Source organism: Variovorax sp. AB1(2024), from assembly GCF_037482385.2.
Classification (GTDB): domain Bacteria; phylum Pseudomonadota; class Gammaproteobacteria; order Burkholderiales; family Burkholderiaceae_C; genus Variovorax.
This window is the reverse complement of the sequence record NZ_JBBHKP020000001.1, coordinates 167456-223429: the sequence shown is the minus strand read 5'-3', so window position 1 is coordinate 223429 and position 55974 is coordinate 167456. Positions and strand designations below refer to the sequence as shown.

53 protein-coding genes, 1 pseudogene and 1 riboswitch (2 of these 55 only partly in view) are annotated in these 55974 nt (G+C 67.9%); of the genes and pseudogenes, 37 read left to right on the top strand and 17 right to left on the bottom strand.

The features are described 5' to 3' along the window. Together WIX39_RS01070 and lnt are read left to right on the top strand one after the other, a co-directional pair. Positions 1-307, top strand: the 3' portion of a protein-coding gene (locus WIX39_RS01070) for an HlyC/CorC family transporter (RefSeq protein ID WP_081270160.1). Its footprint begins 572 nt before the window's first position; the window shows 307 of its 879 coding nt (coding positions 573-879); its start codon lies beyond the left edge, outside the window; it ends in the stop codon at positions 305-307. Next, positions 307-1884, top strand: a complete 1578-nt coding sequence (gene lnt, locus WIX39_RS01065) for an apolipoprotein N-acyltransferase (protein WP_409194357.1) — start codon at positions 307-309, stop codon at positions 1882-1884. Before WIX39_RS01070 ends, lnt begins: the two co-directional genes overlap by 1 nt. Before the next feature lie 6 nt (positions 1885-1890). On the opposite strand, the gene WIX39_RS01060 is transcribed toward lnt, so the two are convergent. From WIX39_RS01060 to WIX39_RS01030, 7 genes are all read right to left on the bottom strand, one after another. Then, positions 1891-3267, bottom strand: coding sequence for an FAD-binding oxidoreductase (locus tag WIX39_RS01060; RefSeq protein WP_409194356.1), 1377 nt, complete (start codon positions 3265-3267; stop codon positions 1891-1893). A gap of 8 nt (positions 3268-3275) precedes the next feature. Beyond that, positions 3276-4082, bottom strand: coding sequence for an ABC transporter permease (locus WIX39_RS01055; protein WP_081270158.1), 807 nt, complete (start codon positions 4080-4082; stop codon positions 3276-3278). Beyond that, on the bottom strand, positions 4079-4915 hold the full coding sequence (locus tag WIX39_RS01050; RefSeq protein WP_081270157.1) for an ABC transporter ATP-binding protein: 837 nt from the start codon (positions 4913-4915) through the stop codon (positions 4079-4081). The genes WIX39_RS01055 and WIX39_RS01050 overlap by 4 nt, the downstream gene beginning before the upstream one ends. Positions 4916-4934: 19 nt before the next feature. Next, positions 4935-5918: an ABC transporter substrate-binding protein gene (locus WIX39_RS01045; RefSeq protein ID WP_285414269.1), complete on the bottom strand. Its 984-nt coding sequence runs from the start codon at positions 5916-5918 to the stop codon at positions 4935-4937. 75 nt (positions 5919-5993) lie between these two features. Then, positions 5994-6857: a creatininase family protein gene (locus tag WIX39_RS01040; RefSeq protein WP_285414268.1), complete on the bottom strand. Its 864-nt coding sequence runs from the start codon at positions 6855-6857 to the stop codon at positions 5994-5996. A gap of 18 nt (positions 6858-6875) precedes the next feature. Beyond that, positions 6876-8150, bottom strand: coding sequence for an amidohydrolase family protein (locus WIX39_RS01035; RefSeq protein ID WP_409194355.1), 1275 nt, complete (start codon positions 8148-8150; stop codon positions 6876-6878). Next, a complete protein-coding gene (locus WIX39_RS01030) occupies positions 8147-8734 on the bottom strand; it encodes an NAD(P)H-dependent oxidoreductase (protein ID WP_285414265.1) in 588 nt (195 codons plus the stop codon). Before WIX39_RS01030 ends, WIX39_RS01035 begins: the two co-directional genes overlap by 4 nt. A gap of 351 nt (positions 8735-9085) precedes the next feature. Here WIX39_RS01030 and WIX39_RS01025 point away from each other — a divergent pair, with 351 nt between their 5' ends. From WIX39_RS01025 to WIX39_RS01005, 5 genes are all read left to right on the top strand, one after another. Beyond that, the gene (locus tag WIX39_RS01025) at positions 9086-9592 is read left to right on the top strand and encodes a Csu type fimbrial protein (RefSeq protein WP_409194354.1); all 507 of its coding nucleotides are present in this window, start codon (positions 9086-9088) and stop codon (positions 9590-9592) included. 14 nt (positions 9593-9606) lie between these two features. Next, positions 9607-10341: a fimbrial biogenesis chaperone gene (locus WIX39_RS01020; RefSeq protein WP_409194353.1), complete on the top strand. Its 735-nt coding sequence runs from the start codon at positions 9607-9609 to the stop codon at positions 10339-10341. Continuing rightward, positions 10292-12700 carry a fimbria/pilus outer membrane usher protein gene (locus tag WIX39_RS01015; protein WP_409194352.1) on the top strand — a complete coding sequence of 803 codons (2409 nt, stop codon included), beginning with the start codon at positions 10292-10294 and terminating at the stop codon, positions 12698-12700. Before WIX39_RS01020 ends, WIX39_RS01015 begins: the two co-directional genes overlap by 50 nt. After that, positions 12697-13707, top strand: coding sequence for a Csu type fimbrial protein (locus WIX39_RS01010; RefSeq protein ID WP_106936693.1), 1011 nt, complete (start codon positions 12697-12699; stop codon positions 13705-13707). The genes WIX39_RS01015 and WIX39_RS01010 overlap by 4 nt, the downstream gene beginning before the upstream one ends. Positions 13708-13873: 166 nt before the next feature. Continuing rightward, positions 13874-14302 (top strand): hypothetical protein, encoded by a 429-nt coding sequence (locus tag WIX39_RS01005; protein ID WP_106936694.1) that lies wholly within the window; start codon positions 13874-13876, stop codon positions 14300-14302. Positions 14303-14502: 200 nt separating this feature from the next. On the opposite strand, the gene WIX39_RS01000 is transcribed toward WIX39_RS01005, so the two are convergent. Then, positions 14503-15192 carry a TetR/AcrR family transcriptional regulator gene (locus WIX39_RS01000; protein WP_172839924.1) on the bottom strand — a complete coding sequence of 230 codons (690 nt, stop codon included), beginning with the start codon at positions 15190-15192 and terminating at the stop codon, positions 14503-14505. Between the two features lie 148 nt (positions 15193-15340). Here WIX39_RS01000 and WIX39_RS00995 point away from each other — a divergent pair, with 148 nt between their 5' ends. After that, positions 15341-16411 (top strand): asparaginase, encoded by a 1071-nt coding sequence (locus tag WIX39_RS00995; RefSeq protein WP_081270152.1) that lies wholly within the window; start codon positions 15341-15343, stop codon positions 16409-16411. An 11-nt stretch (positions 16412-16422) separates the two neighbouring features. Here WIX39_RS00995 and WIX39_RS00990 read toward each other — a convergent pair whose 3' ends face one another. Genes WIX39_RS00990 through WIX39_RS00980 form a run of 3 tightly spaced genes read right to left on the bottom strand, consistent with a single transcriptional unit; the run spans position 16423 to position 19093 of the window. Further along, positions 16423-17265 carry a phosphatase PAP2 family protein gene (locus WIX39_RS00990; protein ID WP_081270167.1) on the bottom strand — a complete coding sequence of 281 codons (843 nt, stop codon included), beginning with the start codon at positions 17263-17265 and terminating at the stop codon, positions 16423-16425. 10 nt (positions 17266-17275) lie between these two features. Next, positions 17276-18097: a metallophosphoesterase family protein gene (locus WIX39_RS00985; protein ID WP_081270151.1), complete on the bottom strand. Its 822-nt coding sequence runs from the start codon at positions 18095-18097 to the stop codon at positions 17276-17278. 18 nt (positions 18098-18115) lie between these two features. Continuing rightward, a complete protein-coding gene (locus tag WIX39_RS00980) occupies positions 18116-19093 on the bottom strand; it encodes a diacylglycerol/lipid kinase family protein (protein ID WP_106936696.1) in 978 nt (325 codons plus the stop codon). 200 nt (positions 19094-19293) lie between these two features. Between WIX39_RS00980 and glyQ the strand changes: the two genes are divergently transcribed. From glyQ to WIX39_RS00945, 7 genes are read left to right on the top strand one after another with little or no spacing between them, the layout of a single operon-like run. Further along, positions 19294-20202, top strand: coding sequence for a glycine--tRNA ligase subunit alpha (gene glyQ / locus WIX39_RS00975; RefSeq protein ID WP_056577308.1), 909 nt, complete (start codon positions 19294-19296; stop codon positions 20200-20202). A gap of 3 nt (positions 20203-20205) precedes the next feature. Continuing rightward, entirely contained in the window at positions 20206-22347 is a 2142-nt protein-coding gene (glyS, locus tag WIX39_RS00970; protein ID WP_106936697.1) for a glycine--tRNA ligase subunit beta, read from the top strand. 25 nt (positions 22348-22372) lie between these two features. After that, positions 22373-22702 (top strand): hypothetical protein, encoded by a 330-nt coding sequence (locus WIX39_RS00965; protein WP_081270148.1) that lies wholly within the window; start codon positions 22373-22375, stop codon positions 22700-22702. Further along, positions 22692-23189: a DUF6036 family nucleotidyltransferase gene (locus WIX39_RS00960; RefSeq protein WP_159053685.1), complete on the top strand. Its 498-nt coding sequence runs from the start codon at positions 22692-22694 to the stop codon at positions 23187-23189. Before WIX39_RS00965 ends, WIX39_RS00960 begins: the two co-directional genes overlap by 11 nt. Further along, positions 23186-23764, top strand: coding sequence for a D-glycero-beta-D-manno-heptose 1,7-bisphosphate 7-phosphatase (gmhB, locus tag WIX39_RS00955; RefSeq protein WP_081270146.1), 579 nt, complete (start codon positions 23186-23188; stop codon positions 23762-23764). The genes WIX39_RS00960 and gmhB overlap by 4 nt, the downstream gene beginning before the upstream one ends. Beyond that, a complete protein-coding gene (locus WIX39_RS00950) occupies positions 23764-24534 on the top strand; it encodes a lysophospholipid acyltransferase family protein (RefSeq protein ID WP_409194351.1) in 771 nt (256 codons plus the stop codon). Before gmhB ends, WIX39_RS00950 begins: the two co-directional genes overlap by 1 nt. Positions 24535-24551: 17 nt before the next feature. Further along, positions 24552-25523: a M48 family metallopeptidase gene (locus WIX39_RS00945; RefSeq protein WP_409194350.1), complete on the top strand. Its 972-nt coding sequence runs from the start codon at positions 24552-24554 to the stop codon at positions 25521-25523. 16 nt (positions 25524-25539) lie between these two features. Here the strand turns inward: WIX39_RS00945 and WIX39_RS00940 are convergent, their stop codons facing one another. From WIX39_RS00940 to WIX39_RS00925, 4 genes are all read right to left on the bottom strand, one after another. Next, a complete protein-coding gene (locus WIX39_RS00940; protein ID WP_409194349.1) occupies positions 25540-26310 on the bottom strand; it encodes an SDR family oxidoreductase in 771 nt (256 codons plus the stop codon). Between the two features lie 68 nt (positions 26311-26378). Next, on the bottom strand, positions 26379-27299 hold the full coding sequence (locus tag WIX39_RS00935; protein WP_106936701.1) for a pseudouridine synthase: 921 nt from the start codon (positions 27297-27299) through the stop codon (positions 26379-26381). After that, positions 27296-28603: a leucine-rich repeat-containing protein kinase family protein gene (locus tag WIX39_RS00930; protein WP_409194348.1), complete on the bottom strand. Its 1308-nt coding sequence runs from the start codon at positions 28601-28603 to the stop codon at positions 27296-27298. Before WIX39_RS00930 ends, WIX39_RS00935 begins: the two co-directional genes overlap by 4 nt. Positions 28604-28612: 9 nt before the next feature. Then, on the bottom strand, positions 28613-29683 hold the full coding sequence (locus tag WIX39_RS00925; protein ID WP_409194347.1) for an MBL fold metallo-hydrolase: 1071 nt from the start codon (positions 29681-29683) through the stop codon (positions 28613-28615). A gap of 120 nt (positions 29684-29803) precedes the next feature. Here WIX39_RS00925 and WIX39_RS00920 point away from each other — a divergent pair, with 120 nt between their 5' ends. From WIX39_RS00920 to iaaH, 8 genes are all read left to right on the top strand, one after another. After that, on the top strand, positions 29804-30199 hold the full coding sequence (locus WIX39_RS00920; protein ID WP_081269634.1) for a MerR family transcriptional regulator: 396 nt from the start codon (positions 29804-29806) through the stop codon (positions 30197-30199). A gap of 30 nt (positions 30200-30229) precedes the next feature. Then, on the top strand, positions 30230-30964 hold the full coding sequence (gene can, locus WIX39_RS00915; RefSeq protein WP_106936703.1) for a carbonate dehydratase: 735 nt from the start codon (positions 30230-30232) through the stop codon (positions 30962-30964). A gap of 41 nt (positions 30965-31005) precedes the next feature. Continuing rightward, positions 31006-32826, top strand: coding sequence for a bifunctional isocitrate dehydrogenase kinase/phosphatase (gene aceK / locus WIX39_RS00910; RefSeq protein WP_409194346.1), 1821 nt, complete (start codon positions 31006-31008; stop codon positions 32824-32826). 56 nt (positions 32827-32882) lie between these two features. Beyond that, positions 32883-34067, top strand: coding sequence for an acetyl-CoA C-acyltransferase (locus WIX39_RS00905; RefSeq protein ID WP_409194345.1), 1185 nt, complete (start codon positions 32883-32885; stop codon positions 34065-34067). Between the two features lie 86 nt (positions 34068-34153). After that, entirely contained in the window at positions 34154-35404 is a 1251-nt protein-coding gene (locus WIX39_RS00900; RefSeq protein ID WP_081269638.1) for a glutamate carboxypeptidase, read from the top strand. Positions 35405-35522: 118 nt separating this feature from the next. Further along, on the top strand, positions 35523-36653 hold the full coding sequence (locus WIX39_RS00895) for an acyl-CoA dehydrogenase family protein (RefSeq protein ID WP_409194344.1): 1131 nt from the start codon (positions 35523-35525) through the stop codon (positions 36651-36653). Continuing rightward, positions 36650-37483 (top strand): metallophosphoesterase, encoded by an 834-nt coding sequence (locus tag WIX39_RS00890; protein WP_106936706.1) that lies wholly within the window; start codon positions 36650-36652, stop codon positions 37481-37483. The genes WIX39_RS00895 and WIX39_RS00890 overlap by 4 nt, the downstream gene beginning before the upstream one ends. Positions 37484-37580: 97 nt before the next feature. After that, on the top strand, positions 37581-39104 hold the full coding sequence (gene iaaH, locus WIX39_RS00885) for an indoleacetamide hydrolase (RefSeq protein ID WP_199851879.1): 1524 nt from the start codon (positions 37581-37583) through the stop codon (positions 39102-39104). A 22-nt stretch (positions 39105-39126) separates the two neighbouring features. Here the strand turns inward: iaaH and WIX39_RS00880 are convergent, their stop codons facing one another. Further along, on the bottom strand, positions 39127-39894 hold the full coding sequence (locus WIX39_RS00880; protein WP_409194343.1) for a helix-turn-helix transcriptional regulator: 768 nt from the start codon (positions 39892-39894) through the stop codon (positions 39127-39129). 135 nt (positions 39895-40029) lie between these two features. On the opposite strand from WIX39_RS00880, the gene WIX39_RS00875 reads away from it, so the two are divergent. From WIX39_RS00875 to WIX39_RS00860, 4 genes are all read left to right on the top strand, one after another. Then, positions 40030-40464, top strand: coding sequence for a YchJ family protein (locus WIX39_RS00875; RefSeq protein WP_106936708.1), 435 nt, complete (start codon positions 40030-40032; stop codon positions 40462-40464). Between the two features lie 26 nt (positions 40465-40490). Continuing rightward, positions 40491-40596, top strand: a riboswitch (TPP riboswitch). Between the two features lie 91 nt (positions 40597-40687). Continuing rightward, positions 40688-42571 carry a phosphomethylpyrimidine synthase ThiC gene (gene thiC / locus WIX39_RS00870; protein WP_285414238.1) on the top strand — a complete coding sequence of 628 codons (1884 nt, stop codon included), beginning with the start codon at positions 40688-40690 and terminating at the stop codon, positions 42569-42571. 31 nt (positions 42572-42602) lie between these two features. Further along, positions 42603-43295: an HAD family hydrolase gene (locus WIX39_RS00865; RefSeq protein ID WP_106936710.1), complete on the top strand. Its 693-nt coding sequence runs from the start codon at positions 42603-42605 to the stop codon at positions 43293-43295. A 59-nt stretch (positions 43296-43354) separates the two neighbouring features. Next, a complete protein-coding gene (locus tag WIX39_RS00860) occupies positions 43355-43681 on the top strand; it encodes a thioredoxin family protein (protein WP_409194342.1) in 327 nt (108 codons plus the stop codon). A gap of 296 nt (positions 43682-43977) precedes the next feature. Here WIX39_RS00860 and WIX39_RS00855 read toward each other — a convergent pair whose 3' ends face one another. Then, complete coding sequence (locus WIX39_RS00855) at positions 43978-45006, bottom strand: AraC family transcriptional regulator (RefSeq protein WP_409194341.1); 1029 nt, start codon at positions 45004-45006, stop codon at positions 43978-43980. Between the two features lie 140 nt (positions 45007-45146). On the opposite strand from WIX39_RS00855, the gene WIX39_RS00850 reads away from it, so the two are divergent. From WIX39_RS00850 to WIX39_RS00805, 10 genes and pseudogenes are all read left to right on the top strand, one after another. Further along, positions 45147-46319, top strand: a complete 1173-nt coding sequence (locus tag WIX39_RS00850) for an isovaleryl-CoA dehydrogenase (RefSeq protein WP_081269645.1) — start codon at positions 45147-45149, stop codon at positions 46317-46319. Between the two features lie 149 nt (positions 46320-46468). Beyond that, positions 46469-48148, top strand: coding sequence for an AMP-binding protein (locus tag WIX39_RS00845; RefSeq protein ID WP_409194340.1), 1680 nt, complete (start codon positions 46469-46471; stop codon positions 48146-48148). Beyond that, entirely contained in the window at positions 48145-49773 is a 1629-nt protein-coding gene (locus tag WIX39_RS00840; protein ID WP_081269647.1) for a carboxyl transferase domain-containing protein, read from the top strand. The genes WIX39_RS00845 and WIX39_RS00840 overlap by 4 nt, the downstream gene beginning before the upstream one ends. Before the next feature lie 21 nt (positions 49774-49794). After that, positions 49795-50661, top strand: coding sequence for an alpha/beta hydrolase family protein (locus WIX39_RS00835; RefSeq protein WP_409194339.1), 867 nt, complete (start codon positions 49795-49797; stop codon positions 50659-50661). Positions 50662-50677: 16 nt separating this feature from the next. Next, on the top strand, positions 50678-51481 hold the full coding sequence (locus WIX39_RS00830) for an enoyl-CoA hydratase/isomerase family protein (protein WP_409194338.1): 804 nt from the start codon (positions 50678-50680) through the stop codon (positions 51479-51481). A 5-nt stretch (positions 51482-51486) separates the two neighbouring features. Further along, on the top strand, positions 51487-51990 hold the full coding sequence (locus WIX39_RS00825) for an SMI1/KNR4 family protein (protein WP_409194337.1): 504 nt from the start codon (positions 51487-51489) through the stop codon (positions 51988-51990). A gap of 15 nt (positions 51991-52005) precedes the next feature. Next, complete coding sequence (locus WIX39_RS00820) at positions 52006-52680, top strand: DUF4126 domain-containing protein (RefSeq protein ID WP_081269650.1); 675 nt, start codon at positions 52006-52008, stop codon at positions 52678-52680. After that, positions 52673-54697, top strand: a complete 2025-nt coding sequence (locus WIX39_RS00815) for an acetyl/propionyl/methylcrotonyl-CoA carboxylase subunit alpha (protein ID WP_409194336.1) — start codon at positions 52673-52675, stop codon at positions 54695-54697. Before WIX39_RS00820 ends, WIX39_RS00815 begins: the two co-directional genes overlap by 8 nt. A 59-nt stretch (positions 54698-54756) precedes the next feature. Further along, positions 54757-55722 (top strand): DUF4349 domain-containing protein, encoded by a 966-nt coding sequence (locus tag WIX39_RS00810; protein WP_409194335.1) that lies wholly within the window; start codon positions 54757-54759, stop codon positions 55720-55722. Between the two features lie 53 nt (positions 55723-55775). Continuing rightward, positions 55776-55974: pseudogene (locus tag WIX39_RS00805) on the top strand (glutathione transferase); its annotated part runs 92 nt beyond the window's last position; the annotation flags it as partial.

Genomic DNA, 55974 nt, shown 5'->3' with positions numbered 1-55974 from the left:
GGACGAGTTCGACATCGCCGAGGACGAAGGCGACATCTTCGGCCTGGCCGACCACACCTACCGCGTCTCCGGCGACACGCCCATCGAGCGCGTGGCCGAGGCATTCGGCATCGTCTTCAACGAAGAGCAGCTCAGCGAAGACTTCGACACCATCGGCGGGCTGATCGCGCACGAGATGGGCCACGTGCCCAAGCGCGGCGAGCACCACGCGATGGGCGGCTTCGACTTCGTGGTGCTGCACACCAAGGGCGGCGCGGTGCGCTGGTTCAAGGTGTCTCCGGCCCGCGGCAGCGACGCGGCCGACTGATGGCGCGCGCGCCGGCTTCCCCGCTCGCCAACCTGTTCCGCCTGCTCGGCTTCGGTGCGGCCGGCCTCGCCCAGGCGCTTTCGATGGCTTCGCCCGCTGGCGGCAAGCCGCTGTGGTGGCTGCAGCTGCTGTCGCTCGGCGCGCTGGTCTGGCTGCTCGACGGCCTGCGCGCGCAGGGAGCGGGCTGGCGCCGCGCCGGCCTGCACGGCTGGCTGTTCTCCACCGCGTGGCTCACCGGCAGCTTCTGGTGGCTCTTCATTTCGATGCACACCTACGGGGGCCTGCCCGCGCCGCTGGCGGCCATTGCCGTGCTGGCCCTGGCCGCCGCGCTGGGGCTCTACTACGCCGCGGCGGCGGCATGGTTCGTGGTGCGCGGCCCGAAAGGGCGTGTGACGGGCGCGCTGGTGTTCGCGGCGCTGTGGACACTTGCCGAACTCGTGCGCGGCAGCTGGTTCACCGGCTTTCCATGGGGCGCTGGCGGCTATGCGCACGTCGAGGGGCCGTTCGCGGCGCTCGCGCCGTGGGTGGGCGTCTACGGCATCGGGGCGGCGGCTGCGCTGGTGGCTGCGCTGGTCGCATTGCATCGCCCGGTTCGCATGGCCGACGCGGTGCCGGGCGTGGCGCTCCTCGCGCTGGTGTTCGCCGTGCCGCATCTCGTTGCGCCGCTTCGCGACGACGTGCGGGGCGCGGGCGGCGCGACCGGCAGCCTGAACGTCGCGCTCCTGCAGGGCAACATCCCGCAGGACGAGAAATTCATTCCGGGCGGCGGCATCGAGACCGCATTGCGCTGGTACGGCGAGCAACTGCGCGATGCCAAGGCTTCGCTCGTCGTCACTCCCGAGACCGCCTTGCCGTTGCTGCCGCAGCAACTGCCGCCCGGCTACCTCGACGCCATCCGGGCGCGCTACAGCCAGGGCAGCCAGGCCGCCATCGTCGGCTTGCCCATGACGGGGCTCGGCGGCCCGGGCACCTACAGCAACTCGGTGCTGGGCTTCCAGCCCGGCGCCTCGCAGGTCTACCAGTACAGCAAGCACCACCTGGTGCCGTTCGGCGAATTCATTCCCACGGGCTTTCGCTGGTTCATCCAGATGATGAACATCCCGCTCGGCGACTTCGCGCGTGGCGGTCTCGCGCAGGCGCCCTTCGTCTGGCAGGGCCAGCGCATCGCGCCGAACATCTGCTACGAAGACTTGTTCGGCGACGAGATCGGCGCGAACTTCCGCGACGAGGCCAGCGCCCCGACCATCCTGCTCAACGTGAGCAACATCGCGTGGTTCGGCGACTCGGTGGCCATCGACGAGCACCTTTCCATCTCGCGCATGCGCGCGCTCGAATTCGCGCGGCCGATGGTGCGCTCCACCAACACCGGCGCCACCGTGGTGATCGACGCCGAAGGCCGCGTGACGCACGAACTGCCGCGCCTCACGCGCGGCGTGCTCGAAGCCAGCATCGAAGGCCGGCGCGGCCTCACGCCCTACGCGCGCTGGGTCGCGCCCTTCGGGCTGTGGCCGCTGTGGATCCTGGCGATGGGCATCGTGGCCGCAGCCTTCTTGCTGCGCCGCCGCGGCCGCGATTGAACGGCCTCAGGCGCCCCCCGCGCCCTTCACCGGCCAGTCGCGCAGCTTGCCGGGGTTCAGCAGCCCCATCGGGTCGAAGCGCTTCTTCACCGCGATGACCTCGGGCGGCAGCGGCCCGCCGGCCTTGCCGTCTTCCACGATGTTCACGTGCGGGTTGTTGATGTGCACGTTGTGCTCGCGGTGGATGCGCATGATCTCCTGAAGCCGCTCCTCGGTGCTGAAGCGCACCAGCTGCAGCCCGCTGCAGGTCATGAGGCCCGCCACGTTGCGGATGAACTCCAGGTGCATCATCACCTCGCCGTTCGCGCCCATCAGCTTTTCCATCTCGATCACCTGCTCCACATGCCTGCCGGGCACGAAGCCGCTCTGCAGGTAGGTCAGCGTCGGATCGATCTTGAGCGCGTGCAGCGTCGTGTGGTTCCAGGTGAACTCCATCAGCGTGCGGTTGCTCTTCTGCACCTCCGCCGCCGTCTTGCGGTAGCCCACGGTGCCGCCGTGCGCTTCGACCAGCTGCAGCAGCGCGGGCTCGCTCGATTCGGCCACCAGCGACAGCACCGTGTGGCAGCCCTTGGGCAGGTGCGCGGCGAGCTGCGCCAGATGGTCGGAGATGGGGGCGGCGAAAAAGCTCACGCCGCGCTTCACGATGCCCGGCGCGTGCGCGAGCTTGTCGGCGAAGTGCAGTGCGCGCTCGAAGTCGTCGAAGGTCACCAGCGTTTCGAGCCACGGATGCGCGGGCGCCAGGGCGATCTCCAGTTCCAGCACCAGTCCGTTGGTGCCCCACAGGTGGTGCATGCGCATGGCCTCGGCGCCGCGCAGTTCGACGACCTGCGGCTCGGCCTCGATGCTCATCGCGCGGATGCCGATCACGTTGCCCGGCGCGCCCAGCGGCCCGTAGTTGATGGAGCCCACGCCGCCGAAGCCGCCGCCGAACAGGCCGCCCAGCGTCGCGCTGCGGTAGGTGGAGGGCACGCAGCGCATCTCCTGCCCCGTGGGCCTGGTCTGCTTTTCGAGCTCGCCCAGGCGGATGCCGGCCTGCGCGCGCGCCACGCCGGGGCGCACCCAGAGGCAGCTGTTGTAGCCCGTCATGTCGAGCACCACGCCGCCGGCCAGCGGCGTGGTCTGGCCGTAGTTGCCGGTGCCGCTGCCGCGGATGGTGATGGGCACGCCGCGGCGCGCGCAGGCACCCACCACGGCGCGGATCTCTTCCTCGGTGCGCGGGCGCACGACCACGTCGGCGCGCTTGTCCTTGAGCTGGCGCACCAGCACGGGGCTGAACCAGGAAAAGTCGGAGGACAGCCGCGTGACGCGGCTTTCGTCGGTGATCCAGTCGAGGTCGGGCAGTTCGAGCAGCAGTTGCTCGATGGCGGAAACGGGAGCATTCATGGTCAAGGTCAATCCTGGGAAAGTTCGCTCGCATGCCACGAGCCCAGCGCCACCTTGGTGAGCCAGGCCATCAGCACGAAGAGCGCGACACCGGTGAGGGAAATGAGCAGCAGCGCGGCGAACATGCGCGGGATGTTCAGCTGGAAGCCCGCCTGCAGGATCTGGTAGGCCAGCCCTGCGCCGGAACCGCCCGTGCCCGCGACGAACTCCGCCACCACCGCGCCGATCAGCGCGAGGCCGCTGGAGATGCGCAGGCCGCCGAAGAAGTACGGCAGCGCGCTCGGAATGCGCAGGCGCACCAGCTGCTGCCAGCGCGTCGCGCGGTTGAGCTTGAAGTAGCTCTGCAGGTCGGGGTCGATGCTGCGCAGGCCCAGCGTGGTGTTGCTGATGATCGGGAACAGCGCCACCAGCGCCGCGCACACCGTCATGGCGGCCACGGGGTTCTTCACCCAGATGATGATCAGCGGCGCCACCGCCACGATGGGCGTCACCTGCAGCAGCACCGCGTACGGAAAGAGCGCGGTCTCGATGCGCTTGCTCTGCACGAACAGGAACGAGATCAGCACGCCCGCCACCGTGGCCAGCAGGAACGACAGCAGCGTGATCTTGAGCGTGACCAGCAGCGCGTTGCCCAGCGGCGTCCAGTCGGTCACCAGCGTCTGCATCATCAGATAGGGCGAGGGCACGAGGTAGGCCGGCAGCTCCATCGCCACCACCATCCACTGCCACAGCGCCACCAGCACCACGCCGATCAGCACCGGGTACAGCACGCGCTGCACGCGCGGCTGGCTCATCAGGGGAATGTTCTTCTTCATCGCGCGTGCTCCTCGTCGGTGCTGCTGGCGCGCAGCAGGCTGTCCTGCAGTTGCTTGGCGTGGCGCGCGAATTCGGGCGTCACCATGAAGTCGGCGCTGCGCGGGTACGGTTCGTCGATGTGGAACTGCTCGACCACGCGGCCCGGACGCGCGGCCATCATCACCACGCGGCTCGACAGGAACACGGCTTCGTGGATCGAGTGCGTCACGAAGATCACGGTGAGCTTCTTCTTGCGCCACAGCTCGAGCAGGTCGGCGTCGAGCTTGTGGCGCGTGATCTCGTCGAGCGCGCCGAAGGGCTCGTCCATCAGCAGCAGGTCGGGCTGCGTGACGAGGCCGCGCGCGATCGACACGCGCATCTGCATGCCGCCCGAGAGCGCACGCGGCAGCGCGTCGGCGAACTTCTCCAGCCCGACCAGCGCGAGCGACTCCATCACCCGCGCGTCGGCCTCCTTGCGCGGCACGCCGGCCAGGTCCAGCGGCAGCCGCACGTTGGTGCGCACGCTGGCCCACGGCATCAGCGTGGGCGACTGGAACACGAACGACATCTTGCGTGCGCTGTCGTGCAACTGGCCCACCGGCTTGCGCCACACCAGCAGCCGCCCGTCGCTGGGCTCGAGCATGCCCGCCACCATCTTCAGCAGCGTGCTCTTGCCGCAGCCCGAGGGTCCGAGCAGCGTGACGAATTCGCCCTCGGCGATCGACAGGTCCACCGGCAGCAGCGCCTGCGTGCCGTTGGGGTAGGTCTTCTCGGCCGAGAGCACTTCGACGGCGGGCACCGAAGGCGAGAGTTCCGGCGGTGGCGCCAGGGTGTGGGGTTCGATGCGGTTCATGCGGCGGGCCTTGGCAAGATCAGGGCAGGACCTTGGCGTCCTTGATGAACTCGGTGCTGTACGTCTTTGCGAGTTCGACCTTGGCCGGGTCGAGCAGCTTCGCGCTCACGAGGAAGTCGTAGCTCGCCTTGGCGCGCGCATCGGTCATCACGCCGATGCCCAGCTTGGACGCGTCGCCGCCGGTGATCATCCCCATCTCCTTGAGCTTGGCGACGCTGTAGGCCAGCTGGTCGTCGGTCATGTTGGGGTTGTCCTTCTTGATCAGCGCGTTGGCGGGCGCCGGATCGGCGAGGTAGCTCTTCCAGCCTTCGGCCGAGGCCTTCACGAAGGCGGCGACCTGCTTGTTGCGGTCCTTCAGCGTCTTTTCCATGCACGACACGGTGGTGGCGTAGGCCGGGAAGCCGTGGTCGCTGAACATCAGCACCGTGCTCTTCACGCCGGCCTTCTGGATGGCGTAGGGCTCGGAGGTCAGGTAGCCCTGCTGCGCGGTGTTCTTGTCGGCCACGAAGGGCTGGATGTTGAAGGTATAGGGGCGCGTCTGCTCGTCGGTGAAGCCGAACTTGGCCTTCAGCCAGGGCCAGTAGCCGCGCTGCGCCTGCGCGCCGATGAGCAGCGTCTTGCCCTTCAGGTCTTCGAACTTCTTCACGTCGTCGTGCGCGATCAGCACCTGCGGGTCCTTCTGGAAGAACGCCGCCACGTTGACCACCGGCACGCCGCCTTCGCGCACCTGCATCATCTGGATGTCGCTCGAGCCCATGATGCAGTCGGCCTGGCCGGCGGCCATCATCTGCGTGATGTTGACCTGCGGGCCGCCCATCTTGATGGTCACGTCCAGGCCGTACTTCTTGTAGATGCCCTGCGCCACGGCCTGGTAGAAGCCGCCGTGCTCGGCCTGCGCGTACCAGTTGGTCATGTAGGTGAACTTGTCCTCGGCCTGCGCGGGCGCGGTGGCGAGGAAGGCGATGGCGGCGGCGCCGGCCAGGGACAGTGCGAAGGAGCGCATGGTGGGGACCTTTCGGAGGCTGGAGAGTTTTCGGGGAAAAAGAATGCGGTGAACGGGCCGATGCAAGAAGCAGGCTCAGGCGGCTTCGAACTGCTGCTGGATGAAGCCCTGCTGGTGCCCGCGCTCCCAGGTGGCTTCCTCCCGCACGACCCAGCGCAGCGCGTGGAGCTCCGTCAGCGCCTGCACCCAGCTGTCGGAGAGCGTTTCGAGAATGGCTTCGCCCTGTTCGCGCGTGGCCGTGGTCGGGTCGCCGATGACGCCGCTCGGGCCGAAGTCGCGCGCGGTCCAGGCGCAGGCCGGGCGGCCGTCGGCCGACAGCAGCTTGATGGGAAAGGGCGGCGGGAAGTTGGCAACCGCGCGCTCCATGTGCACCGTCTCGGGCGCCAGCGCGAGCATCAGCGCGGTCTCGGAATGGCCGGCGTGCATCGCGAGCTTCTTCTCCTGCTCGCTCACCTGCTTGCTGGCCGCGCTCGGCAGGCGCGACACGCCGTGCGGCACCACCACGAAGTCGCCGTGGCGCAGGCGCAGTTCGCGCGCGGCCATCTCCAGCACCTGCGGCTGGCCGCCGTGGCCGTTGGCGAACAGCAGCTTGCGAAAGCCCGCGCGGTACACCGACTCGCCGATCTCGGTCACGGTCGCGAGCAGCGTGGTGCCGGTCAGCGTCATGGTGCCGGGAAAGTGCAAATGCTCCTCCGACTTGCCGTAGGTGATGGGCGGCAGCGCGAAGGCGCGCACATCCGCCGGCAGCTTCTCGAGCGCCTTGCCCATCACGCCCGACGAGATGACGCTGTCGACCGAGCACGGCAGGTGCGGCCCGTGCTGCTCGATGGCGCCGCAGGGCAGCACGATGACGGTGTTCTCGCGGTCGGGCAGCGCGGCGATTTCGGTCCAGCTCAGGTAGGGCAGGAAGCGGTGGGGCGGGATGTAGCCGTGGAGCATAGGGAGTCCTTGTGTTCTTTACTTGGTGAAGAAGGGCGTCGCGTCGCCGTGCGTCACCCGGCCGTCGCGCAGCACCACGCGGGTGGCGGTGCGCGAGGGCCAGCCGTGGCGGTCGGCCTGCGTGAACAGCACGAGATCGGCCTTGGCGCCGACCAGCGTGGGGCTGGCTGCCGCCGGCGCGCGCTGCAGCCAGTCGCCGCGGCACAGCGTCTGCGACCAGCTGTCGAAGGGCTCGTCGAGCTGGGCCACCAGCGCGGCGGTGCCCAGCGCTTCCACCGGGTCGAAGCTGCCGAGCCGGCAGAAGGGGTCTTGCACGTTGTCGCTCGCGAACAGCAGCGGAATGCCGCGCTCGCGCGCTTCCTTCACCAGCGTGATGCCGCGCTGGCGCGGCGTGCGGCCGGTGACGGCGTCCTGCAGCAGCAGGTTGGTGGCGGGCAGCGACACCACGGTGATGGGCGCGCGCGCCACCGCGTCGAGCGTGGCGAAGGCCTGCGCCTCGGGCTGGACGGAGAGCGCGCAGATGTGGCCGCAGACCACGCGGCCTTCGTAGCCGATCTCGCGCAGGATGCGCGCCGTGGTCTGCAATCCGACCGCTGCGGCGTTGAGCTCTTCGTCCACATGCAGGTCGATGTCGAGGTCGCAGGCCTGCGCCGCCACCAGCAGGTTGCGCAGCGCGTTCTCGCTCCAGTTGGTGGAGTGCACGAAGCCGCCGAGCAGCGCATGCGGCCCGGTGGCCTTCACCTGCTTGGCCAGCCGCATTGCCTGCGCCGCGTCTTCGAACAGCGGCAGCTTGATGAGGCTCACCTGCTCCAGCCGCACCTTGCCGGCCCATTCCTGCGCGAGTTCGGCCATCACCGGCCAGGCCATCGGCAGCGACTCGGGCTCCCACCAGTCGACGTGCGTGCGCACATGCGTGGTGCCGCATTCCCAGGCCCACTGCAGGCCGCGCGAGGCGCGCTCGCGCACGTCGGCGAATGTCCAGTGCACGCGGTCGGCGAGCATCGCGTCGATGGCACCGAGCAGGCCCGGCCGCACCTCTTTCATGCGCGGCAGCGTGAAGGTCTTGTCGAGGTGCGTGTGCGCGTCGACGAAGCCGGGCAGCGCCAGCCTGCCGGCGGCGTCCCAGCCCGACGAGGCGGGCAGGTCGGCAGCGCGCATCGGCCGCACCGAATGCACGCGGCCCGCCTCGATCTCGATGCGCGCCAGCACCGGCACGCCCTCGTGCAGCGGCCAGTCCGCCGGCAGCAACCAGCGCGGCAGCCGCAGGTTGTCGATGTGCGCGGGCGCGTTCATGCGAAGCGCGCCATCGCCTGGCCCACGCGCGCCATGAAGCGCTTGAGCTGGGGCTCGGTCGCGATGTTCATGTGGTAGTGGGCGTGGTAGTCCACCTTGGCCTTCTGGCCGGTGAGCCGCTTCATGTAGCGCGTCACGATCTTTCGTGGCGGGTCGCCCATGTACATCGCCATCCAGCGCGGGCGGCCATAGGTGACCACGGCGCTGATGCGCTTGATGTGCGTGAGCATCGGCTTCACGTTGGCCGGGTCGCTGATGTCGAAGGCCACGCCGGGCATGAAGAGCCGGTCGAAGTAGCCCTTGAGCATGGCCGGCAGGCCGAAGCACCACGTGGGGAAGCAGAACACGATGCCCTCGGCCCACTGCAGCCGCTCCACGTAGGGCGCGAGCGGCAGCTGGTTGGACGGCACGTCGTGGTAGCCCAGCCGCTCCTCGCGCGACAGCACCGGGTTGAAGCCCTCGGCATAGAGGTCGCAGTCGTCCACCTCGTGCCCGGCGGCGCGCAGGTTCTTCAGCACCTCCTGGTGCAGGGCGGCATGGAAGCTGGTTTCGACCGGGTGGCAATAGACGACGAGCACGCGCATGGTGTTTTTGACCGCTTAATCAGAGCAAGTGGTCAGGTTATGCAAGCGACGTGCCAGTCCAAATGCACCGGATTGGGTCGACGTGGTGGTCAACCCGCGCAACGACGGCCTCGGGACTCTTCTTTCTTCAGCTTGTATTTCGCAACAGAAGTCACAAAAGCCCGTGAATAACCGGCGGGGAGCGGCGGTCCCTTGTCGACTCTTTCCGTAACATCCGCCCACCCCTAATACAAATTGTCGTCAAAAGTCAACAATTAATTAATTGGGGGTCCTTGGACTCTCGGTTGCCTCCGTATCAACCCATCCGATGCACCGAGTGCTCTGTTTTGTTGACATCTGTAAGCATTTCTCATGAAAAACCCTTCTTTCCTCCTCGCAGCCGTTCTTGCAATCTCCACCACCAGCGCGGCGGTAGCGGCAACGAGCACCTCCACATTCCAGGTCCTCATCAACGTGAACAAGGCCTGCGTGGTCATCGCGGGTCCGACATCGAACATCGATTTCGGCTCGGTGGCTTCCTACGCCACCGACCTGTCCGCCAGCAACAGCATCAGCGTGACCTGCTCCAAGTCGACGCCCTACAACGTCGGTCTGCTGCCCTCGAACAACAGCACCACCGGCGGTGGCGTGATGAGCCCCGTCGTGGCCGGCCCGGACACCGTGGCCTACCAGCTCCGTTCGGTGAGCGCGACGGGGCCCGTCTGGGGCAGCACTGCCACGGCCACCTCGGTTGGCAACGGTGTGGCCGGCACCGGCACCGGCGCTGCTCAAACGATCCCCGTGTGGGCCACGGTCGCGAATGCCAACGTGACCCCCGGTGCCTACATCGACACCGTGACCGTCCAGGTCAACTACTGATCGAGCGATTGCCCGTGCCCCGCTTGCTGCGCTACACCTTTGTCCTCGCGCTTGTCCTGGCGCATGCAGTCGCCTCGGCGAGTGGACTGCAGGTTTCTCCGGTCACGCTGACGCTCCAGGCCACGCAGAACGCCGATGGCCTTTGGCTCAGCAATGCCGGCGACAGCGTGGTGCACGCCCAGGTGCGGGTCTATCACTGGTCACAAGAGAACGGTGCCGAAAAACTGACGCCCTCGCGCGAACTCCTTGTGAGCCCGCCGATGGTGCAGTTGGCCGCGTCCGAACGGCAGCTGATTCGTGTCATCCGCGCTGGCGTTCCTGCCAGCGCGGTCGAAAGCTCGTATCGGGTCATCATTGACGAGTTGCCGGTCGAGGTGAAGGAAAAGAAGGGCCTGCAACTGGTGCTGCGCTACTCGGTGCCCATCTTCATTGCGGCTGCGGGCGCACCACAGTCAACTGCTGCGCCCCGGCTCACATGGTCGCTGCGCGGCGAAGGCGGCCAGGCGGTGCTTGAAGTTGTCAACAGCGGCGGCATGCATGCACAGCTTGCCGACCTGGAGTTTGTCGATACCGTCGGCCGACGCACGGCGGTGCATGCCGGCTTGATGGGCTACGTCTTGCCGGGCGCGAGCATGCGTTGGCCCCTGAAGACTTCCGCAGAGGCCTTTGCCCTCGGCGGCGTTCTGGAAACAAAGATCAATGGCAATGCGACGCAGGAAAAGATGCCGCCGCTTCAACGCGTCCGCTGAGCGCCTGCTGCCACTGCTGCTTCTTTCCGGTCTGGTGTCATTCGCCGCTCAGGCCGGGAACGCTGCAGCCGGCTCGAGCTCGCGGGTGGTCGCACCCGCGGAGGGCGACCTCTCCGGACCGAGTGGCAGCGACCTCTTTCTGGAACTGAGCCTCAACGGCAATCCGCAGGGCCTCGTGCACTTCGCGCTGCGCGGGCAGGAACTGTGGGCCAGTGTCGCCACCCTGCGGCAGTTGGGCTTCGTGCTGCCGGCGGGCGTGTCCGATCCGGTGGGACTCGAGAGCCTCCCGGGGGTGCAGGTCAAGTACGACGTCGCAAGTCAGAGCGTTGCAATCAGTGCCACGGCCGATGTACTGCGCCTGCCAACGACCGTGGTCGACACATCGAAGATCATCGCGTCGAAGGCCAGCGCTTCGACTGGCTTGCTGCTCAACTACGACCTCTATGGCACGCAGGGGCGCGGCAACACGTCCAGCTTGAACGCGCTCACCGAACTGCGAGCTTTCAGCGCAAGCACGGTGTTCAGCAACACGATGATGTCGCGCTCAGCCCGCAGAGATGAAGAGGACTGGAAGCACGACTCGGTCCGGCTCGACACCACCTTGAGCACGTCGTACCCCGATGAAATGCTGACCCTTCGCGTGGGTGACACCACCACGGCCTCGCTGCCGTGGTCGCGCTCCACGCGGATCGCAGGCATCCAGCTTTCGCGCAATTTTGCGCTGCGGCCCTATCAAACCACCACGCCGTTGCCGGCGTTTTTGGGGTCGGCCACGCTGCCGTCGCAGGTGGAGCTGTATATCAACGGCATGCGCCAGTACACGGGCCAGGTACCGGCGGGGCCCTTCCAGCTCAACACGGTTCCGAGCATCAACGGCGCGGGCAATGCCCAGGTGGTGCTCACTGATGCCTTCGGCCGTGTCACGACGCTCGATTTCTCGCTGTACGACACGCAGCGGCTGCTTGAGGCAGGCCTGTCCGACTGGTCCGTCGATCTGGGCATGGTGCGCAAGAACTACGGCTTGCGCTCGTTCGACTACGGCAGCGATCCCGCCGCCACCGGCACCTGGCGCTACGGCGTGAACAAGAGTTTCACGGTGGAGGCGCACGGCGAGACCACCAAAGGGCTGCTCAAGGTTGGTGTTGGCGGCGCCTGGCTGCTCGGCCAAGGCGGCGTGCTTGCGGGTGCCGTGGCGCAGAGCAGCTACCGCGGAGAGAAGGGCTCACTGCTCAACCTGGGCTACAGCTGGCGCGACAACCATTTCAATTTCGCGCTCGAAGGCACGCGCACGCGCAGCGAATACCGCGACGTCGCATCCCTGTACGGCAGCGCGCCGCCACGCGGTTCGGGCCGGGCGTCGATCGGCTACACCACCAAAGACTTCGGCAGTTTCGGCCTCAGCTACCTTTACCTGCGCTATCCCGCGCAGGCGGCGGCGCGCATGGCGAGCGTGTACTGGTTCAGGTCGCTGGGACGCAGTGCCTCGGTGAATGTGAGCCTCAATCAGGACCTCGACCAACGCCGGGAGCGCAGCCTCTTCGTCGGCTTCACCTGGGCGCTGGACGGCAATGTCACGGTCAGCGCCGGGCTCCAGCGCGACCGCGACCGCACAGTCCATACCGCGGACGCGCAGAGTTCGATGCCAAGCGACGGCGGCATCGGCTGGCGCGCCGGCCTGCGCCAGGGCGGCGGCCAGAACGGCGGGCAGGCCGAGGTCGATTACCTGGGCCGCTACGGCCGCGCCATGGCCGGCATCAGCGTGCTCGGCGACAGCCGCTACGCCTATGCCGGTGCCACGGGCTCGATCGCGTTCATGGGCGGCCAGCCCTTTGCGGCCCGACGCATCGACGATGCCTTCGCAGTGGTTTCCACCGACGGCATTGCCGGCGTGCCGGTGAAGCTGGAGAACCGGGATATCGGCACCACCGACGGTCAGGGCATGCTCCTGGTGGCGCCGCTGAGGGCCTACCAGAACAACCAGTTGTCCATCGATCCGATGCAATTGCCTGCCGACGTAAGGATCGAGCGCGTGAAAACAGTCGCCACGCCAAGCGATCGTGCCGGCACGCTGGTGCGATTCGGCATCACGCCGGTCAGCGCGGCTGCGCTCCTGCTGGTGGACGAGGCGGGCAATCCCCTGCCGCTGGGCAGCCGCGTGCGCATCAATGGACAGGGCAGCGAGCCGGCCTTGGTCGGTTTCGACGGGGCGGTGTACCTCGAGTCGCTCGAGCCCCGCAACACGATCGATGTGCAGACGCCCGACGGCCATTGCCGGGCCAGCTTCGACCACCGAAAGAACGGTGCCGATATTCCGCAGATCGGGCCTTTGCGCTGTGCCAGGGAGGCCAAGACGCCATGATTCTTCTGACCCGTACTTTGCAGGCCCTGCGCCTGCCCTTGATCTGCATGATGCTCTGGGGGCTGCCGGCGGGCAGCGCCCAGGCCGCCGTCAGCTGCTCCGCGACGATGACGGGCCTGGCTTTCGGCACGGTCGATCTGGTCAGCGGCGGCACGCCAACGCCTGCCACCGCCACGCTGAGCTACACGTGCAACAACACTGGCAACGCCACCGAGTTCGTCCAGATCTGCTTCAACATTGGCGACGGCAATGAAGGCCTCACCAATTTCAATCCGCGCGTCATGAAGAGCGGCGCGGGTGATACCTTGAAGTTCCAGCTCTACCAAGGGACGAGCGGCACGATTTGGGGGTCGACTGGAAGCGGGGTGGTGCCGAACCCCTACACCGTCAACATGAGCATTCCTAGCCGGTCTTCCGCCGGAAACAGCGCCGCCATGCGCGGGGAATTGCTCGCCCTCCAGGGCACGGCGCCTCCGGGCTCGTACCAGGACAATTTCGCCGGAGTTCACACGTCGATCACGTTCACGACGAGCACATCCTCCGCGCCGTCGACGTGCGGTGGGCAGACGGGTGGGCAGTTCCCCTTCGTGGTCAACGCGACCATCGCCAAAAGTTGCCTGGTCACGGCCGATCCGCTGAACTTCGGTACCGTCGCGGGGCTTCCCGGCGCCGCCAATATCGACCAGGCCAGTGCGATCAACGTCACCTGCACGACACCCACGGCCTACACGGTCGCGCTGTCGCCATCCAATGGCGCGACGACCGGCGCCGGGGTCATGGCGCCGACGGGAGGCATGCCCGGCAACACGGACACGGTGGCCTACCGGCTCTACCGCGATGCCGGCCGCTCCAGCCCCTGGGGCAGTGTCACCGGCAGCAACACCGTCGCGGGCACCGGCTCCGGCCAGGCCCAGGCGCTGACCCTGTATGGCCGCGTACTCGGCGGCAGCGCCAACGTGCGGCCGGACAGCTACCGGGACGTCGTGACAGTCACCGTGACTTACTGAGTCGCGCCGACGGCCATCCCGGCGCAGGAAAGCCTGCTGGCAAATTGCAGGCAACGCGCGAAGAATGACGCCTGACCCCGTCTTCATTTTCCCGCGACTCTGCCGATAAACCAGGCAGGGCATCGATGCGATGCCTTCCACCCTGGTTGCGAGGATAGGAGTTTCAATGTCCAGAAACAGGCGCTCTGCAAGGGCAACTGCGCTGCGAGCCGCACCGCCGCTGGCCGCCGTCGGCATGCTGCTGCTCTTGCTGCCGCTGCAGTTCAGTTCGGCGGAGCCGATGCGCGACATGAACAGCAGCACGGGCCGGTTCAACCTGACAATGGTCGTTCTTCCGACCTTCAAGGTGCTCGAGGTCACGCCCGTGAAGGGCGGGCATGCGTACCGCGTCTGGACCAACATGAGGTCGGTGCTCATCAAGGGGCGCGAGTACCGCTTCGACAAGATCGGAGAAACGACGTTCGTGGTGGCCGGCACCGATGCCGATGGCCGCGACAGCCTCGACCCCGTCTGGCGCGGCGCGGTCGGTGCGATGGCGGCGACCGCTGCAGCCGGCGACGGCAGCAACGCGACGCGGGTGACAGTGACTTACTAGGCAACAAGCAAGGCGTCGGTCTTCCTCGGCAAGCCTGCTGCTCCTGCATTTCGTCTTTGCTGCCGATATCCGGAGATCGGGCGCCCATGCCGCGCCCAACCTCTCCTGATGCGAGTCAGGTGCCCATCGAGTTGCCAAGGAGCACTTTTCACTGAGTGCATCGGGCGCGTGGGCCCGTTCGGGAGAGGTAAGAAGAAAGGCTACGCCTTGATGCCGCAGCCGCCCAGCACGAACGCCACCAGTTCGCGCGCGATCGGTTCGCGGTCGATCGGTGCGTCGGGCGGCAGGCCGAGCATCACGCGCGTCTGGATCGCGTAGTCGGCGTAGCTCTGGGTCATGGCCCAGATGTGCATCAGCAGGATGCGCGCATCGAGCGGGCGCATCTGCCCGCGCGCGATCCAGCCGTTGATGACGTCGACCTTCTTTTGCGTCCACGCCCGCGCGTTGGGCCAGTAGCGGTCGAGGTTGCGCCCGCCGTCGAGGATCTCGCGCGTGAAGATGCGCGACATCTCGGGGCTGTCGATGGCGTGGTCGAGCTTCTTGCGGATGTAGTCGCCCAGCACCGTGGCCGGGTCGCTCGCGTCCTCGAAGGAGAACACCACCTTCCACGCATGCAGCACCTGCATCAGCAGCTCTTCGTAGAGCTCTTCCTTGCCCGCGATGTAGTAGTGCAGTTGGGGCTTGGTCAGGCCCGCGCGCGCCGCGATCGCCTGGGTCGATGTGCCCTTGAGCCCGTGCAGGCTGAACTCCGCCACCGCCGCCGTGCGGATGGCCGCCATGATGCGTTCGCGGCCCGGGCGCGCGCGCGACAGCGGGCCGTCGGGCGCGGGCATTTCCTGGGCGGGAGTCACGGCGGTCGGGGCGGGAAGGGCGGCGGATTCGGCGTTCATGGCAAGGGTGGCAGCAGTGCGCGCGGTCGATGGTAATCCTTCGCGCATGGACGCATGCCATGCCGGCATGAGCGCGCAAGGCATGCCGGCATGGTTCATGTATCTTCCTCGCCGCCTCGAATAATTCATTTCAACCAAGGAGCTCTCCATGTATCTTTCCCCCCGTTTCAGGGCCTTCGCGGCCGGCGCGGCATTGCTGGCCGCCAGTGCGCTCGCGCAGGCACAGCAGGCGCTCCCCAATGTGGTGATCCTGGCGACCGGCGGCACCATCGCGGGCGCGGGCGCATCGGCCGTCAACAGCGCCACCTACGCGGCCGCCAAGGTCGGTGTCGAAAAACTCATCGCAGGCCTGCCGGAGCTCTCCAAGGTGGCCAACGTGCGCGGTGAACAGGTGTTCCAGGTCGCATCGGAAAGCCTCACCAACGACAACCTGCTGACGCTGGCCAAGCGCGTGTCGGCGCTGTCGAAGCAGAGCGACGTGGACGGCATCGTCATCACGCACGGCACCGACACGCTCGAGGAAACCGCCTACTTCCTGACGCTCACCGTGCACACCAGCAAGCCGATCGTGGTGGTCGGCTCGATGCGCCCGGGCACCGCGCTGTCGGCCGACGGCGCGCTCAACCTGTACGACGCCGTGAGCGTGGCGGGCAGCAAGGACGCCATGGGCAAGGGCGTGCTGGTGACGATGAACGACAACATCGACAGCGGCCGCGACGTGAGCAAGAACGTCAACATCAAGACCAGCGCCTTCTCCAGCCAGTGGGGTCCGCTGGGCATGGTGGTCGAGGGCCGCAACTACTGGTTCCGCGCACCGGTCAAGCGCCACACCATGAACTCGGAGTTCAACATCGACAACATCAGCGCGCTGCCGCCGGTGGAAATCGCGATGGGCTACGAGGGCGTGTCGTCCATCGCCATCGACGCCATCGCCAAGAGCGGCGTCAAGGCGCTGATCCACGGCGGCACCGGCAACGGCTCGGTGGCCGACCGCATCGTGCCCAACCTGCAGAAGGCGCGCGCCGACGGCGTGATCGTGATCCGCAGCTCGCGCGTGCCCGACGGCTTCGTCATCCGCAACGCCGAGCAGCCCGACGACAAGTACGACTGGGTGGTGGCGCACGACCTGCGCCCGCAGAAGGCGCGCATCCTGGCCATGGTCGCCCTGACCAAGACCAGCGACACCAAGGAACTGCAGCGGATCTTCTGGGAGTACTGAGCCCGCGGGGCTCAGCGCGCGGTGCGGCTCTTGCGGTGCCGCGCGTACTCCAGGCTGCCCACGCACACGAGCAGCCAGGCGAAGCCGGTCAGCAGGCCGGCCGCCACATCGCTTGCGAAATGCACCTGCAGGAAGATGCGGCTGCAGGCGATGGTGACGATGGCCCCGGCGGCGGCCATTGCACCCGGCACGTGCCAGCGCGCAGGCAGCGTGCGCAACACCAGGTACAGCAGCATTCCGTAGCTCACGATCGCGCCGGCGCTGTGGCCGCTGGGAAAGCTGTAGCTCGTCTCCAGCGCCAGGCCGTGTTCGTGCAATGGACGGGCCCGCTCGAAGATGTGCTTGAGCGCCGGGTTCAGCACCACGATGCCCCCCAGCGCCAGCATCCAGCCCAGTGCCAGGCCGCGGTGCGCATGCCACCACAGAACGGCCGCCACCAGCAGGCACACCGGGCCGAGGAAGGCCGCGTCGCCCAGGTGCGTGATCCAGCTGAACGTCACCAGCGCCGCCCACGGCAAATGGGTGGCGATGGCATCGGTCAGCGCGTGGTCAGCCTGGCCGAGCACGCGGCCGTCGGAGATGTTCGAGGCGATCCATGCGAACAGGCTCGACGCCAGCAGGATCAGCACGAAGCCCGAGGCGAGGCCGAGCGCGATGCGCGGCTCGCTGGGCTCTTCGGTGTCCTGCGCCTTGAAGTGGCGCTTCTGCAGCACGTGGCAGGCCGCGCCGGCACCGAGCACCGACAGCGCTAGAAGGCACAGGAACCAGGGCAGCGCGTGCGCGCCGAGCTGCTGGGCGGCGACGACAAGGGGGGAAAGAGGGGAGAGGGGTGCAAGAGAGGCTTCCGTCGACATGCGGCGCACCCTAAGGCCGCACCGCTTCACTGGCAAGAGAAAGCCCGAATACTTCAGCGCAGCCGAAGGCTTTGTCGCGCGCCACGTAGTCCCAGCGTTCCACCCGGCACGCGCGACGGCCATCGGCGATGTCCGCGCGCACCACGTTCACCGAGTTCGGATGCCCGGCGCGCACGCGCGACGACACGGCCGTGCCGGCCTGCACCGCCCATGCCGTGCGCGCGCAGCCCGAGAACGCGTCGTGCAGCGAACGAACGAACGGCAGGTGGATGTGCCCGCCCAGGATGAGGTCGGCCCCCGCCGCGGTCCAGCGCGCCACCGCCCGCTCGCGCCCATGCAGGCGGTTGCCCAGGTCCTGCGTGCGCGTGACCATCACCGGCTGGTGCGTCACCACCACGCGCACCTGCGAAGGCGCGGCCAAGGCCAGCCGCTGCGCCACGCGCTCGACCTGCGCGGGCGAGACCGCGCCGTCTTCGTGCCGGTACCAGCGCGTGGTGTTGACCGAGACCACCAGCCACTCGGGCGACTCGAACTCGGGCTCCAGGTCGTCGCCGAAGGCCTGGCTGTAGCGCGCGTAGGGCGACAGGACGCGCGCGGCCAGCTGGTACAGCGGAATGTCGTGGTTGCCCGGAACCGCGAGCACCGGCGCGCCAAGCCTGTCGGCGAAGGCGCGCGCCGCCGCGAACTGCGCCACGGTGGCGCGCTGCGTGATGTCGCCGGAGAACACCACCACCCCCGGCGACAGCGCGGCCGAAAGCCGCTCCAGCGCCTGAAGCACGTCAGGCTGCTCGGTGCCGAAGTGGGGGTCGGAGATCTGCAGCAGGCAACTCATCGGGGGCTCATTGGACGCTCATTCGCGCGCCGCTTCGAGTTCCGGCGCCGTCTGCGCCGGACGCACCAGCCACAGCCGCTCGGGCGACACGCGAAACAGCAGCGGCATGTCGGCCCAGCCGATCTCGCCGTCGGTCGCCACCTTCACGCGGCGTGCCCCCGCCTTGCCCGGCGAGCGGGGGGCCTTCACCGTGAGCGACTCGAATGGAAAGCTCAGCACCTCGTCGGCGTCGCCGAGCCGGCCGAGCGCGCCGCGCACCAGCAGGCCGGGCATCGACAGCGGCCCCACGGGCTTGAGCACGATGGCCGCCAGCTGGCCCTGCTCGGGCACGTCGGCCTCGGCAATGCCGACCTGGTGCAACTGCAGCGGGTTGTTGCCCACGAACAGCGTGGGCGTGCGGATGTCGCGCTCGTTGCCGCGCCAGGCCATGCGCAGGTTCCAGTGCCGGTGGCCGCGCAGCACCGACAGCAGGCCGGCGCCCAGGGCGATCCAGCGGCTGCGGCCGTAGCGCGCCTTGTAGGTCTCGCGCTCTTCCAGCAATTCGGCGTACAGGCCCATGCTGGCGTTGACCAGGAACACCCGGTCGTTCACCAGCCCGACCTGCACCGGCCGGGGCTGCTCGGTCAGCAGGATGTGCAGTGCCTGCGCCGTGTCGCGCGGAATTCCGTGGGTGCGGCTGAAGTAGTTGAAGGTGCCCTGCGGCAGCACGCCGAAGGCACAGCCGCTGCCCAGCGTGGCCTGCGCCACCGCGTTGATGGTGCCGTCGCCGCCCGCGGCCACCACCACGCCGCCCACGGCGCGGGCACGCTCGACGGCTTCGCGCGCGAGCGCCTGGACCCGGCGGGGCCCGTCGATCAGGAAGATGCGGTGCTTGCGCCCGGCGGCCGCGCAGCCTTCCTCGATGACCCGGCGGGCCTCGGCCGCGTCCTCGCTGCCGGAGCCGGCATTGAGCACGATGAACAGGGGGGAGTCGGGTCCGGTGTCTGGCGCTGGCATGTTTCTGGAAGGTGGGGCGGCGCGTGGCGGAGGCGGGCGGATTTGTACGGAGTGGGGTGTTGTCTCACCCGCCGCGCCACTGCGCGAGCAGGCGACTTCCCGAGCCGCTGTGGGAGAGTTGCCCTCCGAACGTAAAATCGCCCGCTTTCGCGGTGCTTCGCCGCGCTACCGTCCAATGTCCGGCCCCGCCGGCCAGCTTCATGTTGACCTTCCAGCAAATCATTCTCAAACTGCAGTCGTACTGGGCCGACAAGGGCTGTGCGCTGCTGCAACCGTACGACATGGAAGTGGGCGCGGGCACCTCGCACACCGCCACCTTCCTGCGCGCCCTCGGCCCTGAACCCTGGAAAGCCGCCTACGTGCAGCCCAGCCGCCGCCCCAAGGACGGCCGCTACGGCGAGAACCCGAACCGCCTGCAGCACTACTACCAGTACCAGGTCGTGCTGAAGCCCGCGCCTTCCAACATCCTCGAGCTCTACCTCGGCAGCCTCGAAGCCCTGGGCTTCGACCTGAAGAAGAACGACATCCGCTTCGTCGAGGACGACTGGGAGAACCCCACGCTCGGCGCCTGGGGCCTGGGCTGGGAAGTCTGGCTCAACGGCATGGAAGTGACGCAGTTCACCTATTTCCAGCAGGTCGGCGGCATCGACTGCAAGCCCATCACCGGCGAAATCACCTACGGCCTGGAGCGCCTGGCCATGTACCTGCAGGGCGTGGACAACGTCTACAACCTGACCTGGACCGACGGCCTGAGCTACGGCGATGTCTACAAGCAGAACGAGGTCGAGCAGTCGACCTACAACTTCGAGCACAGCGACGCCGAGTTCCTCTTCACCGCCTTCAACGCGCACGAGAAGCAGGCCAAGCACCTCATGACCGAGCAGCTCGCGCTGCCGGCCTACGAGCAGGTGCTCAAGGCCGCGCACAGCTTCAACCTGCTCGACGCGCGCGGCGCGATCAGCGTGACCGAACGCGCGGCCTACATCGGCCGCATCCGCAATCTGGCGCGCAGCGTCGCGCAGAGCTATTACGACAGCCGCGAGCGGCTCGGCTTTCCGATGGCCCCGCGCGAATGGGTCGCACAAATGCCACCGAAGAAGGCGGCCTGAGCCATGACGAGTCCCATGAAGAATTCCCTGCTGGTTGAACTGTTTGTCGAAGAACTGCCGCCCAAGGCGCTGAAGAAGCTCGGCGACGCCTTTGCGGGCGTGCTGCGAGACCAGCTCGTGGCGCAAGGCCTGGCCGAGGCCGGCTCGGTGCTCACGCCGTACGCCTCGCCGCGCCGCCTGGCCGCGCACCTCACGCACGTTGCCGAGCGCGCCGCCGACAAGGCTGTGTCGCAGAAGCTCATGCCCGTGGCCGTGGGCCTCGACGCCTCGGGCCAGGCCACGCCGGCGCTGCTCAAGCGCCTGGGCGCGCTGGGTGCCGACGCCTCGGCCGTGCCCGGCCTGAAGCGCGCGATGGACGGCAAGGCCGAAGCCCTGTTCTACGAAAGCACCGCCAAGGGCGCCACGCTGGCCGAAGGCCTGCAGAAGGCGCTGGCGGAAGCCATCGCCAAGCTGCCGATTCCCAAGGTCATGAGCTACCAGCTCGAAAGCGGCTGCGAGCTGCCGGGCTGGACCAGCGTGAGCTTCGTGCGCCCGGCGCACGGCCTGGTGGCGCTGCACGGCGACACCGTGGTGCCGATCGAGGCCCTGGGCCTGAAGGCCGGCCGCGACACCCACGGCCACCGCTTCGAGGCGGCGGTCGATCCGGTCGTGCTGCGCAACGCCGACAGCTATGCGCTGCAGCTGCAGGAAGAAGGCGCCGTCATCGCCAGCTTCGAGGCGCGCCGCGCCGAAATCGCGCGCCAGCTGGCCGCGGCGGCGGTGAAGGTCGGCGGCGGCTCGGTGCCCATCCACGACGACGCGCTGCTCGACGAAGTGACCGCGCTGGTCGAGCGCCCCAACGTGCTGGTCTGCAGCTTCGAGCGCGAGTTCCTCGAAGTGCCGCAGGAGTGCCTGATCCTCACGATGAAGGCCAACCAGAAGTACTTTCCGCTGCTCGACGCATCGAGCAGGCTCACCAACAAGTTCCTGGTGGTCAGCAACATCAGCCCGGACGACGCGAGCGCGGTCATCGGCGGCAACGAGCGCGTGGTGCGCCCGCGCCTGGCCGACGCCAAGTTCTTCTTCGACCAGGACCGCAAGAAGTCGCTGGCCTCGCGCGTCGAGTCGCTGGGCAAGGTGGTCTATCACAACAAGCTGGGCACGCAGGGCGAGCGCGTGGAGCGCGTGATGCGCATCGCGCGCGGCATCGCGGAAAAGCTGGGCGACCCGGCGCTGGCCGCGCAAGCCACCCAGGCCGCGCAACTGGCCAAGGCCGACCTCGTGACCGACATGGTCGGCGAGTTCCCCGAGCTGCAGGGCACCATGGGCCGCTACTACGCCAGGCACGACGGCCTCGACGCCGCGGTGGCCGACGCCATCGAGGACCACTACAAGCCGCGCTTTGCCGGCGACGAGCTGCCGCGCAACAGCGTGGGCCTGGTGGTCGCGCTGGCCGACAAGCTGGAAACGCTGGTCGGCATGTTCGGCATCGGCAACCTGCCCACCGGCGACCGCGACCCGTTCGCGCTGCGCCGCCATGCGCTCGGCGTGATCCGCATGCTGATCGAAAAAGACCTGCCGCTGGGCCTCGATGCGCTGCTGCAGGACGCCGCCGCGCAGTTCGGCGGCATTGCCGGCTTCGACAGCGGCCGCGCCACGGGCGAGCTGCAGGACTTCATCCTCGACCGCCTCGCCGGCAGCCTGCGCGAGCAGGGCGCCAGCGCGCAGGAGGTCGACGCCGTGCTGGCACCGCGCCCGCAGCGCCTGGGCGAAGTGCCCAAGCTGCTAGCGGCGGTGCGCGCCTTTGCCGCCCTGCCCGCCGCCGCCGCCCTGGCCGCCGCGAACAAGCGCATCGGCAACATCCTCAAGAAGGCCCCCGAGGCCGACGCGCACGTCAGCGAACTGCTGCTGCAGGAGCCCGCTGAGAAGGCGCTGCACGCAGCCATGGCGCAGGTGGTGCCCGCCGCCAACGCGCAGTTCGAAGCCGGCGACTACACCGCCTCGCTGCAGACGCTGGCCGCGCTGCGCGAGCCGGTCGACGCCTTCTTCGACGGCGTGATGGTCAATGCCGAGCAGGCAGACCTGCGGCTGAACCGCCTGGGCCTGCTGATGTCGCTGCACACCGCGATGAACCGCGTGGCGCAGCTCGAGCGGCTGGCCGTCTGAGTTCCCGCGCTCGATAATTCGCCCCATGAACCGGCAACAACAGATCGACGATTTCCTGCTCCAGGCGCACCGCCTGGCGGTATCGCGACTGCGAGCCGATCCGGGGCGGATCGCGGATGTTTCGGCAACGCTCGAACGATGGCAGGCGCTGGCCGGAGCGACCCGGTCCGACGCCTACTGGAACGAGTGGCGGGCCATGCTGGCGGCGGGTGTCGATGCCATCGAGGCCGCTACTTGCGGCACCGACGACCATGCAGTGGCGCTGCGCAATGTTTCTCCCGTCGGCGTCCTCATGACGCAGCGCGAACGCGGCGAACTCCTGCGTGCGGCGCGGCAAGGCGCACATGCAGCGTAGCGAAGCGGAACATGTGCTGCGCGCGGCGGCCGCGATTGCGCAGGAGCAGTCGTTTGTCGTAGTCGGCAGCCAGGCGCTGCTCTTCCGCGAACTCGATCTCTATCCGGCGCTGCATCCCGAGAAGTCGGACCTGATCGATGGCGCCATCGGCGCGTTGTCGAGCTTCGACGACACCTTCGGCTATCACGCGGACGGCGTGGGCCCGGAAACGGCGGTGATGCCGGGCGACTGGATGCAGCGCGCCAGCCTTCACTATGTCGGTGAACTGACGGTGGTGTGTCCGGAGTTGCACGACCTGGCGTTGTCCAAGTGTGTGGCGGGACGCGAGAAAGACGCCGATTTCGTGCGCGAGCTGCTCAGGCTCAAGCTGGTGTCGCCGGTGGTCCTGCGCGAGCGCGCTGCGTTGCTGGATGTGGCGAAATACCCGGTGGCGCAAATTGGCGACTGGATCGAACGGCGTCGCATCGAAGCGGGAGTGCATTCATGAAACTCGTCATCCTCGACCGCAACGGCACGATCAACGTGCACCGCGAAGACTTCGTCAAGAGCGACATCGAGTGGACGCCGCTGCCAGGTGCGCTGGAAGCCGTGGCGCGGCTCAACCATGCGGGCTGGCACGTGGTGATCGCGTCCAACCAGTCGGGCCTGGGCCGGGGGCTGTTCGACATGGCCTCGCTCAACGCCATGCACGCCAAGATGCACAAGATGCTGGCGGCGGTGGGCGGCAGGATCGACGCGGTGTTCTATTGCCCGCACAGCCCCGACGAGGACTGCGACTGCCGCAAGCCGAAGCCGGGCCTGTTCCTGCAGATCGGCGACCGCTACGGCATCGATCTGAAGGGCGTGCCGACCGCGGGCGACAGCCTGCGCGATCTCCAGGCCGGCGCGGCCGCCGGCTGCGAGCCGCACCTCCTGCTCACGGGCATGGGCGCGGCCTGCCGCGGCGTCGATCCGCTGCCTTCCGAATACCCGGCGAACACGGTGGTCCACACCGATCTCGCCGCCTTTGTCGATTTTCTGCTCGCGCGCGAAGCGCGGGCCGCGTTGCAGGTGACTGTCTGATGGCGTTTTTCCGTTCCGTTCTCCACGCGCTGTGGATGCTCGTCACCGTGATTCCCTGGGGCATCATCATGTGCGTCAGCTCGCTCTGGAAGCGCGGCATTCCGCTCTACTGGATGGCGGAGCGCTGGCTCGGCTGGGCCATCGGCGGCGCGCGCGTGCTGCTGGGCATCAAGACGCGCGTGACGGGCATGGAGAACCTGCCGACCGACAAACTCGCCGGCGCGATCCTGCTGGTCAAGCACCAGTCCACGCTCGAGACTTTCCTGATGCCCACGCTGATGCCGCATCCGCTGGCCTACGTGTTCAAGAAAGAGCTGATCTACATCCCGTTCTTCGGCTGGGCGATGGCGCGGCTGGACATGATCCACATCGACCGCAGCCAGCGCGCGCAGGCCTTCAACAAGGTGGTGAACCAGGGCCGCAAGCTGCTGGCGCAAGGCATCTGGATCATCATGTTCCCCGAAGGCACGCGCATTCCGCGCGGCCAGAAGGGCACCTACAAGAGCGGCGGCACGCGGCTGGCCTGCGAGACCGGCGTGCCGGTCATTCCCATTGCCGTGACCTCGGCCAAGGTGTGGCCGCGCAAGGCCTTCATCAAGCGCCCGGGCGTGGTCGATGTGTCGATCGGCCCGGCCATCTCCAGCGTCGGCCGCAAGCCCGACGAGCTGATGCGCGAGGTCGAGGCCTGGATCGAGGCCGAGATGCGCCGCCTCGACCCCGAGGCCTATCGCGACAGCCCGCCGCAGCTGCAGCAAGAAGCGGCGAGCTGAACGAAAGAGAACCCGCCATGGGGGGCCTGCTGCAGTTCACGCTCGACCTGTTCGAAGGGCTGGGGAGCGAGTTCGCCCCGCGTGCGCCGGCGCCCAAGCCGCGGCGCCGCGCGAAGAAGCCTGCCGGCCCCGTGGCTGCGCCTCCCGCCATCGTGCCCGCCGCGCCGCCTGCGCCGCGCGACCTGGTGCCCGGCCCGCCGGCCGTGCCGCTGGCCGACACCCTGACGCTCGCCAGCTTCGCGCATCCGCAGGCCACGCGCGAACTGGTGCTCGGCTCTGCGCGGGTGGCCTATGAATTCAAGCGCGGCAACCGCAAGACCATCGGCTTCCTCGTCGGCGCCGAGGGCCTGTCGGTGCGCGCGCCGCGCTGGGTGGCGCTGCGCGATGTCGACGCGGCCATCCGCGAGAAGTCCGACTGGATATTGCGCAAGCTGGCCGAGACGCAGCAGCGCCACGCGCGCGTCGAGGCCACGCGCATCGAGTGGCGCGACGGCGCGGAGTTTCCGTTCCTCGGCGAGCCGGTGGTGATCCGGCTCGACCCGAAGCACGGCTTTGCCAGCGTCGGCGGCACGCTCGACGAAAAGGTCGGCGACGGGCCGCGCGTTCTGCGCCTGGCGGTAGCGCAGAACGCCGAGCCTTCGCAGATCCGCGACGCGGCGCAGGCCTGGCTCACGCGGCAGGCGCGCAAGCTCTTCATCGAGCGGCTCGACCATTTCGCGCCGCTGCTGGGCGTGCGCTGGCAGAAGCTGTCGCTGTCGAACGCGGCCACGCGCTGGGGCAGCGCGAGCGCCGACGGGTCGATCCGGCTCAACTGGCGGCTCATTCATTTCCGCATGCCGGTGATCGACTACGTGGTCGCGCATGAACTGGCCCACCTGCGCGTGATGGACCATTCGCACCGCTTCTGGGAAACGGTCGAGAGCGTGGTGCCCGACTACGACCAGCTGCGCCGGCAGCTCAAGGACGAAGCGGTTCCCCGCTGGTCCTGAAGCCTTTGGTTGAGTGTCAACGCGCGTGCGTGACGCCGCCGTCCACCACCAGCGTCGAACCCATCACGTAGTCGCCCGCCCGAGACGCCAGGTAGATGGCCGCGCCCGCCATGTCTTCCGGCACGCCGATGCGCCCGGCGGGAATGCGGCCCTTGACCTCGTCGCCGTGGTCGCGCGCATCCTTGTTCATGTCCGAAGCGAAGGCGCCGGGCGCGATCGCGCTCACCACGATGCGCTCCTGCGCCAGCCGCAGGGCCATGCGCCGCGTGAGCTGGATCAGGCCGGCCTTGCTGGCGGCGTACGAGTAGGTTTCCTGCGGATTGACGGAAATGCCGTCGATCGAGGCGATGTTGATCACCTTCGCCAGGTGGTCCGTGGCGGCCTTCTTGAGCATCGGCGTGAGCGCCTGGGTCAGGAAGAACGGTGTCTTGAGGTTCAGGTCCACCACCTTGTCCCATCCGCTTTCCGGAAACTCCGCGTAGGGCGCGCCCCAGGCCGCGCCCGCGTTGTTCACCAGGATGTCGAGCGTGCCTTCGTGCTTTGCATAGGCCTCGACCAGCTTGTGCGCGCCCTCCACCGTCGACACGTCCGCCGGCAGCGACACGCAGTGGCCGAAGGCCGACAGCTCCTTCGCCGTCTGGTCGCAGGCCGCGGCCTTGCGCGCCGAGATGTACACGCGCGCGCCCTGGGCCAGGAAGCCCTCGGCGATCATGCGGCCGATGCCGCGCGAGCCGCCGGTGATGAGTGCGGTGCGGCCCTTCAGCGAGAAGAGTTGGGTGGTGTCCATGGTGCGGTTGTCTCCTGAATGAAAGATTTTCAGGAAACGAGCTTAGTGCGCACCGCGCCCGGCCCGCGTCACCTTGGTGCCAGCGACAGGTTCCGGGGGCTGCTGAAGCGGCGCGGCTCGCCCGTGACCGGATCGGTGAAGGCTACCGACTTGGCCAGCAGCTGCAGCGGCTTGTCGAAGTCGTCGGTGTTCTCGGGCAGCAGCACGGGGTAGATCGGGTCGTTGACGATCGGCATTCCCAGCGCCAGGCAATGCACGCGCAGCTGGTGCTTGCGGCCGGTGACGGGCGAGAGCTTGAGCAGCGCATGGCCGTCGCGCGCGGCCAGCAGCTCGATGTGCGTCTCGGAGTTGGGTTCGCCGGGCTCCTCGCGAACGCGCATGAAATGGTCGTCGTCGACCAGCCGGCTGCGGTAGGTGGCCGGCACCGACGAGACGCCCTCTTGCCAGGGCACCACCGCCTCGTAGTGCTTGTCGATGCGGCGCTCGGGGAACATCGCCTGGTAGGCGCCGCGTGTTTCCTGGCGCACCGAGAACAGCACCAGCCCCGAAGTGCTGCGGTCGATGCGGTGCAGCGGCACCAGGTCGTCGATCTTCAGCTTGCGCTTGAGCCGCACCAGCAGGCTTTCCTGCAGGTATTTGCCGGTGGGTGTGACCGGCACGAAAGGCGGCTTGTCGACCACCAGCAGCTGGTCGTCCTGGAACACCACCTGTTCCTCGAAAGGGATGTGCACCTCGTTGTCGAGCGAGCGGTAGTAGTACACGCGCAGCGGCGACTGGTAGCGGCGCTGCGCCGTCACCGGCACGTGGTGCTCATCGATGACGTCGTTGGCCGCGATGCGTTCGAGCCAGGCCTCGCGCGTGATGGCGGGGAAGCGCTCGATCAGGAACTCGGCGATGGTCGGCCATGGGCCGTGCGGCAGCCCGACGCAGCTGGGCCCCACGCCGTCGCGCGTGGGCAGCGGCAGCTGCGGCGGACGGCGTCTCGTCATCGCGCGGTTGCTTCCTGCAGCAGCGCCAATGCTTCGGCAGACGAAGGCCGCGCGGCGGGAACAGGCTGCAGGCAACGGTCCTTGAAGGCGCTCACCGAGGCCGGCACGGCATCGGTGCAGCGCTCGAGCAGCTCCTCGAGCAGGCAGCCGAAGGCGCGCATTTCGAGCGCCTGGAATGCACGTGCCTGCGCCTCGCCGAGCGAGCCGGTCATCCAGGCCGCGCCGAAGTCGCCGAGCCGGCCTTCGCCTTCGGGGCTGCGCAGGATGTTGTGCGCATACAGGTCGCCGTGAAGAATGCCGCGCGCATGCAGATGCTGCATGGCCGAGGCGATGTCCCGCGCGATGCGCAGGGCGATGGCCGCGGGCCAGCGTGCTTCGTCCGCATAGACGTCGCGCGTGCACGATGCCAGGCTGGGCGGCCCCGCCAGCGTGGTGAAGCGCGGGTCGACCAGCCCCATCACCAGGCCTTCGGTGCCTTGCGGATGCCCGTCGATGCGGCTTTGCGCGGCGATCAGCGTGGGGTGCGCGCCCGCGCCGATGCAGGCGGCCATTTCGCTGTGCGGCCAGCCGTCGCTGGTGACGGCGCCCTTGAAGAGCTTGACCGCCACCTGTCGCGATGCGCCTAGCGTCGCCTGGTGGATCACCCCCGATGCGCCTTCGCCGAGCTTGCGGCCCAGCGTCAGTTCATGCCAGTCGACATGCGGCACCGACTGCGCTGCGATGGCGGCGTCTTCGGCTTGCGTGTCGAAGGGGTTGCCGGCGCAGGCGAGCCACGAAAGGCGCGGCAGCGACGGCAGCCATTCGGGCAGCGTCTCGAAGCGGTTGGCCGAGATGCGCAGCAGCTCGAGCCTTTCGAGCCCGGCCATCGAAGGCGGCAGCGCGCGCAGCAGGTTGCCCGCCAGCATCAGCTTCTGCATGCGCGTGCAGGCGCCGAGCGCATCGGGCAGCTCTTCGATGCGGTTGTCGGTGAGGATCAGCCAGCGCAGCGAAGGCGGCAGCGCGGCGGCCGGCACGCTGCGGATCCGGTTGGCCTTGAAGCCCACGATGTCGAGGCTGCGGCACCGGCCGACGGCTTCGGGCAGTTCGGAGAAGCGGTTGTCGGAGCAGAAGAGCACACGCAGCCTGTGCAGGCGGTGCAGGTCGTCGGGCAGGGTGTCGAGCGCATTGCCCGACAGGTTCAGCACCTCGAGCGAATCGGCCAGGTCGAAAACCTCTCGCGGAAACTCGGTGAGTCCGCACGAGAGGTCGATTCTTGTTGCGCCTGCCAGCCGGCCCGCGCGCAGCTGAGCCAGCGTGTCGTCCATCCGGAGAGTCTAAGCCGTGGTGGACTGGGGGCCGAAGCGGTAGATGCCGTCCTTGCCCAGCTCGCGCTTCACCTGGCCCGAGAACCACAGCAGGTGCAGGTGGGCCACGGTCTCGCCCATGGCGAAGGTCATCTGGTGCAGGTCGAGTTCGCGCTTGAACAGGATCGGAAGGCCTTCGGCCGCGGTGAGCGGGCGCGCCACGCAGGCTTCGAGCAGTTCGGCCAGTCGGTCGCGGTGGTGCTCCTGCAGCTGGTCGACGCGGCGGTGGATGCCGGTGAATGGCTTGCCGTGCGAGGGCAGGCCCAGCGTGTCGGCGGGCAGCGCCTTGAACCGGTCGATGCTGTCCAGGAACAGCCGCAGCGAATTGGCTTCGGGCTCGCCTGCGTGCACGCTCACGTTGGTGGAGATGCGCGGCAGCATCATGTCGCCGCCCAGCAGCAGCTTGAGCTCGTCGCAGTACAGCGAGATGTGCTCCGGCGCATGGCCGTAGCCGCTGATGCAGCGCCAGGCATGGCCGTCGATCATGACGGTGTCGCCGTCGAGCATGCGCACGAAGCTGTCGGGCACCGAGGGAACCATGTTCGCATAGTAGTTGGTGCGCGCGCGGATCTTGGCGATGGATTCGGGGTCGGTCAGCCCGTGCGAAGCGAAGAAGCGCGCGGCCTGTTCGCCGCCTGCCAGGGTGTCGCCCGCGGTGCTGAGCACGCGCGCCACGTGGTAGTCGGTCGAGCTGATCCACAGCGGCACGTTCCAGCGCTGGCACAGCCAGTGCGCCAGTCCGATGTGGTCGGGGTGCATGTGGGTGACGATGACGCGCAGGATCGGCAGGCCCTGCAGCTGCGTCTCGAAGATCTGTTCCCACTGCGCGCGGGCCTCGTCGTGGGCGATGCAGCAGTCGACCACCGTCCAGCCGGCCACGCCGTCGATGGTGTCGCGCAGCAGCCAGAGGTTGATGTGGTCGAGCGCGAAGGGCAGCCGCATGCGGATCCAGCGCACGCCGGGCGCCACTTCCATGGCTTCGCCGGGCTGGGGCAGCGTGTCGCCCAGGGGATAGTGGAGTTCGCGTTCGAGGAGGTTCATGTAAGATTGACGTTTACGTAAACGTCATGGAATGAGGGCTCCATTGTAGGGATCGCGGGGGAAACCTGCTGTCGCCCCGGTAACCCTCCTTCCGGCGTCCCTTTCGCCTCCACCGTCGTCATGCCTGCGCAAACCTTCACCATCAGCCAGCTCGCGAAGGAATTCGACCTCACGACGCGGGCCATCCGCTTCTACGAGGACATGGGCCTGCTCACGCCCGAGCGCGCCGGCCTGCAGCGCATCTACAGCGCGCGCGACCGCGCCCGGCTCACGCTCACGCTGCGCGCCAAGCGCCTCGGCCTGAGCCTGACGGAGGCCAAGGACATCCTCGACATGTACGACAGCCCGCGCGACACGGTGCCGCAGCTGGAAAAGTTTCTCGGCGTGCTGGGCGCCCACCGGGCCCAGCTCGAGGCGCAGCTGGCCGAGCTGCAAGCCAACCTCGCGGAAGTCCGCGAACATGAGAAAAAGGGGCGCGCCACGCTGGCCAGGGCGCAAAAGGCTGCCAAAGCCTGAGAACACACGACTCATCGACAATAGCTGACTATGTCCGACACCGATAACCTCAACGACCTCTTCGCCCACAACCGTGCCTGGTCCGCCCAGATGGAGCGTGACCGCCCCGGCTTCTTCACCGGCCTGGTGAAGCAGCAGACGCCGCGCTACATGTGGATCGGCTGCTCCGACAGCCGCGTGCCCGCCAACCAGATCACCGGCCTGGAGCCGGGCGAAGTGTTCGTGCACCGCAACGTGGCCAACATCGTGGTGCACTCCGACCTGAACGCGCTCTCGGCGATCCAGTTCGCGGTCGAGCACCTGAAGGTCGAGCACATCATGGTGGTCGGCCACTACGGCTGCGCCGGCGTCAAGGCCGCGCTCAGCGGCAAGCGCATCGGCCTGGCCGACAACTGGATCCGCCACATCCAGGACGTGCGCGACCGCCACCACGTGATGCTCGAGAGCCTGCCCGACGAGGAAGCCCGCGTCGATGCGCTGTGCGAGCTCAACGTGGCCGAGCAGGTGGTCAACGTGGCCGTCAGCACCGTCATGGTCGATGCATGGGCGCGCGGCCAGAAGGTCCGCATCCACGGCTGGACCTTCGGCGTGCACGACGGCCTGCTGCAGGACCTCGGCCTGAGCGTGGACGGCACCCAGCCGCTCGACGCCATCTACAAGGCCGCGGTGCAGCGCATCCGCCACAAGTGGAGCAAGCCCGGGGCATCGGTGAAGTCGATCACGGCGGCGCAGCCCGAGGCCGACGGCACCACCGCGGCCACCTGAGCGGCGGCAGCGCCGTCGTCCTCCACCCCGTCCGTCCCGCCATGTTCCCGCAGCGTCTCGATTCGCCGCTGGCCTATGACATTGCGAAGGCGATGATGGACGGCTTCAACCGGCACTACCGGTTGTTCCGGGCCGAGTCGGCGCGTGCCAAGCACCGCTTCGAAACCGCCGACTGGCACGGCCAGCAGCGTGCGCAGCGCGAGCGCATCGAGTTCTACGACCTGCGGGTGAGCGAGGCCGTGGCCCGACTCGAGAAAGAGTTCAAGGCCGGCGAGCAGCCCATGGACGTGTGGCACCAGGTCAAGCTGCACTACATCGGCCTGCTGGTGAACCACCACCAGCCCGAGCTGGCCGAGAGCTTCTTCAACTCGGTGACCACCAAGATCCTGCACCGCGCCTACTTCCAGAACGACTTCATCTTCGTGCGCCCGGCCATCAGCACCGAGTACATCGAGCCGCGCGGCGCGCCCACCTATCGGCCGTACTATCCTTCGCCCGACACGCTGGCCGACACCGTCGAGCAGATGCTCGACGACTTTTCCCTGCTCGGCAGCTTCGCCAACAAGCGGCGCGACGCACAGCGCGTGGCGCACGTCATCCTGAACCGCTTCCACCAGGTCAAGCTGCGCGCCAACTTCCAGCTGCAGGTGCTGTCGGGCCTGTTCTTCCGCAACAAGGGCGCGTACGTGGTCGGCAAGATCATGAACGGCTTCACCGAGATCCCGTTCTCGCTGCCCATACTGCACGACAGCCACGGCAGGTTCTACATCGACGCGGCCCTGTTCGGCGAAGACGACCTGCAGATGCTCTTCAGCTTTGCGCGCGCGTACTTCATGGTCGACATGGAAGTGCCCTCGGCCTGGGTGCAGTTCCTGCGCTCGCTCATGCCGCGCAAGCCGCGCGCCGAGATCTACAACGCGCTCGGCCTCGCCAAGCAGGGCAAGACGCTGTTCTACCGTGACTTCCTCTCGCACCTGAACTACTCGAGCGACCGCTTCCGCATCGCGCCCGGCATCAAGGGCATGGTGATGCTGGTGTTCGACCTGCCGTCGTTCCCGTTCGTGTTCAAGGTCATCAAGGACTTCTATCCGCCGCAGAAGGACACCACGCGCGAGCAGATCAAGGGCAAGTACATGCTCGTGAAGCAGCACGACCGCGTTGGCCGCATGGCCGACACGCTGGAGTACAGCGACGTGGGTTTTCCGCTCGACCGCTTCGAGCCAGGGCTGATCGAGGAGATCCGCAAGTTCGCGCCCAGCCAGCTCGAGATCGGCGACCGCGACGGCAACGGGGAAATGGAGCTGGTGCTCAAGCACGTCTACATCGAGCGGCGCATGATCCCGCTGAACATCTACCTGCAGGAAGCTTTCGACACGCTGGCCCATCCCGAGAGCCCGGCGCACGCCAGGCGCGCGAAAGAGCAGCTCGAGCATGCGGTGGTGGAGTACGGCAACGCCATCAAGGACATGGTGGCGGCCAACATCTTTCCCGGCGACATGCTGTGGAAGAACTTCGGCGTCACGCGCGGCGGCAAGGTGGTGTTCTACGACTACGACGAGATCGAATACGTCACCGACTGCAAGTTCCGCAAGGTGCCCGAGCCGCGCAACGAGGAAGAAGAAATGAGCGGCGAGGTCTGGTATTCGGTCGGCCCGAAAGACGTGTTCCCCGAAACCTTCGAGCCCTTCCTGCTGGGCAACAAGGACGTGCGCGAGGCCTTCATGGCCCACCACGCCGACCTGCTCGACGCTGCCTTCTGGCAGCACCACAAGGAACGCATCCAGGCCGGGCAGATGCTCGATGTGTTCCCCTACGAAGAGTCGCAGCGCTTCCAGCACGAAGGGCACGCGACGCACTTCTGACCCGTACGGCTGTTTTCGATTTCCGCTTTCACATCATTCTTGAAGGAGACCTCCACATGTCCGAATCCATCGTCATCGTCGGCCTTGCCCGCACCCCCATGGGCAGCTTCCAGGGCGACTTCTCGTCGCTCTCCGCGCACGACCTGGGCGGCGCCGCCATCAAGGCCGCCGTCGAGCGAGCGGGCATCGCGCCCGACAGCGTGGGCGAAGTGCTGTTCGGCAACTGCCTGATGGCCGGCCAGGGCCAGGCCCCGGCGCGCCAGGCGGCCTACAAGGGCGGCCTGCCCGACAGCGCGGGCGCGGTCACGCTCAGCAAGATGTGCGGCTCGGCCATGAAGGCCGCGATGCTGTCGCACGACCTGCTGCTGGCCGGCACGCACGACGTGATCGTCGCGGGCGGCATGGAAAGCATGACCAACGCGCCCTACCTCATGCTCAAGGGCCGCGGCGGCTACCGCATGGGCCACGACCGCATCTTCGACCACATGATGCTCGACGGCCTCGAAGACGCCTACCAGCCGGGCCGCTCGATGGGCACCTTCGGCGAGGACTGCGCGGCCAAGTACAAGTTCACGCGCGAGCAGCAGGACGCCTTCGCCATCGCCAGCGTCGAGCGCGCCAAGAAGGCCACCGAGACCGGCCTGTTCAAGGACGAGATCGTGCCCGTCACGGTCAAGGGCCGCGGCGGCGACACGGTGGTCTCGGTCGACGAAGGCCCGGGCAAGGTCAAGCTCGACAAGATCCCCACGCTCAAGCCCGCGTTCAAGAAAGAGAACGGCACCATCACCGCCGCATCGAGCTCGTCCATCAACGACGGCGCCGCCGCGCTGGTGATGATGACGGAGTCGCATGCCAAGAAGATCGGCGCCAGGCCCATCGCCCGCATCGTCGGCCATGCCACGCACGCGCAGCAGCCCGAGTGGTTCTCCACCGCGCCCGTGGGCGCTGTCGCCAAGCTGTTCAAGAAGACCGGCTGGGCCGTGAAGGACGTGGACCTGTGGGAAGTGAACGAGGCCTTCGCCGTGGTGCCGATGGCGCTGATGCACGAGCTCGACGTGTCGCACGAGATCGTCAACGTGCACGGCGGCGCCTGCGCGCTGGGCCATCCGATCGGCGCCAGCGGCGCGCGCATCATGGTTACGCTCATTCATGCCCTGAAGGCGCGCGGCAAGAAGCGCGGCGTGGCCACGCTGTGCATCGGCGGCGGCGAAGGCACCGCCGTGGCACTCGAATTGCTATAAGAGCAGCGTCGGGAGCGTCCGAGCACGGGCGCTCCCGGCTTTTTTTCATTCAGACATTCAAATAAATGCGTAGAGCAGGAGATTTCATGCGCCCATCCATCCACCGTACCGCCATTGCCGCCTTGCTGGCCGCCGCTTTCCTGGCGCCCGCCGCCAGCTGGGCCCAGAAGCGCGACAACGTGCTGTTCCAGGCTGCCACCGACGAGCAGCCCGCGGTGATCAAGACGCTGGAGAAACTCGTCAACATCGAGACCGGCACCGGTGACGCCGAAGGCATCGCCGCCGCCGGCAACTACCTCGAGGGCGAACTCAAGAACCTGGGCTTCACCGTCACGCGCAGCAAGTCGGCCGGCATCGTGGTGGGCGACAACATCGTCGGCAAGATCAAGGGCCGCGGCGGCAAGAACCTGCTGCTGATGTCGCACATGGACACGGTGTACCTGAAGGGCATCCTCGCGAAGGCTCCGTTTCGCGTCGAGGGCGACAAGGCCTACGGCCCGGGCATCGCCGACGACAAGGGCGGCAACGCCGTCATCCTGCACACGCTCAAGCTGCTCAAGGAATACGGCGTGCGCGACTACGGCACCATCACCGTGCTGTTCAACACCGACGAGGAAAAAGGCTCCTTCGGCTCGCGCGACCTGATCCAGGAAGAAGCCAAGCTGGCCGACTACGTGCTTTCCTTCGAGCCCACCAGCGCCGGCGACGAGAAGCTGTCGCTCGGCACCTCGGGCATCGCCTATGTGCAGGTCAACATCACCGGCAAGGCATCGCATGCGGGCGCGGCGCCCGAGCTGGGCGTGAACGCGCTGGTCGAGGCCTCCGACCTGGTGCTGCGCACGATGAACATCGACGACAAGTCGAAGAACCTGCGCTTCAACTGGACCATCGCCAAGGCCGGCAACGTGTCGAACATCATCCCGGCCACCGCCACGCTGAACGCCGACGTGCGCTATGCCCGCAACGAAGACTTCGACGCCGCCATGAAGACGCTGGAAGAGCGCGCGCAGCAGAAGAAGCTGCCCGAGGCCGACGTCAAGGTGATCGTCACGCGCGGCCGCCCGGCCTTCAATGCCGGTGAAGGCGGCAAGAAGCTGGTCGACAAGGCCGTGGCGTACTACAAGGAAGCCGGCGGCACGCTGGGCGTGGAAGAACGCACCGGCGGCGGCACCGACGCGGCCTATGCCGCGCTCTCCGGCAAGCCCGTGATCGAAAGCCTGGGCCTGCCCGGCTTCGGCTACCACAGCGACAAGGCCGAGTACGTGGACATCAGCGCCATCCCGCGCCGCCTGTACATGGCCGCGCGCCTGATCATGGACCTCGGCGCCGGAAAGTGAATGCTGCCCCCCGGCTTTTCACTCGCCTTGCTCGTGTAACTCCACCCCCCGAGGGGGAGGCGCGGTCCGCCTTGGGGCGGCCCGGCGGCGACCGCCTCTTCACATAGAAGGAACTGCCATGTTGTTGACAGCAGACCAGGAAGCCATCCGCGACGCGGTGCGCGATTTCTCTCAAGCCGAGCTGTGGCCCAACGCCCCCAGGTGGGACCGCGAGCACAGCTTTCCGAAGGAAGCGCACCACGGCCTCGCGGCGCTGGGTGCCTACGGCATCTGCGTGCCCGAGGAGCATGGCGGCGCCGGCCTCGACTACCTCACGCTCGCGCTGGTGCTGGAGGAAATCGCGGCCGGCGACGGCGGCACCAGCACCGCCATCAGCGTGACCAACTGCCCCGTCAACGCCATCCTCATGCGCTACGGCAATGCGCAGCAGAAGAAGCAGTGGCTCGAGCCGCTCGCGCAGGGGAAGATGCTCGGCGCCTTCTGCCTCACCGAGCCGCAGGCCGGCAGCGACGCGTCGAGCCTGCGCACCACGGCGCGCAAGGACGGCGACGCCTACGTGATCGACGGCGTCAAGCAGTTCATCACCAGCGGCAAGAACGGCCATGTGGCCGTCGTCATTGCCGTGACCGACAAGGGCGCGGGCAAGCGCGGCATGAGCGCGTTCCTGGTGCCGACCGACGCGCCCGGCTACAACGTCGCGCGGCTGGAAGACAAGCTGGGCCAGCACAGCAGCGACACCGCGCAGATCAACTTCGACGGCTGCCGCATCCCGGTGGAAAACCTCATCGGCGCCGAAGGCGAGGGCTACAAGATCGCCCTCGGCGCGCTCGAGGGCGGGCGCATCGGCATTGCAGCGCAGAGCGTGGGCATGGCGCGCAGCGCCTTCGACGTGGCGCTGGCCTATGCCAAGGAACGCCAGGCCTTCGGCGGTTCGATCTTCGACCAGCAGGCCGTTGGCTTCCGCCTTGCCGAATGCGCGACGCAGCTCGAAGCGGCGCGCCAGCTCATCTGGCATGCCGCCGCGCTGCGCGACGCCGGCCGGCCCTGCCTGAAGGAGGCGGCCATGGCGAAGCTCTTCGCCAGCGAGATGGCCGAGCGCGTGTGCAGCGCCGCCATCCAGACGCTGGGCGGCTACGGCTACGTGAACGACTTCCCGCTGGAGCGCATCTACCGCGACGTGCGCGTGTGCCAGATCTACGAAGGCACCTCGGACATCCAGAAGCTCTTGATTCAACGCGCGCTGGCGTGAACCGGCGCAGCGGACGGTGGTGGGGCTGGATTGCCACGGCATGCGTGCTGGCGGGGCTCGCGCTATGGGGCTTCGTCATCGAGCCGCGCTGGGTGGCCGTGCGTGTAGAACCCCTGGGCTCATCTGCATGGCAGGCGCCGCCGGGACTGAAGGTGGCGGTGGCGAGCGACTGGCACCTCACCGCGCGTTCGGCATGGCGCGTCAACGGCCTTGGGCGCGCCGCACGCGTCGTGGACGACATCAATGCAGCGCAGCCCGACATCGTGCTGCTGCCCGGCGACTTCCTGGCCGGCTCGGGTGGCGACGAGTCGCTGCCCATCGAAGACATGGCCGTGGTGTTCGGCCGCCTGAAGGCGCCGCACGGCGTGTATGCAGTGCTCGGCAACCACGATTGGTGGCATGACGGCCAGCGCATCGCCAAGGCACTGGCCGCGCAGGGCATCCGGGTGCTGGAAAACGCTTCGGTGCAAGTGCCCGGCCACGACCTCTGGGTGGTCGGTATCGGCGATCACTCGACCGGCCATTCGGACCCGATGCGCGCGCTGGCCGGCGTGCCGCCCGAGGCAGCGACACTGGTCATGATGCACGACCCCTTCAGCCTCGCGACCATGCCGCGCACAAGAGGCCTCGTGGTCGCGGGGCATACGCACGGCGGACAGGTCAGCGTGCCGGGCCATGGCGCACTGATCGTGCCCGGCGCGGCGCCGCGCGAATGGGCTTACGGCTGGATCTCGCACAAGGGCAGGCGCATGTACGTAACCAGCGGCCTCGGCGTGAGCATCCTGCCGGTGCGCTTCAACATGCGGCCCGAGTGGGTGATGTTCCGCTAGCCGGTTACCCATCCGTCAGCCTGTCATCGGTTTCGACGACAGACAACCGTGCGCCTCGAGCGCACCATGGCGGCCTCTCTTGTCGGAGGCCTTCGCCATGTCCATTTCAAAATCCGTTCCCGCCACCGCCCTGGCCCTGCTGTGCCTTGGCGCCCCCATCCTGCCGGCGCAGGCGCAGGCGCAGACCGCCGCCGCGCCCGACATCGCCGCGCTGACCGCGAGCGAAGCCGTGAAGCAGCTGTGCGCCGGTGCCGTCACCAGCGAGCAGCTGGTCACGGCCTACATCGCCCAGGCCAAGGCCCGGGCGAACCTCAATGCCTTCATCACGCTCGACGAAGCCGGCGCACTGAAGCAGGCGCGCGCCGCCGATGCGCTGCGCAAGCGCGGCGGCGCGTGCAAGCCGCTCGCGGGGCTGCCCGTGGCCATCAAGGACAACATCCAGGTGCAGGGCCTGCCCGCGACGGCCGGCACGCCTGCGCTCAAGGGCTTCGTGCCCGGCGCCGATGCACCTGTGGTGGCCAAGCTGCGCGCCGCCGGCGCGGTGGTGCTCGGCAAGACCAACATGCACGAGCTGGCCTTCGGCGTCACCGGCTACAACCCCGCGTTCCAGAGCGGGCCCGAGGTGGGCGTGCGCAATGCCTACGACGCGAGCCGTATCGCGGGCGGCTCTTCTTCGGGCAATGGCGCGGCGCTGGGCGCGCGCATGGTGCCGGCCGCCCTCGGCACCGACACCGGCGGCTCGGTGCGCATTCCGTGCGCTTTCAACGGCTGCGCGTCGCTGCGCCCGAGCATGGGCCGCTATCCGCAGCAGGGCATTGCGCCCATCTCGCACACGCGCGACACGGCCGGGCCGATGGCGCAGTCGATGGCCGACGTGGCACTGCTCGACGGCGTGATCGCCGGCGGCAAGCCGCTCCGGCCCGCCGACCTGAAGCGCGTGCGGCTCGGCGTGGTGCAGGCTTTCTACGCCAACCTCGACGCCGACACGCGCGCCGCCACCGACGCCGCGCTGGCCAAGCTGCGCGCGGCCGGCGTCACGCTGGTGGATGTGGAAATGCCGAAGCTGATGGAGCTCAACGGCGCGATCGGCTTTCCGCTCGCGCTCTACGAGGCGAACGACGACATGGCGGCCTACCTCGCGAAGTACCGCACCGGCATCGACATCGCGCAGCTCGCCGCCGGCATCGCCAGCCCCGACGTCAAGGGCACCTTCGACGCCTTCGTGATCCCGCGCAAGCTGCCCGCGCCCGCCGGCACGGTCGATGCGAAGCCGGTCTACGACAACGCGATGCGCGTTGCACGCCCCGCGCTGCAGAAGCTCTACCGCGACACCTTCGCCAGCAACAGGCTCGACGCGCTGGTGTTCCCGACCGTGCCGCGCGTGGCGCTGGCCGCGGCGCCCGAGGCCAGCAGCCCGGAGAACTTCGGCGCGCTGATCCAGAACACCGACCCGGGCAGCAACGCCGGCATTCCGGGCGTGCAGTTGCCGTCGGGCCTCGGCGCGACGACGGGCCTGCCCGTGGGGCTGGAACTCGACGGGCCGGCCGGCAGCGACCGCAAGCTGCTGGCCGTGGGGCTCGCCGTGGAACAGGTGCTCGGCCGGCTGCCCGCGCCCAAATAAGCAAGCAAGCCGGGGTGCGTGGTCAGCGCCCGGCCGGCGGCACGCTCCAGCCGGCCAGCGCCGAGCGGCGCTCGATGCCCAGCTTGTCGAAGATGCGCCGCAGGTAGGTGCGCACGGTGGGCACGCCCACCTCCATGCGCCGCGCGATCTCCTTGTCGGTGAGGCCTTCGCGCACGCAGCGCGCCACCTGCTGCTCGCGTGCGCTCAGCAGGGACCATGCAGCGTCTTGCGCTTGCCGTGGCGGGGGCAAGGCGATGGCCGCAGCCGCGCGCTGGGCCCGCTGCAGCGCCCCGGCGAACGCCGGCTCGATCAGGTCCAGCAGCGCTTTCTCGTGGTCGCCGAAATCGCCGCGTCCCTTGCGCCGCCAGATGCGCAGGTCGCCCAGCGCGCGCTCGCCCTCGAAGGCATGCAGGTTCATGCCCCAGTGCAGCCCGTCGCGCGAGAGAAAGTCATTGAAGAACGGGGTGCGCATCAGGGCGCGCTGCGGCATCACCTCGGTCACGCGCGTGGCGCGGCGGCGCGATTGCAGCACGAAGGTGATCGGGTCGTTGTGCTGGTGCCATTGCGCGTAGCTGTCGAGGTTGGCGGGCTCCATGTTGATCGCCACGCGCCCGCCGAAGCTGCGGCTGCCCGCATCCCACACGAACGAGGCGAACTGGTCTGCGCGCAGCAGGTCGAGCAGCGCTCGGCCCAGGCTTTCGCGAATATCGCGCTCGTTGCCGGCGGCGTCCTGCGCCAGCAGCGTGAAAACGCCGCGCAACGCCTGCTGTTCAGTGCCTGTGAGGTACATCGCGGTTCTTCCGGTGGAATCGCTGTGAAGCTAGCGTTTAGCAAGCGCCGCGCCAAGGGTGAATGCCCTCGGCGCGGTACCCCGGGGCTTGCCCTCTCGGCACCCGGCCCGCGAGGTGTTCCAATAGCGGTCTTCATGAGTGCCATCGATCCCACCACCGGACCTTGTCCCTGCGGCCGTACCGACCGCCGCGACAAGCCCATCGGCTACGCCCTGTGCTGTGGCCGCTATCTCGACGATTTCGAGAACACGCCGGCGCCGGACGCCGAATCGCTGATGCGTTCTCGCTACTCGGCCTTCGTGCTGGAGCGCGGCGAGTACCTGCTCGCCACCTGGGACGCGGCCAGGCGCCCGGCCTCCATCGAGTTCGAGCCCGGGGTCAAGTGGCTGGGGCTGGACATCCGTTCGCGCTCCGTGCTCGACGCCGACCACGCCGAGGTCGAGTTCGTCGCCCGCCAGCGCAGCGCGGCCACCGGCGCCGCGACCCGGCTGCACGAGCGCAGCCGCTTCGTGCGCGAGGGTGCGCGCTGGTTCTATCTCGACGGCGACCTGCAGCAGCCCCTGGCTTGACGCGCCGCCCGGCGGCTCGCACAATCGGCCCCGCTCCGGGGTGCACGCATGTGGCGTGCTGAGATGGCAAAGCTGCCGACCCGCGAACTTGATCCGGGTCATACCGGCGTAAGAAGAGCTGCACTCCCTGACTCCGGTCCGTCACTCCCCCTTCCGTGACGGGCTTCCCGAAGTCCACCGAGCGATTGCGGAGCACCCTTTTCCTCAACAAGGAGTGCCTCCGATGAATGCCCCCGACAAGTTCACCTCGCTGCTTTCGCTCACGCGCGAGCCGTTTCCCGCTTCGCACAAGTGCGTGATTCCGGGCAGCCGTCCCGACCTGCAGGTGCCGGTGCGCGACGTGCTGCTGACCAACGGCGAGACCGTCTCGCTCTACGACACCTCCGGCCCCTACACCGACCCCAAGGTCGAGATCGACGTGCGCCGCGGCCTGCCCGACGTGCGCGGCGCCTGGGTCATCGAGCGCAATGACACTGAAAGTTACGAGGGCCGCTCGCACCACGCGCTGGACGACGGCGCCAAGAACGAAGACCGCGACGCCCAGCGCCTGGCCGAGCTGCGCGCCGGTGCCTCGGCGCTGCAGCGCCAGCCGCGCCGCGCGAAGTCGGGCGCCAACGTCACGCAGATGCACTACGCGCGCCGCGGCATCGTCACGCCCGAGATGGAGTACGTGGCCCTGCGCGAGAACGGCAAGCGCGAGTGGATGGCCGAGTACCTCGCCAACGAGGAGCGTGCGAAGCGCGTGGCGGGCAACCCCATGGGCGCGAGCATTCCGCGCATCATCACGCCCGAGTTCGTGCGCGACGAGGTGGCGCGCGGCCGCGCCATCATTCCGGCCAACATCAACCACCCCGAAGTCGAGCCGATGGCCATCGGCCGCAACTTCAAGGTCAAGATCAACGCCAACATCGGCAACTCGGCCGTCACCTCGAGCATCGAGGAAGAGGTCGAAAAGCTGGTGTGGGCCATCCGCTGGGGCGCCGACAACGTGATGGACCTGTCGACCGGCAAGAACATCCACACCACGCGCGACTGGATCGTGCGCAACTCGCCGGTGCCCATCGGCACCGTGCCCATCTACCAGGCGCTGGAGAAGGTGGGCGGCGTGGCGGAAGACCTCACGTGGGAGATCTACCGCGACACGCTGATCGAGCAGGCGGAGCAGGGCGTCGACTACTTCACCATCCACGCCGGGCTGCGCCTGCCGTTCATCCACCTCACGGCCGACCGCATGACGGGCATCGTGTCGCGCGGCGGCTCGATCATGGCCAAGTGGTGCATCGCGCATCACAAGGAGAGCTTCCTCTACACGCACTTCGAGGACATCTGCGACATCATGAAGGCCTACGACGTGAGCTTCTCGCTCGGCGACGGCCTGCGCCCCGGCTCGGGCGCCGACGCCAACGACGAGGCGCAGTTCGCCGAGCTGCGCACGCTGGGCGAGCTCACGCAGATCGCCTGGAAGCACGACGTGCAGACCATGATCGAAGGCCCGGGCCACGTGCCGATGCACATGATCCAGTCGAACATGGACGAGCAGCTCAAGCATTGCCACGAGGCGCCGTTCTACACGCTGGGGCCGCTGACCATCGACATCGCGCCGGGCTACGACCACATTGCCAGCGCCATCGGCGCGGCCATGATCGGCTGGGCCGGCACCGCGATGCTCTGCTACGTGACGCCCAAGGAACACCTGGGCCTGCCCGACCGCGACGACGTGAAGCAGGGAATCATTGCGTACAAGATCGCCGCGCATGCGGCCGACGTGGCCAAGGGGCACCCGGGCGCGCGCTCGCGCGACGACGCGCTGAGCAAAGCACGCTTCGAGTTCCGCTGGCAGGACCAGTTCAACCTGGGCCTCGACCCCGACACCGCGCGCGAATTCCACGACGAGACGCTGCCGAAAGACTCGAGCAAGGTGGCGCACTTCTGCTCCATGTGCGGCCCGAAGTTCTGCTCGATGAAGATCACGCAGGAAGTGCGCGAGTACGCCGCGAAGAAGGGCGTGGCCGAAGCCGAGGCCATGACCGAGGGCATGGAAGAGAAGTCGAAGGAATTCATGGCGGGCGGCGGCGAGATCTACATCCCGATCAAGGCCGTGTCCTGAGCTTGCAGCGGGTCGTTGCTACCATGGAGGCATGACCCCTTTTCCCTTTTCCGCGGTCCTGTTCGACTGCGACGGCGTCCTCGTCGATTCCGAACCCATCACCAACCGCGTGCTCGCCGAGATGCTCGGCGAGCTCGGCTGGCACCTCAGCACCGAGGAATCGATGAACACCTTCACCGGCAAGGCGGTGAAGGACGAGGCCGCGCTCATCGAATCGAAGACCGGCGTGAAGATCACCGACGAGTGGCTGCGCAGCTTCCGTGCGCGGCGCAACGAAGCACTGGAGCGCGACCTCGTCGCGATTCCGAACGCACCGGCCGCCATCCGCGCGATCCATGCGCGGCTCAAGGGCCGCATTGCCTGCGCCTCGGGCGCGGACCGCCACAAGGTCGAGCTGCAGCTGGCCAAGGTCGGCCTGCTGGACTGCTTCCAGGGCCGCATCTTCAGCGGCCATGAAATGCCGCGTTCCAAGCCGCATCCCGACGTGTACCTGGCGGCAGCCGAGGCGCTGGGCGTCGATCCGCGCCGCTGCGCGATCGTCGAGGACACCGTCACCGGTGCGATGGCCGGCGTGGCCGCGGGCGCGACCGTGTTCGGCTACAGCACCGGCGAATCGGGCCACAGCGGGCCGGGGCCGCTGCTTAGCGTGGGCGTGGTGCGCGTGTTCAGCGACATGGCCGAATTGCCCGCGCTGCTTTCAGGCTACGACCTGCAGGCGGCCTGAGTTTCTGGTGCAATGAAGGGCATCGACAGCCCTTCAGTTCAGCACAGGAACATCGCCACATGACTTCCGAATACAAGACCGAGCAACCCGACCGCGCCGAGATCGATGCGCTCACCGGCCCCGCCGTGGTCGAGTTCGGCACCAACTGGTGCGGCATCTGCAAGGCCGCGCAGCCGAACATCGCGGAGGCCTTCGCCAAATATCCGGACGTGCGCCGCATCAAGGTCGAAGACGGCAGCGGCCGGCCGCTAGGCCGTTCGTTCAATGTGCGGCTGTGGCCCACGCTGGTGTTCATGCGCGACGGAAAGGAAGTCGCGAAGCTGGTGCGGCCGGAAGACAGCCAATCCATTGCCAACGCGCTTGCCTTGATCGACTCGCCTGCCTGAACATTCTGTTCGGGGCGACGCTCACGCCGACGGGGTACCTTGCTCCGCGAATGTCCCCCGGGGCTGCGCCCCTCCTCCTTTATTTCGCTGCGCAAGGCACCCCATCGTCGTGAGCGTTGGACAGAGCGCCGGTTGATCGGCCGAGCGCCAGCGGCGTGCCCCGTGCTCAGGGCGTCGGGTGCTCCCCGCAGCGAAATAAAGGAGGAGGCCGCAGGCCGGGGGACATTCGCGGAGGGGAGTACCCGATGCCCTGAGCACACGCCCCGAAGCAACAACGGCGCCCAAAAGCGCCCCCGCTACAACCCCAGCTGCCGAAAGTCCCTCGGCGCATGCCCCGTCCACTGCAGGAACGCGCGTGAAAAGCTCTTCTCGTTGCGGAACCCCACCGCCAGCGCCACCTGCTTGATCGGCCGGGTGGTGCGCCGCAGCAGCTCCACGGACAGCTCGTGGCGCACCTCGTTCTTCAGCGTCTGCAGCGACGTGCCTTCCTCGTGCAACTGCCGGTGCAGCGTGCGGCCCGACACGTTCAGCAGCCCCGCCAGCGCCTCGGCCGTGGTCGCTTCGCTGGCGCGTGATCGCAGCAGCTCGCGCACGCGCTGCCCCAGCAGACGGTCGCGCCGGTACTGCAGGATGGTCAGCGGCAGTGCGCGCTTGAGCATGGCGCGCAAAGCGCGCTCGTCGCGCTGCAGCGGCAGGGCGAGGTAGCGCTCGTCGAAGCTGATGCTCGCCTGCGGCGCGTCGAAGCGAACCTCCGGCGTGAACATCGGCGCATAGGCGTCGCTGTGCGGTGGAGCGGCAAACGGAAAGCCCGCGCTGCGCAGCGAGATGCGCGAATCGATCGCCCAGCACATGTAGCCGTGCATGAAGCGCAGGCTGGTGACCAGGCAGAACTCGCGGAAGGCCTCGTCCAGCGGGCGGTTCTCGGTGATGCGCAGGGTGGCCACGCCGCCCGCCACATCCAGCGCCAGGCCGATGTCCTCGGTCAGCAGGCGGTGGTGGCGGCACCAGCGCTTGATGGCCACGCCCAGGTCGGGCGAGGTGAGCGAGGCGCGGCACAGCATGCCGTAGCTGCCCCAGGGCAGGCGCCGCGAGAACCAGCCCAGGGCCTCGTCGTCCAGCTCCTGCATGGCGTGTTCCGACAGCGCCTCGAACTGCGCGGCCGTCACCCGCGCGCCCGGCCGGGCCAGCTCGCGCGGCGTGATCTGTGCCGCCTTCAGGGCCTCGGCCGGGTCCATGCCGTAGCGCTCGTAGCCCTGCACGATGGCTCTCACGAAGGCCATCGGCGTGACGGCGCGGGCGGGTCTGAGGAAGGACGGGGACGACATGGCTTTGCGGATCGGTCGTGGCGCAATTTGCAACCATTGTGGCGCCAATTGAGGCGTGCCCAGGCGTAAGCTGCGATCTTTCAAGCGCCATCCAGCGCGGGTAGCACTGCGCGCCGACCCCTTCAGAGGAGACAAGACACATGCACGATCCCGGCCTGAACTTCGACCTGGGCGAGACCATCGACTCGCTGCGCAGCGCGATCCAGGACTTCGCCGCCAACGAGATCGCCCCGCGCGCCGCCGACATCGACCGCGACAACCTGTTCCCGCACGACCTCTGGAAGAAGCTCGGCGACCTCGGCCTGCACGGCATGACGGTGAAGGAAGAGTTCGGCGGAACCGAGCTGGGCTACCTGGCCCACATCGTGGCGATGGAAGAAGTCTCGCGCGCCTCGGCCTCGGTGGGCCTGTCTTACGGTGCGCACTCCAACCTGTGCGTGAACCAGATCCACCGCAACGGCAGCGATGCGCAGAAGAAGAAATACCTGCCCAAGCTGGTGAGCGGCGAACACGTGGGCGCGCTGGCCATGAGCGAGCCCAATGCCGGCTCCGACGTGGTGAGCATGAAGCTCAAGGCCGAAAAGAAGAACGGCTACTACGTGCTCAACGGCGGCAAGATGTGGATCACCAACGGCGGCGACGCCGACACGCTGGTCATCTACGCCAAGACCGAACCCGAGATGGGCGCGCGCGGCATGACGGCCTTCATCGTCGAGAAAGGCTTCAAGGGCTTTTCCGCCGGCAACAAGCTCGACAAGCTCGGCATGCGCGGCTCCAACACCTTCCCGCTGTTCTTCGACAACTGCGAAGTGCCCGAAGAGAACGTGCTGGGCGGCGAAGGCATGGGCGCCAAGGTGCTGATGAGCGGCCTCGACTACGAGCGCGCGGTGCTCTCGGGCGGCCCGCTGGGCATCATGGCCGCCTGCATGGACGCGGTGCTGCCCTTCATTCACGACCGCAAGCAGTTCGGCCAGAGCATCGGCGAGTTCCAGCTGATGCAGGGCAAGCTGGCCGACATGTATTCGACCTGGCAGGCCACGCGCGCCTATGTGTACGCCGTGGGCAAGGCCTGCGACCGCAACGACCATGCGCGCACCTTCCGCAAGGACGCGGCCGGCGCCATCCTGTACTCGGCCGAGAAGGCGACGTGGATGGCCGGCGAGGCGATCCAGGCGCTGGGCGGCGTGGGCTACACGAAGGAGTTCCCGGTGGAGCGGCTGTGGCGCGATGCGAAGCTCTACGAGATCGGCGCGGGCACGAGCGAGATCCGGCGCATGCTGATCGGCCGCGAGCTTTTCGCTGAAACGGCATAGGCTGTTTTTCTCCCTCCCCTTCCGGGGGAGGGCAGGGGTGGGGGCAAGCGGCGTTCGATGAGGCATTGCATTCCACCAGCGCCGCTTGCCCCCATCCCAGCCTTCTCCCAGAGGGGGAAGGAGCAAGACAAACGGAGACAAGGAAGGAAATGAACATGACTGCAGCACTGACCGAGAGCTACGGCAAGGGCGCCACCGACGTCCCCCTCATCGAACAACCCATCGGCGACTTCTTCGACGACATGGTCGACAGGCAGCCCGACCGCGAAGCCCTCATCAGCCGCCACGAAGGCCAGCGCTTCACCTACCGCGAACTGCAGGCCGAATCCAACAGGCTCGCCAGCGCGCTGCTGGGCCTGGGGCTGAAGACCGGCGACCGCGTCGGCATCTGGTCGCACAACAACGTGCCGTGGGTGCTGATGCAGATCGCCACCGCGAAGGTCGGCCTGATCCTCGTCAACATCAACCCCGCCTACCGCACTTCGGAGCTCGAGTACGCGCTCAACAAGGTCGGCTGCAAGGCGCTGGTGACGATGGCGCAGTTCAAGACCAGCGACTATCTGGGCATGCTGCGCGAGCTGGGCCCCGCGCGCCTGCCGCTGCTGCAGCACATCTTCTGGATCGACAGGCCCGGCCAGGGCGACGAACAGCCTGGCATGCGGCGCTTCAGCCAACTGCTGGCCAGCGGCGATGCGGCCGATCCGCGCATCGCGCAGATCCAGAAGACGCTGAAGGCCACCGACCCGATCAACATCCAGTTCACCAGCGGCACCACCGGCTTTCCCAAGGGCGCGACGCTCACGCACCGCAACATCCTGAACAACGGCTTCTTCATCGGCGAATGCATGAAGCTGTCGCCCGTCGACAAGCTGTGCATTCCGGTGCCGCTGTACCACTGCTTCGGCATGGTGCTGGGCAACCTGGCCTGCCTCACGCACGGCTCGGCCATCGTGTACCCGAACGACGGGTTCGATCCGCTCACCGTGCTCGAGACGGTGCAGGCCGAGAAGTGCACCGGCCTGCATGGCGTGCCCACCATGTTCATCGCCGAGCTCGACCATCCGCGCTTCAAGGAGTTCGACCTCTCCACGCTGCGCACCGGCATCATGGCCGGCTCGCCGTGCCCCATCGAGGTGATGAAGCGCGTGGTCAGCCAGATGCACCTGAGCGAGATCACCATCGCCTACGGCATGACCGAAACCAGCCCCGTGAGCTGCCAGAGCAGCACCGACACGCCGCTGGACCGCCGCGTGTCCACCGTGGGCACGGTGCAGCCGCACCTCGAGGTGAAGATCGTCGACCCCGAGACCGGCGCGATCATGCCGCCCGGACAGTCGGGCGAGCTGTGCACGCGCGGCTATTCGGTGATGCACGGCTACTGGGACGACGAGCCCAAGACGCGCGAAGCCATCGACCCCGAACACTGGATGCACACCGGCGACCTCGCCACCATGGACGCCGAGGGCTACGTCAACATCGTCGGGCGCATCAAGGACCTGGTGATCCGTGGCGGCGAGAACATCTACCCGCGCGAGATCGAGGAGTTCCTCTACCGCCACCCCAAGGTGCAGGACGTGCAGGTGGTCGGCCTGCCCGACAGGAAGTACGGCGAAGAGCTGTGCGCGTGGATCATCGTCAAGCCCGGCCAGAGCGCCACCGACGAGGAGATCCGCGACTTCTGCAAGGGCCAGATCGCGCACTACAAGGTGCCCAGGTACATCCATTTCGTCACCGAATTCCCGATGACCGTCACCGGCAAGATCCAGAAATTCAAGATCCGCGAAGCCATGACAGAGCAACTCGGCCTCAGCCAAGAAAAAACCGCATGAGCAAACTCGAAACCAAACTGAACGCCCGCTCGGCCGACTTCCAGGCCAATGCAGCCGCCATGCGCGCGCTGGTCGACGACCTGCGCCAGCAGTTCGCCAAAGTGGAGCAGGGCGGCGGCGAGGCCGCGCGCGCCAAGCACACCGCGCGCGGCAAGCTGCTGCCGCGCGACCGCGTGGCGGAACTGCTCGACCCGGGCACGCCCTTCCTCGAAATCGCGCCGCTGGCCGCGCATGCGATGTACCTCGACGCCAAGGGGGCCGAGTCGGCACCGGGCGCGGGCATCATCGCGGGCATCGGCCGGGTGAACGGCGTCGACTGCATGATCGTGTGCAACGACGCCACGGTGAAGGGCGGCACCTACTACCCGATGACGGTGAAGAAGCACCTGCGCGCGCAAGAAATCGCCGAGCAGAACCGCCTGCCCTGCATCTACCTGGTCGACTCGGGCGGCGCCAACCTGCCGAACCAGGATGAGGTGTTTCCCGACCGCGACCACTTCGGCCGCATCTTCTACAACCAGGCCAACATGAGCGCCCAGGGCATTCCGCAGATCGCGGTGGTCATGGGCTCGTGCACGGCCGGCGGCGCGTATGTGCCGGCGATGAGCGACGAGTCGATCATCGTGAAGAACCAGGGCACCATCTTCCTGGGCGGCCCGCCGCTGGTGAAGGCGGCCACTGGCGAAGTGGTCACGGCCGAAGACCTGGGCGGCGGCGACGTGCACACGCGCCTGTCGGGCGTGGTCGACCACCTCGCGCAGAACGACCTGCATGCGCTGGCGCTTGCGCGCACGGCGGTGGCCAACCTCAATGCGAAGAATGCGGGCGCCGAGGCTGCGGACGGCAAGGCGGTGCGCGCCCCCGAGTTCCCGCGCGAGGAGCTGTACGGCGTGATCCCCACCGACACGCGCAAGCCCTTCGACGTGCGGGAGATCATCGCGCGCATCGTCGACGGCAGCGAGTTCCACGAGTTCAAGGCGCGCTTCGGTGCCACGCTGGTCTGCGGCTTTGCCGAGATCGAGGGGATGCCGGTGGGCATCATCGCGAACAACGGCATTTTGTTTTCCGAGTCGGCGCAGAAGGGCGCGCACTTCATCGAGCTGTGCTGCCACCGCAAGATCCCGCTGGTGTTCCTGCAGAACATCACCGGCTTCATGGTGGGCCGCAAGTACGAGAACGAAGGCATCGCGCGCCACGGCGCCAAGATGGTGACGGCCGTGGCCACCGCCAACGTGCCCAAGTTCACCATCATCATCGGCGGCAGCTTCGGCGCCGGCAACTACGGCATGTGCGGCCGCGCATACAGCCCGCGCTTCCTCTGGATGTGGCCCAACGCGCGCATCAGCGTGATGGGCGGCGAGCAGGCCGCGAGCGTGCTGGCCACCGTGAAGCGCGACGGCATCGAACTCAAGGGCGGCAGCTGGAGCAAGGAAGAGGAAGAAGCCTTCAAGGCGCCTATCCGCCAGCAGTACGAGGACCAGGGCCACCCCTACTACGCCACCGCGCGGCTGTGGGACGACGGCATCATCGATCCGGCGGACACGCGCCGTGTGCTGGCGCTGGGCCTGGCGGCCGCGCGCAACGCGCCGGTGCCCGAGCCGAAGTTCGGCATCTTCCGGATGTAAGAGGCGCCCGAGGAATCCTTCATGACGTTGCGCAAGCTCGCGTTCATTGCCACCGCACTGTTGTGCTGCGCGCTCGGCGCGCAGGCCCAGGACGTGGCGCGCCGCGACGTCGAGATTCCGATGACCGTCAAGGGCTTCTTCGGCGAGTCGCACGTCAAGCTCGCGGCCACCGAATACAAGCCCGAGGGCGACGGGCCGTTTCCGGTGCTGGTGATCAACCACGGCACGCCGCGTTCGCCCTCCGACTTCCCGAAGATGCAGGACCGCTATGCACGGCAGGCCCAGATGTTCGCGCGCCACGGCTTCCTGGTCATCAACCCGATGCGCCGCGGCTACGGCAAGTCCGACGGGCCGTGGGCCGAGAACTACTTCAGCTGCAGCAACCCCGACTACGTGCGGGCCGGCCTGGAGAGCGCCAAGGACATCGGCGCCGCGCTCGACTACGCCCGCGCGCTGCCGTATGCCGACGCGCAGCGCATCGTGCTGCTGGGCAAGTCGGCCGGCGGCTTCGGCGTGCTGGCGCTGTCGAGCCTGAACCCGGCTGGCGTGATCGGCACCATCAATTTCGCGGGCGGACGCGGCTCGCGCGGACCGGACGACGTGTGCAACGAGGCCAGCCTGGTGGACGCCTTCGGCCGCTATGCCTCGACCACGAAGGTGCCGATGCTGTGGGTCTATTCGCAGAACGACCATTTCTTCGGCCCCGCATTGGCGAGCCGGCTGCTGGACGCCTACAAGGCCAGGGGCGTGGACGTGCGCTTCGAGGCCGTGCCGCCCTACGGCGACGACGGCCACGCCTTCTTCGAAGGGCGGGATAACGCGGCCATCTGGGTGCCGATGGTGGATCAGTTCCTTGCGAAGCTGGGGCTGCCACAGCGCCTTCAATGAACAAACGACAAGAGACATGAGCGACCACTACAGCAAACTGCAACTGCGCATCGACGGCGCCATCGCCCGCATCTGGCTCGACCAGCCCGACGCGCGCAACGCCTTCGACGACGTCGTCATCGCCGAGCTGACGCAGGCCTTCACCGAGGCCGGCGCATTGCCGCAGGTCAAGGCCATCGTGCTCGGCGCCAACGGCCCGGCCTTCTGCGCGGGCGCGAATCTCAACTGGATGCGCCGCATGGCCGACTACACGCGCGACGAGAACATCGCCGACGCGGGCAAGCTGGCAGCCATGCTGCGCACGATTGCCGAGTGCCCCAAGCCCACCATTGCGCGCGTGCAGGGCGACGTGTACGCGGGCGGCATGGGGCTGGTCGCCGCATGCGACATGGCCGTGAGCGTGGACACCGCCTGGTACTGCCTGAGCGAGGTGAAGATCGGCCTGGTGCCCGCGACCATCAGCCCGTATGTGCTGCGCGCGATGGGCACCCGCGCTTCTCAGCGCTACTTCCTCACGGCCGAGCGCTTCACCGCCGCCGAGGCGCACCGCATCGGCTTCGTGCATGAAGTGGTGGCCGCCGACGCGCTCGATGCCAAGGTCGACGAACTGCTGAAGGCGCTGACCGGCGCCAGCCCTGCGGCCGTGCGCGCCTGCAAGCAGCTGATCGCCGATGTGGACGGCCGAGAGATCGACGATGCGCTGATCGCGAAGACCGTCGAGGGCATCGCTGACATCCGCGCGAGCGACGAAGGCCGCGAGGGCGTGCAGGCCTTCCTGCAGAAGCGCAAGCCCTCTTGGCTGGAAACGGGCAAGGCCTGAGCACCATGGCGCACCACGCACTCGTCGAACGCATGGACGCGTGGCTGGCCGCGCATCGCGCGGACTACCATGCGGTGCTTCAGCCCGGCGTGAGCGATGCCGGCCTCGACGCATTCGAAGCGAAGTTCTCGCTGAAGCTGCCGGAGGCTTTTCGTGCGCTCTACCGCTGGCGCAACGGCCAGCCGGACAGCAGCTTCGACAGCCTGCAGGGCAACCGCATGTTCAGCGCGCTCGAAGACATCGCCGACACCAAGGAGATGCTCGACGACATGATCGGCACCGACTTCGAAGACCCCGCCACCTGGCGGCGCGGCTGGGTGCCGTTCCTGTCGAACGGCGGCGGCAGCTACCTGTGCGTCGACATCGATGCCGAGGGCGGCGGGCAGCCGGGGCAGCTCGTCGCCTTCTGGAAAGCCGACGAAGACCGGCCTGTCGAACATGCGTCGGTCGAGGCATGGCTCGCGGACCTCGTGGCTTCCATGGAAGCCGGCACCATCGAATTCGACTGACAGAGAGCCGCCGCCATGAACACCAGCCTCGACATGCCCCAGCTCATCGCACTGGCAGCCGCCATCGGCTGGGCCAGCGGCGTGCGGCTCTACCTGGTCGTGCTGCTGACGGGCATCGTCGGCTACTTCGGCTGGGTTCCGTTGCCGAGCGGGCTGCAGTTGCTGGCGCACCCGGTGGTCATTGCGGCCAGCGGCTTCATGGTGTTCATCGAATTCTTCGCCGACAAGATTCCCGGCCTCGATTCGCTGTGGGACGTGGTGCACACCGCCATCCGCATCCCGGCCGGTGCCGCGCTCGCCGCCAGCGTGTTCGGCACCGACCACGGCGTGATGGCCATCGTCGCGGCGCTGCTGGGCGGCGGCTTCGCGGCCACGGCGCACGCGGCCAAGGCCACGACGCGCGCGGCCATCAACACCTCGCCCGAGCCGTTCTCGAACGTGGGCGCCTCGCTGGTCGAGGACTCCATGGTGCCTGCCGGGCTGTGGCTGGCGGTGGCGCACCCTTTCGTCTTTCTCGTGCTGTTCGTGCTGGTGCTTGTGCTGAGCGTGTGGCTCATCCGCAAGAGCTGGCGTTTCCTCAAGGCGCTGTTCGCCCGCGTGGCCCGTATCTTCAGCGGCCGACCCGATCCGGGCGTGGTGCCCGCGTTTCAACTGAAAAAGAATCCTCCGGGAGACACTCCGAATGTTTAAGAAGATCCTCATTGCGAACCGTGGCGAGATCGCCTGCCGCGTCGCGGCAACTGCGCGCCGCATGGCCATTCGCACGGTCGCCGTGTATTCCGATGCCGACGCGCATGCCAACCACGTGCGTGCCTGCGACGAGTCGGTGCACCTCGGCGGCAGCGCCCCTAAAGACAGCTACCTGCGCTGGGAGAAGATCCTCGAAGCCGCCAAGGCCACAGGCGCCGAGGCGGTGCACCCGGGCTACGGCTTCCTGAGCGAGAACGAAGAGTTCGCGCAAGCCTGCGCCGACGCCGGCCTGGTCTTCATCGGCCCGCCGCCCTCGGCCATCAAGGCCATGGGACTGAAGGCCGAATCGAAGCAACTGATGGAGAAAGCCGGCGTGCCGCTGGTGCCCGGCTACCACGGCCACGACCAGGACCCGCAACTGCTGCAGCGCGAGGCCGACCGCATCGGCTACCCGGTGCTCATCAAGGCGAGCGCGGGCGGCGGCGGCAAGGGCATGCGCGCGGTCGACAAGGCGGAGGACTTCGCTGCCGCGCTCGCATCGTGCCAGCGCGAAGCCATCAACAGCTTCGGCGACGACGCGGTGCTGATCGAGAAATACGTGCAGCGCCCGCGCCACATCGAGATCCAGGTGTTCGGCGACACGCACGGAAACTACGTCTACCTGTTCGAGCGCGACTGCTCGGTGCAGCGCCGCCACCAGAAGGTGCTGGAAGAAGCGCCCGCGCCCGGCATGACCGAGGCCATGCGCAAGCAGATGGGCGATGCCGCCGTGGCGGCCGCGCGCGCCGTGAATTACGTGGGCGCCGGAACCGTTGAGTTCATCGTCGAGCAGCGTGAAGGCGGAGAGATGAACTTCTTCTTCATGGAGATGAACACGCGCCTGCAGGTCGAGCACCCGGTGACCGAAGCCATCACGGGCCTCGACCTCGTCGAATGGCAACTGCGCGTGGCCTCGGGCGAGGCATTGCCCGCCAAGCAGGCCGACCTGAAGATCCACGGCCACGCCATCGAGGCGCGCATCTGCGCCGAGAACCCGGACAACAACTTCCTGCCCGCCACCGGCACCCTGCGCGTGTACCGCAAGCCTCAGGCGACGGCCTTCCAACGCATGGCACTGACCGGCGCGAGCGCCGGGGTGCGCATCGACGACGGCGTGCGCGAGGGCGGCGAGATCTCGCCGTTCTACGACTCGATGATCGCCAAGCTCATCGTGCACGGCGCCACGCGCGACGAAGCACTGGCGCGGCTCGACGCCGCGCTGGCGCAGGTGCAGATCGTGGGCGTGCAGACCAACGTGCAGTTCCTGCGCGGCATCCTGGCGACCGAATCGTTCTCCAGGGCCAACCTCGACACCGCGCTGATCGAGCGCGAGCGCGCGGTGCTGTTCGACCGCGAGACGCTGGGCCTGCCGCTGGCCGCGGCCGCCGCCATCACGCGAACGCTGGTCACCGAATGGCCCGGCAAGATGCCCGACCCCTTCGCCCGCCGCGACGGCTGGCGCTCGCTGGGCGAATACCGGCGTCATTTCGACTTCGAGTTCCGCGGTGCGGAGCGGGCCGCCGTGCTCACCTACAAGCGCGACGGCGGCCTGTGGCTGGAAGCCGGCGGCACCGAGGGTCCGCTGGTGATCGGCCAGTTCCCGTCGGGCGAATTCGAGGTCGAGTTCGCCGGCATGCGCCAGACGCTCGACGTGCATCTCGACGGCGCCACCGCCCACGTCTTCGCATCGAAGGGCGCGACGAAGATCACCACCATCGACCGCCTCGCCCACGCTGGCGACGCCCAGGCCGAAGGCGGCCGGCTCACCGCGCCCATGCCGGGCAAGGTGGTGTCGTTCGCCGTCAAGGCCGGCGACAAGGTCAGCCGCGGCCAGCCGCTCGCGGTGATGGAAGCCATGAAAATGGAGCACACCATCGCGGCACCGGCCGACGGCACCGTGGAGGAACTGATGTTCGCCCCCGGCGAGCAGGTGGCCGAAGGCGACGAATTGTTGCGAATGGCCGCCGCAACGGTTTAACCCCGTTCCGGGCGCTGGCCCGTATCAGCTGCGGTAGTCATTCTTTCAAAGGGATTTTCATGACCGCTCGCAGGCCCTTCGCTTCTTTCTTCTTCGCCCGCCATCGCTCAGGGCTCGCCCTGCTGGCCCTGGCCGCCGCCCTGTCGCTGGCCGGCTGCGGCCGCAACAACGGGCATGACGAATCGCTCGCCCGGCCGGCACCTCCGCCCGCACCCATGCAGGCCGCCGCCGGCTACGGCGGTGGCGTCGCGATGAAGGAGTCGCGCTCGCGCATGGCCGACACGGCCGCGGAGCCGCCGGCGGCCGAGGCACCGTCGGCGCAGGAGTCGCCGCTGCAGCGCTTCCTCGCCGTGCGGCAGGACTTGAACGTCGAGGTGCCGGCGGAGCAACTGGCCGACGCATGGGGCAAGGTGCGCGACCTGTGCGGCACGCTCAAGTGCGAGCTGCTGTCGTCCTCGCTGCTGCGCGAGACGCCGCAGCAGCCCGGCAACGCCATGCTCGAGATGCGCGTGGAGCCCGCCGATGTCGAGAAGCTGCTCGGCGGCCTGGCCGGCGTGGCGAACGTGGTTTCGCACACCACCACCAGCGAAGACAAGACCGCCGAAGTGATCGACGTCGAGGCCCGCATCAAGAACCGCACCGAGTTCCGCGACAGCCTGCGCGTCATGCTGCGCGACACCGTCACCAAGCGCACCATGGCCGACCTGCTGTCGATCCAGCGCACGCTGTCGGACACCCAGGCCGAGCTCGACGCCATCGCCACGCAGCGCAAGGTGCTGGCGCAGGAAACCAGCAAGCAGCACATCCAGATCCAGTTCACGCCCAAGCGCGCGCTGGTGAGCAACGGCGACGGCTACAGCCCGATGCGGCAGGCGCTGCGCAACGCGGGCTCGGTGCTGGCGGAGAGCGTGGGCGCGCTCATCACCTTCATCGCGGCGGTGCTGCCGTGGCTGGTGCTGGTGGTGCTGCCGCTGGGGTGGCTGGTGCGGGTGCTGTGGCGCCGCCGCCGTTCCAAGATGGCATGAGGCCCGCGGTCGGGCCTGCCGTCAAACCCCAGAAGCCATTCCCGATGCGGGACCCGATCCGGCAGGAGCGTTCGACGGAGGTCGTGTTCTTCAGGCCGTCGAGCGCGCCGCTGTCCGCAGCGGCGCAGGCCTGCGCGAAGTCGCTGTTCGACGCGGTGGAGGCGCCGCTGCCCGCCGATGCGCAGAACCTGTTCGGGCAATGGTCGATCGCCGATGTGGACCTGGCGCTGATGCTGAACCGGCTGGTGATGA

Excerpts from the sequence above, each read along its gene's own strand:
- lnt (WP_409194357.1), top strand. The coding sequence starts at position 307 with ATGGCGCGCGCGCCGGCTTCCCCGCTCGCCAACCTGTTCCGCCTGCTC.
- WIX39_RS01060 (WP_409194356.1), bottom strand. The coding sequence starts at position 3,267 with ATGAATGCTCCCGTTTCCGCCATCGAGCAACTGCTGCTCGAACTGCCC.
- WIX39_RS01055 (WP_081270158.1), bottom strand. The coding sequence starts at position 4,082 with ATGAAGAAGAACATTCCCCTGATGAGCCAGCCGCGCGTGCAGCGCGTG.
- WIX39_RS01050 (WP_081270157.1), bottom strand. The coding sequence starts at position 4,915 with ATGAACCGCATCGAACCCCACACCCTGGCGCCACCGCCGGAACTCTCG.
- WIX39_RS01045 (WP_285414269.1), bottom strand. The coding sequence starts at position 5,918 with ATGCGCTCCTTCGCACTGTCCCTGGCCGGCGCCGCCGCCATCGCCTTC.
- WIX39_RS01040 (WP_285414268.1), bottom strand. The coding sequence starts at position 6,857 with ATGCTCCACGGCTACATCCCGCCCCACCGCTTCCTGCCCTACCTGAGC.
- WIX39_RS01035 (WP_409194355.1), bottom strand. The coding sequence starts at position 8,150 with ATGAACGCGCCCGCGCACATCGACAACCTGCGGCTGCCGCGCTGGTTG.
- WIX39_RS01030 (WP_285414265.1), bottom strand. The coding sequence starts at position 8,734 with ATGCGCGTGCTCGTCGTCTATTGCCACCCGGTCGAAACCAGCTTCCAT.
- WIX39_RS01025 (WP_409194354.1), top strand. The coding sequence starts at position 9,086 with ATGAAAAACCCTTCTTTCCTCCTCGCAGCCGTTCTTGCAATCTCCACC.
- WIX39_RS01015 (WP_409194352.1), top strand. The coding sequence starts at position 10,292 with ATGGCAATGCGACGCAGGAAAAGATGCCGCCGCTTCAACGCGTCCGCT.
- WIX39_RS01010 (WP_106936693.1), top strand. The coding sequence starts at position 12,697 with ATGATTCTTCTGACCCGTACTTTGCAGGCCCTGCGCCTGCCCTTGATC.
- WIX39_RS01005 (WP_106936694.1), top strand. The coding sequence starts at position 13,874 with ATGTCCAGAAACAGGCGCTCTGCAAGGGCAACTGCGCTGCGAGCCGCA.
- WIX39_RS01000 (WP_172839924.1), bottom strand. The coding sequence starts at position 15,192 with ATGAACGCCGAATCCGCCGCCCTTCCCGCCCCGACCGCCGTGACTCCC.
- WIX39_RS00995 (WP_081270152.1), top strand. The coding sequence starts at position 15,341 with ATGTATCTTTCCCCCCGTTTCAGGGCCTTCGCGGCCGGCGCGGCATTG.
- WIX39_RS00990 (WP_081270167.1), bottom strand. The coding sequence starts at position 17,265 with ATGTCGACGGAAGCCTCTCTTGCACCCCTCTCCCCTCTTTCCCCCCTT.
- WIX39_RS00985 (WP_081270151.1), bottom strand. The coding sequence starts at position 18,097 with ATGAGTTGCCTGCTGCAGATCTCCGACCCCCACTTCGGCACCGAGCAG.
- WIX39_RS00980 (WP_106936696.1), bottom strand. The coding sequence starts at position 19,093 with ATGCCAGCGCCAGACACCGGACCCGACTCCCCCCTGTTCATCGTGCTC.
- glyQ (WP_056577308.1), top strand. The coding sequence starts at position 19,294 with ATGTTGACCTTCCAGCAAATCATTCTCAAACTGCAGTCGTACTGGGCC.
- glyS (WP_106936697.1), top strand. The coding sequence starts at position 20,206 with ATGACGAGTCCCATGAAGAATTCCCTGCTGGTTGAACTGTTTGTCGAA.
- WIX39_RS00965 (WP_081270148.1), top strand. The coding sequence starts at position 22,373 with ATGAACCGGCAACAACAGATCGACGATTTCCTGCTCCAGGCGCACCGC.
- WIX39_RS00960 (WP_159053685.1), top strand. The coding sequence starts at position 22,692 with ATGCAGCGTAGCGAAGCGGAACATGTGCTGCGCGCGGCGGCCGCGATT.
- gmhB (WP_081270146.1), top strand. The coding sequence starts at position 23,186 with ATGAAACTCGTCATCCTCGACCGCAACGGCACGATCAACGTGCACCGC.
- WIX39_RS00950 (WP_409194351.1), top strand. The coding sequence starts at position 23,764 with ATGGCGTTTTTCCGTTCCGTTCTCCACGCGCTGTGGATGCTCGTCACC.
- WIX39_RS00945 (WP_409194350.1), top strand. The coding sequence starts at position 24,552 with ATGGGGGGCCTGCTGCAGTTCACGCTCGACCTGTTCGAAGGGCTGGGG.
- WIX39_RS00940 (WP_409194349.1), bottom strand. The coding sequence starts at position 26,310 with ATGGACACCACCCAACTCTTCTCGCTGAAGGGCCGCACCGCACTCATC.
- WIX39_RS00935 (WP_106936701.1), bottom strand. The coding sequence starts at position 27,299 with ATGACGAGACGCCGTCCGCCGCAGCTGCCGCTGCCCACGCGCGACGGC.
- WIX39_RS00930 (WP_409194348.1), bottom strand. The coding sequence starts at position 28,603 with ATGGACGACACGCTGGCTCAGCTGCGCGCGGGCCGGCTGGCAGGCGCA.
- WIX39_RS00925 (WP_409194347.1), bottom strand. The coding sequence starts at position 29,683 with ATGAACCTCCTCGAACGCGAACTCCACTATCCCCTGGGCGACACGCTG.
- WIX39_RS00920 (WP_081269634.1), top strand. The coding sequence starts at position 29,804 with ATGCCTGCGCAAACCTTCACCATCAGCCAGCTCGCGAAGGAATTCGAC.
- can (WP_106936703.1), top strand. The coding sequence starts at position 30,230 with ATGTCCGACACCGATAACCTCAACGACCTCTTCGCCCACAACCGTGCC.
- aceK (WP_409194346.1), top strand. The coding sequence starts at position 31,006 with ATGTTCCCGCAGCGTCTCGATTCGCCGCTGGCCTATGACATTGCGAAG.
- WIX39_RS00905 (WP_409194345.1), top strand. The coding sequence starts at position 32,883 with ATGTCCGAATCCATCGTCATCGTCGGCCTTGCCCGCACCCCCATGGGC.
- WIX39_RS00900 (WP_081269638.1), top strand. The coding sequence starts at position 34,154 with ATGCGCCCATCCATCCACCGTACCGCCATTGCCGCCTTGCTGGCCGCC.
- WIX39_RS00895 (WP_409194344.1), top strand. The coding sequence starts at position 35,523 with ATGTTGTTGACAGCAGACCAGGAAGCCATCCGCGACGCGGTGCGCGAT.
- iaaH (WP_199851879.1), top strand. The coding sequence starts at position 37,581 with ATGTCCATTTCAAAATCCGTTCCCGCCACCGCCCTGGCCCTGCTGTGC.
- WIX39_RS00880 (WP_409194343.1), bottom strand. The coding sequence starts at position 39,894 with ATGTACCTCACAGGCACTGAACAGCAGGCGTTGCGCGGCGTTTTCACG.
- WIX39_RS00875 (WP_106936708.1), top strand. The coding sequence starts at position 40,030 with ATGAGTGCCATCGATCCCACCACCGGACCTTGTCCCTGCGGCCGTACC.
- thiC (WP_285414238.1), top strand. The coding sequence starts at position 40,688 with ATGAATGCCCCCGACAAGTTCACCTCGCTGCTTTCGCTCACGCGCGAG.
- WIX39_RS00865 (WP_106936710.1), top strand. The coding sequence starts at position 42,603 with ATGACCCCTTTTCCCTTTTCCGCGGTCCTGTTCGACTGCGACGGCGTC.
- WIX39_RS00860 (WP_409194342.1), top strand. The coding sequence starts at position 43,355 with ATGACTTCCGAATACAAGACCGAGCAACCCGACCGCGCCGAGATCGAT.
- WIX39_RS00855 (WP_409194341.1), bottom strand. The coding sequence starts at position 45,006 with ATGTCGTCCCCGTCCTTCCTCAGACCCGCCCGCGCCGTCACGCCGATG.
- WIX39_RS00850 (WP_081269645.1), top strand. The coding sequence starts at position 45,147 with ATGCACGATCCCGGCCTGAACTTCGACCTGGGCGAGACCATCGACTCG.
- WIX39_RS00845 (WP_409194340.1), top strand. The coding sequence starts at position 46,469 with ATGAACATGACTGCAGCACTGACCGAGAGCTACGGCAAGGGCGCCACC.
- WIX39_RS00840 (WP_081269647.1), top strand. The coding sequence starts at position 48,145 with ATGAGCAAACTCGAAACCAAACTGAACGCCCGCTCGGCCGACTTCCAG.
- WIX39_RS00835 (WP_409194339.1), top strand. The coding sequence starts at position 49,795 with ATGACGTTGCGCAAGCTCGCGTTCATTGCCACCGCACTGTTGTGCTGC.
- WIX39_RS00830 (WP_409194338.1), top strand. The coding sequence starts at position 50,678 with ATGAGCGACCACTACAGCAAACTGCAACTGCGCATCGACGGCGCCATC.
- WIX39_RS00825 (WP_409194337.1), top strand. The coding sequence starts at position 51,487 with ATGGCGCACCACGCACTCGTCGAACGCATGGACGCGTGGCTGGCCGCG.
- WIX39_RS00820 (WP_081269650.1), top strand. The coding sequence starts at position 52,006 with ATGAACACCAGCCTCGACATGCCCCAGCTCATCGCACTGGCAGCCGCC.
- WIX39_RS00815 (WP_409194336.1), top strand. The coding sequence starts at position 52,673 with ATGTTTAAGAAGATCCTCATTGCGAACCGTGGCGAGATCGCCTGCCGC.
- WIX39_RS00810 (WP_409194335.1), top strand. The coding sequence starts at position 54,757 with ATGACCGCTCGCAGGCCCTTCGCTTCTTTCTTCTTCGCCCGCCATCGC.